The sequence below is a fragment of the Labrys sp. 22185 genome (assembly GCF_052045555.1).
Lineage (GTDB): Bacteria > Pseudomonadota > Alphaproteobacteria > Rhizobiales > Labraceae > Labrys > Labrys neptuniae.
Window position 1 is genome coordinate 1 of the sequence record NZ_JBQEPH010000022.1, and the last position, 57,014, is coordinate 57,014.

General features: G+C 62.3%; 55 protein-coding genes and 1 pseudogene. 16 read left to right on the forward strand and 40 right to left on the reverse strand.

All coding sequences use genetic code 11. From position 1 onward, the window contains the following. Positions 1-125: 125 nt before the first annotated feature. Together ACTJKX_RS28700 and ACTJKX_RS28705 are read left to right on the forward strand one after the other, a co-directional pair. Complete coding sequence (locus ACTJKX_RS28700) at positions 126-344, forward strand: hypothetical protein (RefSeq protein WP_311939580.1); 219 nt, start codon at positions 126-128, stop codon at positions 342-344. Positions 345-538: 194 nt separating this feature from the next. Beyond that, positions 539-799: a hypothetical protein gene (locus ACTJKX_RS28705; RefSeq protein WP_440727325.1), complete on the forward strand. Its 261-nt coding sequence runs from the start codon at positions 539-541 to the stop codon at positions 797-799. A 1,087-nt stretch (positions 800-1,886) separates the two neighbouring features. Here the strand turns inward: ACTJKX_RS28705 and ACTJKX_RS28710 are convergent. Then, entirely contained in the window at positions 1,887-2,318 is a 432-nt protein-coding gene (locus tag ACTJKX_RS28710; protein ID WP_394314532.1) for a nuclear transport factor 2 family protein, read from the reverse strand. Between the two features lie 264 nt (positions 2,319-2,582). Here ACTJKX_RS28710 and ACTJKX_RS28715 point away from each other — a divergent pair, with 264 nt between their 5' ends. Next, entirely contained in the window at positions 2,583-3,899 is a 1,317-nt protein-coding gene (locus ACTJKX_RS28715) for an NRAMP family divalent metal transporter (RefSeq protein WP_440727386.1), read from the forward strand. Between the two features lie 379 nt (positions 3,900-4,278). Here the strand turns inward: ACTJKX_RS28715 and ACTJKX_RS28720 are convergent, their stop codons facing one another. Further along, positions 4,279-4,551: a YidB family protein gene (locus ACTJKX_RS28720; protein ID WP_440727326.1), complete on the reverse strand. Its 273-nt coding sequence runs from the start codon at positions 4,549-4,551 to the stop codon at positions 4,279-4,281. Between ACTJKX_RS28720 and ACTJKX_RS28725 the strand changes: the two genes are divergently transcribed. Further along, entirely contained in the window at positions 4,528-4,902 is a 375-nt protein-coding gene (locus tag ACTJKX_RS28725; protein ID WP_440727327.1) for an SDR family oxidoreductase, read from the forward strand. The genes ACTJKX_RS28720 and ACTJKX_RS28725 overlap by 24 nt on opposite strands. Here ACTJKX_RS28725 and ACTJKX_RS28730 read toward each other — a convergent pair whose 3' ends face one another. From ACTJKX_RS28730 to ACTJKX_RS28805, 16 genes are all read right to left on the reverse strand, one after another. Beyond that, positions 4,903-5,493 carry a helix-turn-helix domain-containing protein gene (locus tag ACTJKX_RS28730; RefSeq protein ID WP_394314440.1) on the reverse strand — a complete coding sequence of 197 codons (591 nt, stop codon included), beginning with the start codon at positions 5,491-5,493 and terminating at the stop codon, positions 4,903-4,905. A 213-nt stretch (positions 5,494-5,706) separates the two neighbouring features. Continuing rightward, entirely contained in the window at positions 5,707-6,309 is a 603-nt protein-coding gene (locus ACTJKX_RS28735) for a HupE/UreJ family protein (protein WP_440727328.1), read from the reverse strand. Between the two features lie 42 nt (positions 6,310-6,351). Then, positions 6,352-7,173 carry an urease accessory protein UreD gene (locus ACTJKX_RS28740; RefSeq protein WP_440727387.1) on the reverse strand — a complete coding sequence of 274 codons (822 nt, stop codon included), beginning with the start codon at positions 7,171-7,173 and terminating at the stop codon, positions 6,352-6,354. Positions 7,174-7,223: 50 nt separating this feature from the next. Continuing rightward, entirely contained in the window at positions 7,224-7,871 is a 648-nt protein-coding gene (gene ureG, locus ACTJKX_RS28745) for an urease accessory protein UreG (RefSeq protein WP_394314443.1), read from the reverse strand. Between the two features lie 4 nt (positions 7,872-7,875). Then, on the reverse strand, positions 7,876-9,588 hold the full coding sequence (ureC, locus tag ACTJKX_RS28750; RefSeq protein ID WP_440727329.1) for an urease subunit alpha: 1,713 nt from the start codon (positions 9,586-9,588) through the stop codon (positions 7,876-7,878). 14 nt (positions 9,589-9,602) lie between these two features. Further along, on the reverse strand, positions 9,603-10,298 hold the full coding sequence (locus tag ACTJKX_RS28755; RefSeq protein ID WP_440727330.1) for an urease subunit gamma: 696 nt from the start codon (positions 10,296-10,298) through the stop codon (positions 9,603-9,605). Between the two features lie 25 nt (positions 10,299-10,323). Then, the gene (locus tag ACTJKX_RS28760; RefSeq protein WP_440727331.1) at positions 10,324-11,010 is read right to left on the reverse strand and encodes an urease accessory protein UreF; all 687 of its coding nucleotides are present in this window, start codon (positions 11,008-11,010) and stop codon (positions 10,324-10,326) included. Beyond that, entirely contained in the window at positions 11,007-11,459 is a 453-nt protein-coding gene (gene ureE, locus ACTJKX_RS28765) for an urease accessory protein UreE (RefSeq protein WP_440727332.1), read from the reverse strand. The genes ACTJKX_RS28760 and ureE overlap by 4 nt, the downstream gene beginning before the upstream one ends. A 48-nt stretch (positions 11,460-11,507) precedes the next feature. Then, positions 11,508-12,203, reverse strand: a complete 696-nt coding sequence (gene urtE, locus ACTJKX_RS28770; RefSeq protein ID WP_440727333.1) for an urea ABC transporter ATP-binding subunit UrtE — start codon at positions 12,201-12,203, stop codon at positions 11,508-11,510. Continuing rightward, positions 12,196-12,993, reverse strand: a complete 798-nt coding sequence (gene urtD, locus ACTJKX_RS28775; RefSeq protein ID WP_367625820.1) for an urea ABC transporter ATP-binding protein UrtD — start codon at positions 12,991-12,993, stop codon at positions 12,196-12,198. Before urtD ends, urtE begins: the two co-directional genes overlap by 8 nt. Next, positions 12,990-14,084, reverse strand: coding sequence for an urea ABC transporter permease subunit UrtC (gene urtC / locus ACTJKX_RS28780; RefSeq protein WP_394314448.1), 1,095 nt, complete (start codon positions 14,082-14,084; stop codon positions 12,990-12,992). The genes urtD and urtC overlap by 4 nt, the downstream gene beginning before the upstream one ends. 25 nt (positions 14,085-14,109) lie before the next feature. Further along, the gene (gene urtB, locus ACTJKX_RS28785) at positions 14,110-15,000 is read right to left on the reverse strand and encodes an urea ABC transporter permease subunit UrtB (protein WP_440727334.1); all 891 of its coding nucleotides are present in this window, start codon (positions 14,998-15,000) and stop codon (positions 14,110-14,112) included. Positions 15,001-15,071: 71 nt separating this feature from the next. Beyond that, positions 15,072-16,319, reverse strand: coding sequence for a transporter substrate-binding domain-containing protein (locus ACTJKX_RS28790; protein ID WP_311939611.1), 1,248 nt, complete (start codon positions 16,317-16,319; stop codon positions 15,072-15,074). Between the two features lie 463 nt (positions 16,320-16,782). Further along, on the reverse strand, positions 16,783-17,391 hold the full coding sequence (locus ACTJKX_RS28795; protein WP_068290287.1) for an ANTAR domain-containing response regulator: 609 nt from the start codon (positions 17,389-17,391) through the stop codon (positions 16,783-16,785). A 12-nt stretch (positions 17,392-17,403) separates the two neighbouring features. After that, a complete protein-coding gene (locus ACTJKX_RS28800) occupies positions 17,404-18,558 on the reverse strand; it encodes a transporter substrate-binding domain-containing protein (protein WP_311939615.1) in 1,155 nt (384 codons plus the stop codon). A gap of 266 nt (positions 18,559-18,824) precedes the next feature. After that, positions 18,825-19,946: a GMC family oxidoreductase gene (locus ACTJKX_RS28805; protein WP_440727335.1), complete on the reverse strand. Its 1,122-nt coding sequence runs from the start codon at positions 19,944-19,946 to the stop codon at positions 18,825-18,827. Here ACTJKX_RS28805 and ACTJKX_RS28810 point away from each other — a divergent pair. Beyond that, positions 19,845-20,213: an SDR family oxidoreductase gene (locus tag ACTJKX_RS28810; RefSeq protein ID WP_440727336.1), complete on the forward strand. Its 369-nt coding sequence runs from the start codon at positions 19,845-19,847 to the stop codon at positions 20,211-20,213. The genes ACTJKX_RS28805 and ACTJKX_RS28810 overlap by 102 nt on opposite strands. A gap of 4 nt (positions 20,214-20,217) precedes the next feature. Here ACTJKX_RS28810 and ACTJKX_RS28815 read toward each other — a convergent pair whose 3' ends face one another. The 3 genes from ACTJKX_RS28815 to ACTJKX_RS28825 are packed head-to-tail and all read right to left on the reverse strand — an operon-like array spanning position 20,218 to position 22,561. After that, complete coding sequence (locus ACTJKX_RS28815) at positions 20,218-20,733, reverse strand: AAA family ATPase (protein WP_440727337.1); 516 nt, start codon at positions 20,731-20,733, stop codon at positions 20,218-20,220. Between the two features lie 11 nt (positions 20,734-20,744). After that, on the reverse strand, positions 20,745-21,632 hold the full coding sequence (locus ACTJKX_RS28820) for an ROK family protein (RefSeq protein ID WP_394314486.1): 888 nt from the start codon (positions 21,630-21,632) through the stop codon (positions 20,745-20,747). Between the two features lie 14 nt (positions 21,633-21,646). Beyond that, entirely contained in the window at positions 21,647-22,561 is a 915-nt protein-coding gene (locus ACTJKX_RS28825; RefSeq protein ID WP_394314488.1) for a tagatose-bisphosphate aldolase, read from the reverse strand. Positions 22,562-22,792: 231 nt separating this feature from the next. Here ACTJKX_RS28825 and ACTJKX_RS28830 point away from each other — a divergent pair, with 231 nt between their 5' ends. Continuing rightward, entirely contained in the window at positions 22,793-23,719 is a 927-nt protein-coding gene (locus tag ACTJKX_RS28830) for a sugar-binding transcriptional regulator (protein WP_394314489.1), read from the forward strand. A 551-nt stretch (positions 23,720-24,270) separates the two neighbouring features. Here ACTJKX_RS28830 and ACTJKX_RS28835 read toward each other — a convergent pair. Continuing rightward, on the reverse strand, positions 24,271-24,759 hold the full coding sequence (locus ACTJKX_RS28835) for a DUF2721 domain-containing protein (RefSeq protein ID WP_367625796.1): 489 nt from the start codon (positions 24,757-24,759) through the stop codon (positions 24,271-24,273). 548 nt (positions 24,760-25,307) lie between these two features. On the opposite strand from ACTJKX_RS28835, the gene ACTJKX_RS28840 reads away from it, so the two are divergent. Further along, the gene (locus tag ACTJKX_RS28840) at positions 25,308-25,580 is read left to right on the forward strand and encodes a metal/formaldehyde-sensitive transcriptional repressor (RefSeq protein ID WP_311939677.1); all 273 of its coding nucleotides are present in this window, start codon (positions 25,308-25,310) and stop codon (positions 25,578-25,580) included. Between the two features lie 12 nt (positions 25,581-25,592). Next, positions 25,593-26,687 (forward strand): nickel/cobalt efflux transporter, encoded by a 1,095-nt coding sequence (locus ACTJKX_RS28845; RefSeq protein ID WP_394314491.1) that lies wholly within the window; start codon positions 25,593-25,595, stop codon positions 26,685-26,687. Between the two features lie 21 nt (positions 26,688-26,708). Here ACTJKX_RS28845 and ACTJKX_RS28850 read toward each other — a convergent pair. The 8 genes and pseudogenes from ACTJKX_RS28850 to ACTJKX_RS28885 form a co-directional block, all read right to left on the reverse strand. After that, positions 26,709-26,855: pseudogene (locus tag ACTJKX_RS28850) on the reverse strand (transposase); the annotation flags it as partial. Positions 26,856-26,943: 88 nt separating this feature from the next. Then, entirely contained in the window at positions 26,944-27,720 is a 777-nt protein-coding gene (locus ACTJKX_RS28855) for an SDR family oxidoreductase (protein WP_440727338.1), read from the reverse strand. Between the two features lie 13 nt (positions 27,721-27,733). Then, a complete protein-coding gene (gene dgoD, locus ACTJKX_RS28860; RefSeq protein WP_394314494.1) occupies positions 27,734-28,882 on the reverse strand; it encodes a galactonate dehydratase in 1,149 nt (382 codons plus the stop codon). A gap of 62 nt (positions 28,883-28,944) precedes the next feature. Next, positions 28,945-30,576: a GMC family oxidoreductase gene (locus ACTJKX_RS28865; protein ID WP_440727339.1), complete on the reverse strand. Its 1,632-nt coding sequence runs from the start codon at positions 30,574-30,576 to the stop codon at positions 28,945-28,947. A 15-nt stretch (positions 30,577-30,591) separates the two neighbouring features. Then, entirely contained in the window at positions 30,592-31,527 is a 936-nt protein-coding gene (locus tag ACTJKX_RS28870) for an aldose 1-epimerase (RefSeq protein WP_440727340.1), read from the reverse strand. Between the two features lie 3 nt (positions 31,528-31,530). Then, positions 31,531-32,538 carry an ABC transporter permease gene (locus ACTJKX_RS28875; RefSeq protein ID WP_311939688.1) on the reverse strand — a complete coding sequence of 336 codons (1,008 nt, stop codon included), beginning with the start codon at positions 32,536-32,538 and terminating at the stop codon, positions 31,531-31,533. Between the two features lie 12 nt (positions 32,539-32,550). Beyond that, the gene (locus ACTJKX_RS28880) at positions 32,551-34,080 is read right to left on the reverse strand and encodes a sugar ABC transporter ATP-binding protein (protein ID WP_440727341.1); all 1,530 of its coding nucleotides are present in this window, start codon (positions 34,078-34,080) and stop codon (positions 32,551-32,553) included. Between the two features lie 147 nt (positions 34,081-34,227). After that, positions 34,228-35,208: a substrate-binding domain-containing protein gene (locus ACTJKX_RS28885; RefSeq protein ID WP_394314501.1), complete on the reverse strand. Its 981-nt coding sequence runs from the start codon at positions 35,206-35,208 to the stop codon at positions 34,228-34,230. A gap of 271 nt (positions 35,209-35,479) precedes the next feature. Here ACTJKX_RS28885 and ACTJKX_RS28890 point away from each other — a divergent pair, with 271 nt between their 5' ends. Next, positions 35,480-36,250 carry a FadR/GntR family transcriptional regulator gene (locus tag ACTJKX_RS28890; protein ID WP_394314502.1) on the forward strand — a complete coding sequence of 257 codons (771 nt, stop codon included), beginning with the start codon at positions 35,480-35,482 and terminating at the stop codon, positions 36,248-36,250. A gap of 186 nt (positions 36,251-36,436) precedes the next feature. Here ACTJKX_RS28890 and ACTJKX_RS28895 read toward each other — a convergent pair whose 3' ends face one another. After that, entirely contained in the window at positions 36,437-37,753 is a 1,317-nt protein-coding gene (locus ACTJKX_RS28895) for an alpha-glucosidase/alpha-galactosidase (protein WP_440727342.1), read from the reverse strand. A gap of 159 nt (positions 37,754-37,912) precedes the next feature. Here ACTJKX_RS28895 and ACTJKX_RS28900 point away from each other — a divergent pair, with 159 nt between their 5' ends. The 7 genes from ACTJKX_RS28900 (at position 37,913) to ACTJKX_RS28930 (ending at position 44,896) form a co-directional block, all read left to right on the forward strand. After that, entirely contained in the window at positions 37,913-38,791 is an 879-nt protein-coding gene (locus ACTJKX_RS28900; protein WP_440727343.1) for a helix-turn-helix domain-containing protein, read from the forward strand. A gap of 287 nt (positions 38,792-39,078) precedes the next feature. Beyond that, positions 39,079-39,876, forward strand: a complete 798-nt coding sequence (locus ACTJKX_RS28905) for a DeoR/GlpR family DNA-binding transcription regulator (RefSeq protein WP_440727344.1) — start codon at positions 39,079-39,081, stop codon at positions 39,874-39,876. After that, positions 39,876-40,847, forward strand: a complete 972-nt coding sequence (locus ACTJKX_RS28910) for an N-acetylglucosamine kinase (protein WP_440727345.1) — start codon at positions 39,876-39,878, stop codon at positions 40,845-40,847. The genes ACTJKX_RS28905 and ACTJKX_RS28910 overlap by 1 nt, the downstream gene beginning before the upstream one ends. A gap of 23 nt (positions 40,848-40,870) precedes the next feature. Then, entirely contained in the window at positions 40,871-42,130 is a 1,260-nt protein-coding gene (locus tag ACTJKX_RS28915; protein ID WP_440727346.1) for an ABC transporter substrate-binding protein, read from the forward strand. Beyond that, entirely contained in the window at positions 42,127-43,044 is a 918-nt protein-coding gene (locus ACTJKX_RS28920; protein WP_440727347.1) for a carbohydrate ABC transporter permease, read from the forward strand. Before ACTJKX_RS28915 ends, ACTJKX_RS28920 begins: the two co-directional genes overlap by 4 nt. Positions 43,045-43,047: 3 nt before the next feature. After that, positions 43,048-43,905, forward strand: coding sequence for a carbohydrate ABC transporter permease (locus tag ACTJKX_RS28925; protein ID WP_440727348.1), 858 nt, complete (start codon positions 43,048-43,050; stop codon positions 43,903-43,905). 37 nt (positions 43,906-43,942) lie between these two features. Further along, positions 43,943-44,896 (forward strand): SIS domain-containing protein, encoded by a 954-nt coding sequence (locus ACTJKX_RS28930; protein WP_440727349.1) that lies wholly within the window; start codon positions 43,943-43,945, stop codon positions 44,894-44,896. Between the two features lie 138 nt (positions 44,897-45,034). Here the strand turns inward: ACTJKX_RS28930 and ACTJKX_RS28935 are convergent, their stop codons facing one another. The 9 genes from ACTJKX_RS28935 to ACTJKX_RS28975 form a co-directional block, all read right to left on the reverse strand. After that, complete coding sequence (locus tag ACTJKX_RS28935) at positions 45,035-46,654, reverse strand: rhodanese-related sulfurtransferase (RefSeq protein ID WP_440727350.1); 1,620 nt, start codon at positions 46,652-46,654, stop codon at positions 45,035-45,037. A gap of 38 nt (positions 46,655-46,692) precedes the next feature. After that, positions 46,693-47,934, reverse strand: a complete 1,242-nt coding sequence (locus ACTJKX_RS28940) for an acyl-CoA dehydrogenase family protein (protein WP_440727351.1) — start codon at positions 47,932-47,934, stop codon at positions 46,693-46,695. Positions 47,935-47,955: 21 nt separating this feature from the next. Beyond that, positions 47,956-49,308 (reverse strand): NtaA/DmoA family FMN-dependent monooxygenase, encoded by a 1,353-nt coding sequence (locus ACTJKX_RS28945; protein WP_440727352.1) that lies wholly within the window; start codon positions 49,306-49,308, stop codon positions 47,956-47,958. Between the two features lie 12 nt (positions 49,309-49,320). Continuing rightward, entirely contained in the window at positions 49,321-50,325 is a 1,005-nt protein-coding gene (locus ACTJKX_RS28950) for an NrtA/SsuA/CpmA family ABC transporter substrate-binding protein (RefSeq protein WP_440727353.1), read from the reverse strand. A gap of 34 nt (positions 50,326-50,359) precedes the next feature. Then, a complete protein-coding gene (locus ACTJKX_RS28955) occupies positions 50,360-51,106 on the reverse strand; it encodes an ABC transporter ATP-binding protein (protein ID WP_311939718.1) in 747 nt (248 codons plus the stop codon). Then, a complete protein-coding gene (locus ACTJKX_RS28960) occupies positions 51,106-51,900 on the reverse strand; it encodes an ABC transporter permease subunit (protein ID WP_376717712.1) in 795 nt (264 codons plus the stop codon). The genes ACTJKX_RS28955 and ACTJKX_RS28960 overlap by 1 nt, the downstream gene beginning before the upstream one ends. Before the next feature lie 635 nt (positions 51,901-52,535). Next, positions 52,536-52,850: a hypothetical protein gene (locus tag ACTJKX_RS28965; protein ID WP_440727354.1), complete on the reverse strand. Its 315-nt coding sequence runs from the start codon at positions 52,848-52,850 to the stop codon at positions 52,536-52,538. A gap of 6 nt (positions 52,851-52,856) precedes the next feature. Then, positions 52,857-54,845, reverse strand: coding sequence for a hydantoinase B/oxoprolinase family protein (locus tag ACTJKX_RS28970; protein WP_440727355.1), 1,989 nt, complete (start codon positions 54,843-54,845; stop codon positions 52,857-52,859). Between the two features lie 13 nt (positions 54,846-54,858). Next, entirely contained in the window at positions 54,859-56,961 is a 2,103-nt protein-coding gene (locus ACTJKX_RS28975) for a hydantoinase/oxoprolinase family protein (RefSeq protein ID WP_440727356.1), read from the reverse strand. Positions 56,962-57,014 lie beyond the last annotated feature (53 nt).

Sequence of the window (57,014 nt, forward strand, 5' to 3'; positions counted from 1 at the left end):
GCGGGCTGTTCTTTTCCAAGAGGAGAAGGCGTAGAGGGCGCTCGCGAACGCGAGAAGCGACACGCAGTGGGCATCATGCCCACGGTCCTAGTACAGGGCCTGCTAACCCCAAAGGAGCAGGACCGGTGAAACCGATTTTCTGTATTTTCGAACGCAGCTTCGACCGCCATCCGATCGAGGTGAACGTGAATCTCATCCTCTATCTGGAGGGCAATGACGACGGCACGACGACCATGTATTTCAGGAGAGACGAATTCGTGGTCGTCAGGGGCACCCTCGCGGACACCCGCAGGCATATCGAAACCTGCACGTCGATGACCCCGCCGGCGGACGTCGCAGCCTGAAAACAAGGAGCAATTGCCGCCGGCAGGAAACCCGCATTGCTCCCTTCCCCTGCTTGCCCGCTCGCTGCCCCCATGCGCGGCGGGCTTTTTTTTAACCATGGGATTTCAGGCGGTCTTGATCCCGAAAACGCCATTGCTAGATTTCCGCACTGGAAGAGCCATCATTGCGCTCGCGTTTGTGTGGGATGGTAGGAATGGACGAAGCGCAGGAGACGACGGGTCGTTCTGAAGGGACAGAGACCAAAATCCCGATATTCTGCACATTCGAACGAAGTTTCGACCGACATCCGATCGAAGTGAACGTGACTCGCATCTGCTATATCGAGGGCAATGAGCCCGACAGCTCGACCCTGTATTTCGACAGGGAGCACTTCGTGGTCGTTCATGGCAAGGCCGAGCAGATCCGGGCACGGATCGAAACCCGGGTTTGGCAGTCGCAGATCCTGCTCCGATAGCCCCGCTCCCACGCAACAAGCGGTCCGGCTGCGAAGCCCTGCGCTCGGCGGAAAGCAGCGTTGCCGGGCCATCACGGCTTGCGCCACGGGCTCGATCAGCCCCCCATATGGTTCATCATCGACCCCACACTAAGAGCACTGCAGGACTCGAGTGGGGGCGCGAATGCCGGTGACCGGGTCTAAGGTGCTACCTCAACGGCAACTGCAGTCCGGTCAGGAGGATTGAGAGATCCGGTGAAATTGGTCTGTAATGCGAGGCTATCGGTACCCGTAAAGCCCGGATTCGGCCGATACGTGACTGCAGTCATCGGTATCATCCTGGCATTGCATTTGTAGAGGTGGCTTGTCGTCGGGTAGGCGGGATGGTCTTTCACGTGAACAACCGTGGCAATGCCATTGCGCGGAGGCGTGATAATCTTGACGGAAGGTGGCAGGTCATACATGACGCAATCGTTGGCGACCTGATACGCGCTGTACACCGTGACGGACTGATCTTTTTTCGTATGGCGAGTAACGGACGGGCCAACCCTCAACCCCTTCTCGAGTGGTTTATTGTCGGCACAAGCTCCCAAGACACATGCTACCCCCAACGGCAATAAGATATAGACTGGCCTCATGACTTGCATACCTTCCCCTGACACTTCGACTAATCAACGACGAAGGGGATATGAATGCAAGTTTAAATTTATTCGAACTACACGCACGCGTATATTAAAATAATTCAAATAATTATCCTTATACAAATTCTTATTTAATTGAAGTTCATAATGTATTTTTAAATTTAATTTCGTATTATCATGATTTATAAGCCTAAAATTGATATATAAATTCAAAATATTTGTTATTATAATCTTAGTTTTTATATAAAATTACGTCGTCTCATGCTTTTTCATGCCCTCGACGCCTGAATTAGCTGATACGGCCACCAGGATAAGCATTGGCGACCTTTGTGACGGCGCCGACAAGGCGCCCGGCGATCTAATTGTCGATCTCGGTTCGCCCCCTGCCTCAGAGGCGGCATATTCTAAGTCGGACAGGAAGGAGCCACACGGATCGATGAAGCGTGCATTTGCAGGCACGGCTGGCGTCAGATGATGCCATGCTCTTTTAGAAGTGCCTGCTCGTCACCTGATACCCAACCAAATATCTTCGCCTCGGAATCCAGTATCTGAACGAAATAGTGGACATCAAAATCGATCACTTTGTGCCCTCGATCCTTCTGGCCATAGGTGGCGGTCCAAGCGACATGGGCTAGGCAATGACATTCGTCTATGGAGGAAAGGCGGACATTGCGTATGCGCATCTCTGTCGTCCCGATTGCCCGATAATGTGCATATCCCTGCACGATCGCCTGTTTGAACTGATCGTCGTTCTTTCCAGTCATGACGCCGGCGGGTGCGGCGCCGATAAATTCGGGCGCGTACAGTGAGGCGACCTCGTCCATGTCTGCATGGCCACCGAGAGACTGATTGCAGAAGTTCTCGTATCGCTCGAATAGCTTCCTTACAGCCGCCTCCATCATAGCGTTCTCCTGGAAACTCGGTACTGGACAGCCAGAACCGCGGTGCTTCCCATCCGTTCCAAGCACAATTCCGCCACCGTACGCCATCGCCATTCCGCCGGGCGGTCGAGCATTCCTCGGGAACCGAATGCCACCGAGCGAGTTCGTAAGCTCGCATAGCAGACGAGAGGGCGCCACATCGATCCTGCGCACAGATTGATTTGCAGCTTTCGATGTCGGCGCCAGAGCAACAACAAGAACATCTTGCAGCAAGGCGGAACAATGAGCGGGACTGAGGGGGACCTCGATCCAAGAACAGAGCGCAGCCCGGCTGTCGAGCCAAGCAAGCCACGTATACTCAAAGTTCTCGGCCCGGGCTTAATCACCGGCGCTTCGGACGACGATCCCAGCGGAATTGCGACTTATTCCCAGGTGGGTGCGCAATATGCCTATGGCGCGAGCTGGACCCTGTTGTTTTCCTACCCCCTCATGAGCGCCATCCAGATGATCAGCGCCCGTCTCGGACGAACCACGGGACGAGGCATAGCCGGCAACCTGCGCAGATATTATCCCAATTGGCTGGTCTATACGGGCGTCTGCCTGCTGGTGATCGCCAACATCATCAATATCGGGGCCGATATCGGCGCAATGGGCGACGCCGTCAAACTCATCATCGGCGGCCCGGCCCTGGTCTATGTCGTGCTTTTCGGAGCCGGATGCGCAATCGCGCAGGTATTCCTGCAATACAAGAAATACGTTCGCATTCTCAAATGGCTCAGCCTGGCCTTGCTGAGCTATGTCGCGACGCTTTTCATCGTAAAGATCGACTGGGCGGCTCTCGCGACGGGATTCTTTACGCCGCATATCGAGTTTTCCTCCGACTATCTCATGGCAATTGTCGCAATTTTTGGCACCACCATCAGCCCGTATCTCTTCTTTTGGCAGGCCTCGCAGGAAGTGGAGGACCTCAAGGAAAAGCCCAAGCGCCACCCTTTGAAGGATAGTCCGGACCAAGCCAAGGAGGCCGATCAAAGGATTGAACTGGATACGCTCGCCGGCATGGGCGTTTCCAACTTCATTGCGCTGTCCATCATGGTCACGGCGGCCGCGACGCTCAATGTGCACCACATCACCGACATTGGCAGTTCAGCGCAGGCGGCTGAAGCGCTGGAGCCCGTTGCAGGCAAATTTGCCGAGCTTTTGTTTGTCATCGGCATCGTGGGAACAGGGCTCCTGGCCGTGCCGGTGCTGGCCGGATCGGCCGCTTACGGGCTCGGAGAAGCGCTGCGCTGGCCCACCGGACTGGCCCGCAAGCCCAAGGACGCCAAGGCCTTCTATGCCACGATAGCGATCGCAACCATGCTCGGCGTTGCCTGGAACTTCGCCCCCGTCAATCCGATCCGGGCCCTTTTCTGGAGCGCCGTGGTGAATGGCGTCGTCGCTGTGCCGATCATGGTCATCATGATGCTGATGTCGACCGACAAAAAAATTATGGGCGAGCAGGTGATCGGCGGCTGGCTGCTTGGCCTGGGCTGGCTCTCCACGGGTGTCATGGCGCTATGCGCCGTAGGGATGGGCGCGTCTGCCTTCTTGAACTAGCCGTATCGACGAAAAGCCGCTGCCTCGGCCAGGGAGCCTATTGCACTTCCATCTCCCGCACCGACAACGGCCCCGTTCGTAGTATCGGCGACCATCGTTGCACCGACAAACGCCGCGGCAATCCAACAGGCAGCACCTGCCCCACACCGGGCGCTCAAGCAGGAAGAGGACACGTGGGGCGCCATGCCCCTATCCTACTTCGCCTCGATCGCCGGGTTGACGAAACAACATTTAACAAGATCAAGCTTCATCCCGTGACCCGGCCGACCTACCCTCTTCCTTGCTTCCATCGCGCCCGGCGGAAGCAATCGCCAGCAGTATTCACAGTCTGTTGGCGAGGCCCGGCCGCCTCTCCATTCGATCGAGCGGCCGGGCTCCTTCAGGCTGTTTGATTGCCGTGGAATGTCGAGATGATCTGCGGCAGATGGTCGGCGAGGAACTGGCTCGCCTGGGCCGGATCAACGCCGAACTTCTCAGCCAACGACGTGACCATAGGCGAACCCAGGGCCTGGGAAATCTGGTCGGCCGTGACCGCCTGATTTTCTCCGTTGCCGATCCACGACGAAACTGCTTCGCCCAGCCCGCTTTGCGACAACTGGGTCGTCAGACCCTGCAGGCCATCAATACCGTGCTGCCCGAGGAGATCGGGCAAGTCTCACCGGACTGGATCAATTCGGGGCCCAGCGAGATCTATCTGGAAAGCATAGCCGGCAGGTCGCGAATCCGACGCGAACTCCTGGTCATGCATCCGGCAGGCCGGCTGGGAGAGTCGCGCGATATCGGCAATCTCGCGGTATCGCTTGCCTCCAATGAGAGGCGATTTGCGACCGGGCATGTTTTTGTGATGGACGGAGGCCGCACCAAGAAGCTGCCGCATCAGACGGGCTCGCCTGGAGGGCACCCAACTTCCGTTTCACGGCGAAATTCAGCGTGGTGTAGCAATAGTGCAGTGGGCACGGGTGACAACGACAGTCGGATGAACCAACCCCTTATACAATACTAATTATTTGAAGCAGGTATTAAACTGTAGAAACTTGAGAGGTGTTTTGACAGCTTTGGCAAGCCCATGCCAATTCTCAGCATCAAAAAACAGGCTATCTCCTGTTTCCAATTTATGACTATTCAAGCCATGGCGATATATCATCTCACCTTCCAGCATGAAAATTAAAACATACCCCTTTCCTTGGGATGAAATGTTCGAATATTCATTATCATAAATCACCACCAAAGAGGGGTTGGTGTTAAGAAGATCGTTATAAGAATCGACAGAGCCAAGATCTAAGTTATAGACACCTTTCTGGACAGGGAATACACTCGATCCAATCACATCGGCTTGCCTGACAAAGATAACTTTACGACGCCTCTCTGTTCGTTTTATCAGCGTAGACAATGAAACGCCTAGAATTCTTGCCAAGGACTGTATGATCGTCAGGGAGGCCGTGATGGTGCCTCGCTCAATCTTCGACAGGGTACCACCTGAAATTTGAGCCGCGCGTGCAAGATCGACGGCAGAGATCCCTTCGCGCTCCCTGCAGACCCGTAGCTCTCGACCGATCGCGACCGGAAGGCGTTCCTTCTTTCTTCTTACCGACAATCGCGCCCTCCCACCGCCAAATTGCTCAATGGCATTGTGCCGCCTTAAGCCGATGCATGCGCTCCAGCAGGGAAGGAGACGCCGGCTCGAACGCCGACGTAGTCCGGCTGACCAGCTCTCCATCGATGATGCCCGCTTGTACCCTCGCGGCAAGATCGCCACGAGCGCATGCCGTTTGCCCTGCCGTTGGAGCAGGATGTCCGCGCCGGCCTTTCAGGCAAGCCCCCCGAGGAAAGCCGCACCGGTAATCGCAATAACGGCTCCGGCCGAACGGACGAGAAGTTCTCCGCGGCCGTTTCGCGATCTGCCGATTGCCAGGCCGGCTCCCACGCCGATGGCATGCAGCATGGCGGTTCCGAGCATGAAGCCCACGCCATAGGTGAAGCCGCCGATATTCTCTGGCATCTCGGCGCCATGCGCATAACCATGGAAGACTGCAAAAAACCCGACGAGAGCCATTGCCACAGGTACGGCCGCGCGCAACCGAAAGGCAACGGCGGCGCCCAGCACGAGCACGGAAAGGCCGATGCCCAGTTCGACAAACGGCAGCGTTACGCCGGCCAGTCCCAGTACGCCGCCGAAAGCCATGACGACCACAAAGCTCAACGGGACGAGCCAGATCGCCCGCCCGCCCAACTGGGCAGCAAACAATCCGACAGCGACCATGGCCAGGATATGGTCCGGTCCACCGACGGGGTGAAGGAAACCATGCGCGAGCCCGCTAGTATCGCCGATGCCGGTATGGGCATTGGCAGTGGCTGTCATGGCGCCGACAAGGATCGCAGCAAGCAGGGAAGCGGTGCAGCGGGATTTCATGGGCATATCTCCTTTCGAAATCAGTCAGCGGCCCCCGAGATCTCATTTTCTCCGGGGCATGGGCGAATGGCCGAACGCGGCTTGGCAACACAGCGAGAACAGCCGATCGGTGGCTTTGCGAGCCGCGATCGCATCTGCGGCAAGACAGCGGATGCCCCAACCGGCCGCGTTGGGGAGGACGCTCACACCAATGATGGAACGGCCCTCGACCTGCGAGCACTGCAGGTCAGCCTGGGAAGGAAGACGGGCTGGAGGAGCGAGGACGAGATAGCTCGCCATGACCTGCCAGCGCCCCATCGGTGAAGTTTGGCTGCACAGCGCATCGCCGCCGAGCCGGAAACTATCGCGGACGACCAGCCTCCCGCTCGAATTGCGGATCACGACATCCGAACTGAGCTGGTCGAAGCGGCGTCCTTCAGCCCGGGGATCATGCGTGGTGAATGCATCGCAAAGGAACATGACCGCGTCATCCGCCAGGCGGGCATCCAGGCTGGCAGCAGAGGACGCACCTGGAAAGAGCACGAGCGGGTCGGGCGCATAGGCCAGAAAAGCCCCGCCCTCGACCTCGATGACAGTCCTCTGTTGAGCGGGCCGGCCCTGGCAATCATGAACGATCGTGGCGGCCTGGGTCGTTATGTGGGCGGCAGCGCCCGCCCCCACTCGAAATCGGCATGAGAGCCGTTCCCCTCGATAGAGACCTCCGGATGACGATTGCTGATAGAGCGTAAGCAAGGAAGGAATGGCCGGATCCAGCCGGAAAGGCCGCGTCAGATGAAACGGGTAGGAGACGAACTGGCGCGCGAGCGTCGTTCGCGCACCATGCCGGATGAAGTCCAATTCGAAACGGCCCCGATGTTCGGCCATGATGTGCACGGCCGGATCACCAGGTGACGATGGTGGCTGCCAATGCTGCGTCATCGGAACAACACGTCGGCCAGGATGCGGTCCACGATTGCGCCGATGCCCTCGGCCTTGCGGCAATTGGTCAGCACCAGCGGACGACCGCGGCGGGCCGCGCCGGCCTCGCTTGTCATGCGGTCGAGATCGACGCCGACATGGGGCGCCAGATCGCTCTTGTTGATGACAAGCAGATCGCATTTGAGCACGCCCGGGCCATTCTTGCGGGGAATGTCGTCGCCTCCAGCCACATCGATGACGAACATCCACCAATCGACGAGGTCGAGCGAGAAGGTGGAGGCCAGGTTGTCGCCGCCGCTCTCGATCAGGATCAGTTCGGCATCGGGAAAACGCTGCTCCAACTCGTCGGCAGCGGCGATGTTGAGGGTGGGATCTTCCCGAATGACGGTATGGGGACAGGCGCCAGCCTCGACAGCCGCAACCCTCGCCGGATCGATCAGGCCGGAACGCCGCAGACGCTCGGCGTCCTCCGCCGTCACGAGATCGTTGGTGACGACCGCCAGCGAGACACCTCGTGCCGCAAAAGCCGGGATCAGTCGTTCGATGAGCGCCGTCTTGCCCGAACCGACCGGCCCGCCAATGCCAACCCTGGCAGCGCCCACGCGGGTCGATGGCCGATCCTTCAACAGATACGTCGCGCCCATGGCGTCACCTCAGCATATAGCGTTGTGCCAGCGGCAGCTCCCGCGCCGGCTCACATGTGGCAAGCTCGCCATCGACAAAGACGTCGAAGGTCTGGGGATCGACGCGTATCTGGGGGCAGACGTCGTTATGGAGCATGTCCTTCTTGGATAGCCCCCTCGATCCCCGGGAGGGCAGCAGCGCCTTCTTCAAATCGAGCGTGGAGGCCAGCCCTCGGTCGATAGCGGCCGGATTGACGAAGCAGGCCGACAGCGCCTGCCTGGCCCGCCCGAACGCTCCCCATTGCGGACGCAACAAGAGAGGCTCGCAGGTCATCAGCGAGGCTGCGCTGTCCCCCATCGCGCCCCAGGCGATGAAGCCGCCCTTGATGACCAGCTCCGGCTTGATGCCGAAGAAGGCCGGGCGCCAGATCACGATGTCGGCGATCTTGCTGTCCTCGAGCGAGCCGACATGGTCGGCGATCCCGAAAGTACGCGCAGCATTGATGGTGTATTTCGCGACATAGCGTTTGATCCGCTCATTGTCGCCAAGACGCGTCTTCTCCTCAGGCAGGCGCCCTCTTTGCTGCTTCATCTTGTCGGCAAGCTGCCAGGTCCTGCAGATGACCTCGTTGATGCGGCCCATGCCCTGGCTGTCAGATCCCAGCATCGAGATCGCACCGATATCGTGCAGGACGTCTTCGGCGGCGATCGTCTGCGCCCGGATGCGACTTTCCGCAAAGGCCACGTCCTCGGGTATGGACGGGTTGAGATGATGGCACACCATCGTCATGTCGAGATGTTCGTCGAAGGTATTGATGGTGTAGGGGTTGGTGGGATTGGTGGAAGACGGCAGGCACCATGGCACGCCGGCGACGCGGATGATGTCGGGCGCATGACCGCCTCCCGCACCTTCGGTGTGGTACATGTGGATGGTGCGTTCCTTGATGGCCGCCAGCGTATCTTCCAGGAAACCGGACTCGTTCAGCGTGTCGGTATGGATTTGGACTGGAAAGTCCATATCGTCAGCAACCGACAGGCAGGTGTCGATGGAAGCGGGCATCGTGCCCCAGTCCTCGTGCAATTTGAGGCCGAGGCAGCCCGTTTCGATCTGCTCGACCAGCGAGGCTGGCTTGTGCGAATTGCCTCGCCCGAGGAAACCGAAATTGATCGGCCATTGCTCGGCGGCCTGCAGCATCTTGCCGACATTGAAGGCGCCGCCGCAATCGATGCCGACGGTGATGGGTCCGAGCGAACCGCCCAGCATCGTGGTGATGCCGGAGGCGATCGCGTGCTCGCAAAGCTGGGCGCTGTCGAAGTGGACATGGACATCCAACGCACCGGCAGTGGCAATGAGGCCTTCGCAATCACGCACCGTCGTCGCCGCCGAGACGATCAGGCGAGGGTCGACATTGTCCATGATCGCTGGATTGCCGGCCTTGCCAATACCGACAATACGCCCGTCCTTGATGCCAAGATCGCCCTTGACGATCCCGAGCACGGCATCGATCACCGTGACGTTGCACAAGAGAAAGTCCAGTGCCCCTTCGGCGCTGGTCACGCCCGCGGCTAGGCCCGCGCCATCGCGCAGTGTCTTTCCGCCGCCGTGAAGACATTCGTCGCCATAGGTCGCGTAGTCCTTCTCGACCACCGCGATGAGCGAGGTGTCGCCGAGCCGGAAGCCGTCACCCGTGGTTGGTCCATACATCGCGGCATAGTCGCGACGGGAGAGGAAGGCCATCTGTCGTCTCCTTCTCAAGCGCCACGAAAGCCGGCGGCGCGAGCACGCTCGAGTGCCGCTGCCTTGGCGTTGGGATCGCGGGCCAAGCCGTCCGACAACGCGTTCAGCCCCGAAAGCATCTGCTGTCCACCGAAAGTGGTGAGCTCCACTTCTCTCTCCTGCCCCGGCTCGAACCGCACCGCCGTACCGGCGGCGATATCGAGGCGCATGCCGAAGGCGGCGGCGCGGTCGAACTCCAGAGCCCGGTTGACCTCGAAGAAATGGTAGTGGGAGCCGATCTGCACGGGACGGTCGCCGGTATTGACCACCCGAACAGCCCGTTTCTCCCTGCCGGCATTGAGTTCGATTTCGCCTTCCTCGCTGACGATCTCTCCCGGCTCGAAACTGTCGTGAGAGCCGTCGGGGGCAGGACGCAAGGGATCGTGAACCGTGACCAGCTTGGTGCCGTCCTTGAATGTCGCCTCCACCTGCAACATGGGAAGCATGGCGGCGACACCGGACATGACGTCGTCCTGCGTGAGAATCTGCGATCCCAACGCCATCATTTCCGCCACGGAGCGTCCCTCGCGTGCCCCTTCGAGGATCTCGTCGGAAATCAGTGCCACGGCTTCGGGGTAATTGAGCTTCAAGCCCTTGGCACGTCTTTTGCGGGCCAGCTCGGCTGCAGTGAAGATGGTCAGGCGTTCCAATTCAGTGGGCGTCAGCAGCATGAATGTGCTTCCCTCTTTGACCGGGCTAATTGGAAAACAGCCGCTGACCGCCGCCGCGATGAAAAGAGACGGCGATTTCAGTCAGCGGATTGAACGAGCGGATCGGTTCGTCGTCGGCCACCGGCTCGCGACAAATTCCGGCAATGACCGGCAGGGCCGCGGTGAGGATGGCCTGCGCTTCGATGGCACCGATCAGACCCAGTCTGATCGCGGCGGTAGCCAGCGATGCGGCGGCCTGATAGCCGCCGATCGAGGCAGCCGCGGTTTCATCGAGCCCGACCGACCGCCAAAGCAGGCCCTGCATGACGGCCAGATGTCCGCAGGCGGAGCCCTCACGCACCAATGCCCGGTAATCCGACGCTTTGGGCGTACCGATGCGAGCGTGGGTCGTCAGCAGCGCCATGCCGTTCCGGCGCGAGCCGGCCCTGAGACCATCCACGAAGGTCGACGCTTCGACCTCGCGGTCCAGCTCCGCCACCCCTGCCAGTTCGCTTCCGCAGCGATGAGCCCTGATCAAGGCGACGCGATCGGCCCCGGCCCAGCGCTGGCCGAGCTGCGTGAGGATGAAATCGGCAAGGTCCCAGCCACCCAGCGTGTCCTTCAGGAGCGCGGACGCTTCCAGCCCCTGGGAGAACGCGAAGCCTCCGGATGGAAACTGGCTGTCGGCATGCTGCAGGGCCACGAGCAGAGGGCTCGGATCGAGCGTGCTCATTGGTGCTCTTCGGCCGCGAGAACGGCTCCGCTCCTGACCAGCGGGTCTATGCGCGCAACATAATCGGCGGCCGGGCCATCCAGCGAGACCAGCAGGTCCTTGCCCTCGAAACGCACGCGCCAATGCAGATTGCCGGCATGGTAGCCCAGCTCCAGCGCTTCTTCGGTCCCGCGCGGCGAAAGCCTGAGCCAGCGCTGCTCGCCGGCTTTGACGACGATGGCTCTCCTGGCTTCCATGAGCAGCACCGCCCCGTCGAACAGCTTCTGGTCGCGCGGAAGTGCGATGGCGAGTTCCTCGCCACGTTCGGTCCGGGCGAGCAAGCGGCGACGATCAAGGTCCCCGACGGCGATCTTGACCACTTCCAGATCACCGTGATGTTCGAGATGATGAAGATGCTCGTGCAGTCCGGGATCCGTGCTGGCGCCGACAAGGCTTTCGATGCGAAGCATGCTGGGTTTCTCCCATTGTTCGGTTGCGGCGTCCGCCGTTGCGACGCGCTACAGGCTCATGTGCCGATGGACGAGTTCGTGAGTGAGTTCGCTGCTTGGGCCGGCCGCCGCGACACGCCCTTTCTCAAGGATGGCGAAGCGATGTGCCGCCGTTCGAGCGAAGCGGATCTTCTGTTCGACCAGGATGATCGTGAGGCCGTGATCGCGGTTGAGCGCGATGATCGCCCTTTCGATGTCTTCCACGATGTTGGGCTGGATGCCCTCGGTGGGCTCATCCAGGATGAGGAGGCTTGGATCGGTGGCGAGAGCGCGGGCGATGGCCAATTGCTGCTGCTGGCCGCCCGAGAGGTTTGTTCCACGCCGCCCAAGATGGTCCTTCAGGAATGGAAAGAGGCTCCAGACAAGCGGTGGCACGTCGATCTTGCGATCGGCGCGTGCATTGCAGCCAAGCAGGATGTTGTCGAGCACGCTCATGCCCGGAACGATCTCCCGCCCCTGGGGCACATAGCCGATGCCGCGCCGGGCGCGATCATGGGTCAGGGCCCTGCCGATCTCGTGCCCCTGGAATTCGATGCTCCCCGTGGTGCGCACCCCAATGCCGAGAAGGCTGCGCAGCAATGTGGTCTTGCCCACGCCATTGCGACCGAGGACGCAGAACGTCTCGCCCTTGCGTATCTCCAGATCGAGGTCGTGGATGATGTGGCTGGTGCCATAAAAGGCATTGACATGGCTGATCTTAAGCATGGCTGAGCGTCGCAGAACCGAGATAGGCTTCGATGACGGCGGGGTTCTTCTCGATGTCATCCGCCGTTCCCTCCGCCAGGACCGAACCTTGGTGGAGAACGGTTATGGTGCGGCAGATCCTGCGCACGAACGCCATGTCATGCTCGATGACGAGCACGGTGTGTTCACCGGCCAGCGCCAGCAGGAGCTCGGCGGTCTTGTCGGTTTCGGCAGCCGTCATTCCGGCGGCTGGTTCGTCGAGAAGAATGACCTTGGGATCCTGGCTGAGGACCATGGCCAGCTCCAGCCATTGCAATTGGCCGTGGGACAATTCCCCGGCCTTGCGCTTCATGAAGGATGACAGCCCCGTCCGTTCGGCGACCGCCAATTCCCGGTCGGTCGGCCCCCGCGAGAAGCGCCGGAACAGATTGTCGCGAACCTTGACGTAGCGGTTGCTTGCGATCTGCAAATTCTCGAGCACCGTCATCTCCTTGAAGACGGCAGGTGTCTGGAACTTCCGGCCGACGCCGCCACGCGCAATCGCCGCCTCGCCGATGCCGGTGATGTTGCGGTCGCGCAGCCAGATCTCGCCTTCCGACGGCAGCACCTTGCCGCACAGCAGATCGAGCAGCGTCGATTTGCCGGCACCGTTCGCACCGATGATGACCCTCAGTTCACCATCTTCGATCGACAGGTCGACATTGCTCACGGCCGGAAAGTCGTCGAAGCGGACGGTGAGATTGCGGGTCGTCAGAATGGGCGGAGTCGCGGCCTGCGGTCGTGCGGCCTCTATCCTGGTCACGGCGTTCATGGGTAGGCCTCCCGTCGTGAGGAATTGTCACGCGGGGTGCGTTCGAACCACGCTTTGATGAGGCCCACGATGCCGTTGGGCATCACCAGCACCACGAAAACGAACAGCCCGCCCAGGATGATCGGCCAAACCGGCTGGAGGACGGCATTCTCGCTGGCATAGGAGCCGACGAAATTCACCAGCAAAGCCCCGATACAGGCGCCCAGCAGGGACGCCCGACCGCCGGTCGCAGCCCAGATCACCATGGAGATGCTGAACGACGTCGCCATCAGGGAGGGTGAGGCGAACTCCGCCGTCAGGGTGAACAACATGCCTGCCAGCCCTGCTATGGTGGCCGAGAGGCAGAACACGAATAATTTGTAGCTCTCGACGTCATAGCCCAGATAGCGGGCTCGGGCCTCGTCCTCGCGGATCGCCTTGAGAACCTGTCCGATGCGAGCGGAAAGAAGCAGGCGAAGCCCGAGCACGACGAGAAACAGAATGCCGGCAACGGCGTAATAGACGCTGGGTCCGTAAGGGTCGAATTCAAAACCGGCAATCATCAGCGGGGCAAAGCTGGCAAGGCCGTTGAAGCCGCCGGTCAAGGGCTGATTGTTGATCACGAGCAACTGACCAATCAGCGCGAATGCCAGGGTGATGATGCTGACATAGACGCCCGTCGTGCGCCGCTTGAACATGACATAGCCAAGTCCCGCGGCCAGGGCACAGGGCACCAGCAATCCCGCGATCATGCCGACCGCGACCCATCTGAAGGGAATCCACAGGAAGGAGCCCGGGGTGACGCAGCAAAGATCGCGCACGGCGTCCGGCTGCATATTGAGCAGCATCAGATCCGGCACCGGGTTGTTTTCGGGCACCGCCAGCGTGAGCGACATGGCAAGCATATAGGCACCCATTCCAAAGAACAGGCCCTGGCCCAGGCTGAGTATTCCCGTATAGCCCCAGGCCAGACTTATCCCGACGGCACAGATTGCATAGACGAGATAGGTCGCAACCCGGTTGGTCCAGAAGCTGTTGAGGAAGAACGGGAGGGCGAACACCACCGCAAAGAACACTATGTAGGCGGCAATGGAAGTGCTTCGATATGTCATACGCTCATCCATGTCTTTGGGAGTGTCAGCGGCTCTTGGTCACGAACAGGCCTTGCGGCTTGAACAGCAGGATGAGGATGACCACGGCAAACAGAACGGTGCGGCCATACACATCATTGAGCCAGGTGGCGACGAAGCTCTGCACCTCGCCAAGTATTCCGGCAGCGGCGAAGGTGCCCAGCAGCTGGCCCACGCCTCCGGCGACCACCACGAGAAAGGCGTCGACGACATAGGAAGTTCCCATGTCCGGCGACACTGTCTTGAACCCGGAGACGAGAACACCTGCTACACCCGCAAGACCGCAGCCATAGGCGAAGGCAAGGGCATTGACCTTCTTGTCGTTCACGCCGCAGGCGGCAGCCGTGTTCCTGGCCACCGATACGGCTCTTAGCTGGCTACCAAAGCGCGTGCGGTAAAGGAACCACCAGGTCGCAGCCCCAAGCAGGACGGCGATCCCGAAGACAAATGCCCGATAGACCGGAATGTTCGCTCCCAGCAGATGCCAGGTCTGTTGCAGCTCGACCGGTACCGGGACGTTTTGCAGGTCCGCTCCGAGCCCATCGATCTTGATACCGAACAGGGCCAACCCGAAATGGATGCGGACGAGCTGCTGCAGAATGAGGGCAATGCCCCAGGTCGCCAGCAAGGTGTCGAGCAAACGTCCGTAGAGACGGCTGACGACCGAGCGTTCGATCGCCAGGCCGAACATCGCCGTGACCAGGAACGCCAAGGGCAGGCACAGATAGATATTCAAGCCCAGATGACGGGTCGCCAGCACGGTGACGTAGGCACCGATCATCACCATCTCGCCATGGGCGAGATTGATGACTTTCATGGTCCCGTAAATGATCGCAAGACCGAGTGCGACCATGAACAGGATCGATCCGATGCTCAGCCCGATGACGAAGGTTTCCATCTCAAACCCGATCGCAAGTGGCCGGTGGCCGTGCAGTGCCTGCAGCGGCCTGGAGTCCGACCGATGACGCGTTAGAGCGAAGCGCCGCTCGTGGTGCAGAGGCGTTTCTCCGCGCTTTCCCCGACGCTGGAATAGGGCAGCGGCAGCAGCGGCTCGGGATATTGGTCGACGATGTCGAGCAATCCATCGGCCCGTGTCTTGCCGATGCGGGGCGTCAGGTAGCTGTGGAGGTTCTGCGGGTCGATCGTGACCTTGCCTTGCGGGGCGTCGAAGGACATTCCGCCGACGGCCGAAACCACCCCCTTGGCCGTGAATTCACCCGCCTTCTCGGCCGCCATCGCCCACATGTGAACGCCGATATAGACCGCCTCCATTGCGGCATGGGTTACGGCATCGGCGCCGGCATAGGCCTTGAACGCCTTCACGAAAGCCTGGTTCTGCGGCGTTTCGACGGTCTGGAAATAGGGCAGGGACACGTAGCTGCCGAGGGCATATTCCGGCCCCATGGCCTTGATCTCGACCTCTGTCGTGGTCGACGAGCACAAGGGCAGCTTGTCGAAACTATAGCCCTGGTTGCGCAGCTCGCGATAGAAGGCGACGATCGAATCCCCGACGACATTGGAAAAGATCACATCCGCGCCGCTCGCCCCGATCTTGGACACCATCGATGCCCATTCGGTATGGCCGAGCGGGAGATATTCGTCGCCGACGACCTCCATGCCGATCTTCTGGCAGATTGTTTTCGAAGTCTTGGCCATGCCCCGCGGAAAGGCATAGTCGGAACCGACGATGAACAGCTTGCTACGTCCAAGCTTCTTCTTCAGCCAGGGCAGTGAATTCTCGAGTTGCTGATTTGGGACCGCCGATCCGGCATAGAGTACGTTCTTGGAGCACTCTTCTCCCTCGTACCAGGTCGGCCATACCAGCAGGCTTTTGCGGCGCTCGACCACGGGCAGCACCGCCTTGCGGCTGGCGGTGGTGTAGCAGCCGAAAATGACCGGTACCTGGTCTTCCATCACCAATTTGCGCGCTTTTTCACTATAGGTGCGCGGCTCGGAAGCAGGATCTTCGATCACGGGGCGCAATTGCTTGCCGAGCACGCCTCCTTTGGCATTGATCTCCGCAATTGCCATCTGGGCACATTGATTCATCGATTTCTCGACGATCGCCGTCGTGCCTGTGAGCGAATACATGATGCCGACCGGCACCTCTTCGGCTGCCCAGGCGCGATCGCCCAGACGCAGGATGGCTGGTGCTGCCAATCCCATGGCCGCGAATCCGCTTGCCTTGAGAAAGGCACGCCTTGTCTTATCGTTCATTACCCCTCCTCTGCGCCTCGATGGGCGCGTCCTTGTCTTCGAGCCGCCCCTCGCGGCCGTGCAGGATCATTCGGAAGTCTCGCGAGCGCGCCGAGCACGCCCTGACCGTTGCGGTCCAGCCTCACCAGCTCAGCAGGAGGGCTGTAGTCGAAAGATGATGAACCGGGCTCCTTCTTTTCGATGTGGGTCCTGCCGCATGGGCGCGCACGAGCCCCAGGCGACAAGGTCTGGACAAAGGTTTTCGGATAGAGAGTAAAAGCATTGCCTCGCACGCGCCGGCTCGCGCATGCTCAGTGTCGCCGATACTGCAAGACAGGGAGGCCAACAGCCTTGTCGGCCTAACCAAAACAAAAAACCCGCGAACTCCGAACGGGAGTTTGCGGGCTGCACAGCCAAATGGCGAAGACTACACTGTCTCTCGCCGAGAGTGACGCCGTTTCACCGGCGTCAACTAAGTTTCATACTAGGCACGACTTTCCTTGAACGTCAAGAGCTCATAAGCATTGATAATTGCGGTGGCGACATCGTCCATCGCCACGCGTTTGCCCATCGCCTGTTTGCGTATGCTTTCATAGGCTTCCGGCTCGCTGAGCCCCTGTGTTTCCATAAGAATGGTCTTGGCTCTTAGGATCCGGTTGTTGCCGGCGAGTTTGCGTTCGAGCTTGCGGATGCGCTTGGCCGCGCTTTGGCGCTCCATCCAAAGCGAACGGGCGATGATCAGGTTGGTGAGCAATCCAAAGGGACGAATGGGCCGCTCGATCACGGCCAGTGCACCGCATTCGAGCACCACCTGGAGCGTGCTCGGATCTTCGAACGACACGACGGCCAAGACAGCAGGGTCCGAGGGTTCGACGGGCCTGAAAAGGCGCAGAATCTTGTCCCGGTTTTCTTGTTCGATGGAGACCAGCACGACGACTGCGGTCGCGCTGACGGCCTGAGGCAGCGGCCATGTCGTTTCACAGCTGCAGCCGATGCGGCGCAGATGTTCGACCAGCGCCACGCCCTGGGCATCGGGTGGATGTATGACCTGCACGCGCAGGCCCTTGAGATCCTTGAGCAGATGGGCTGTCATCGCCTGCTCCCATCAGGCCTTGCGACGCGCGGGAGTCAGACCGCTGGCCCAGCCGTCATGCGCTGCGGTAACGAAATAAGGGTCCGGTCTTACCCGTGCCTCCGACTCCCAGATGACGTCGAATTTGCCTTGCGGATTGAGCCTGCCGATACGCGCCCACAGTTCTGTATGATGGTTGTCGGGGTCGATACGAATCCGCCCCTGCGGCGCGTCGAATTCCAAGCCCGCCAGGTGGCGCACAAGGGCGTCGGGATTGTCGGTCCCGGCCCGTTCAAGCGCCGCTGCATAGAGATATGTCTGAAAATACGCGGCTTCCGCGCTGGCAGTCACCGGCGCATCCTCGCCGAAACGCTGTTTGAAGGCCGTGACGAAGCGCCTGGCGGCCGGCGTGTCCAAAGTCTCGAAAAACGACGCTGCCGTCAGGTGCCCTGCGGCCAATCCCGACGGCATCAGGGCCACCTCCGCCTCTGTGGTCGCCAGGCTGGCAATGGGCATCGCACTGGGGTCGAAACCCGCTTCCCGATAGGCCTGATACAGAAGCACCGCCCCCGTGCCGACGACGTTGGACACCAGCACGTCCGGCTTGAGCTCCTTTATACGTTTGATGACCTTGTCGAAATCCTTTCGAACCGCTTCAACCGGAACATAGATCTCATCTAGAATCGTTCCGTCTGCCAAGGTAACCAGGTCGCTTACGACACGATTATATTCATATGGAAAAACATAGTTTGAACCAACCAGCAGAAATCTCTTGCCGTAATTCTCGATCAGATATTGCGCCAACTGGACAGCATTCTGATTTGACGATGAACCCGTGTAGAAGCAATTGTTGGAATATTCAAATCCTTCATAAAATGTAGGATAGAATAATAATCCGCGATAGGCCTCGATCTCCGGAAGAACGGCCTTTCGTGCCGTCGACATATAGCAACCGAAGATGACCCGGATCCGATCTTCGGTCAGGAGCCGAACAGCCAGTTCGCGATATCGACGCGCCGAACATTCAGGATCGTAGAATGTCGGCGCAATTCTTCGCCCAAGCACGCCTCCCGCAGCGTTGATTTCTTCGGTGGCCAGGAGCGTCGCATTTGCTTCGGCTATTTCCGCGGCAGCTGTTACGCCGCTCTTGGAAAATAGAACGCCGATTTTCCAATCGTCATTGGTCACAACTATCACCTGAGAACGGAGCACAGACAGGAATACGCCTGTCGGGCCGGTCGACACAGGCGAGAGCGGGAAACGCCACTGTTTCTCCGGCTATAGGAGTATACTTGCAAGGTTGCGAGTGCAATGCGTCAGCAGTGCGTGGCGGCATGGAGGAACGCCAAAGTGGCGATGCCGAGCGTCTCGTGCCGAGGCCTTGTCGCAGATCGATCGTCAACCTTGGCCGCAGCCTGAGGGTTCCTCCATTTCAGAGGAGCGTGTTCATGCTCTCAGGCAGCGCCTTTGTGAGCGTCGGCGATCTTTTCCGCCATCATGATCGTCGGGAGGTTCGTGTTCGCACAGGGAATCGTGGGCATCAGCGAAGCGTCGCAGACAAACAATCCTTGCAACCCACGCACCCGTCCCGTGGCATCCGTCACCGCCATCCTGTCCCCGTCGGGACCCATGCGGCAGGTGCCGGACGGATGCCAGACGCCGCCGACTGTTTCGGCGATATAGGCCTCGAGCTCGCCACGGTTGCCGACCAGTCTGAGGGGATCGTCATAGTTCGACAGCATATGGGGAAACACCTTCTCGCGCAGCCGGCCGATCAGATCGAGGCCCACCGCTCCGATCCCGGTGACGACGGCGCCGGGCGCGCTCGGCTTGGAAAAACGCTTGCCGATCTCCGACATGCCGCCGGCGTAAACGCCGGAGACCACCGAATTCACCGTCGGGTCGAGCGCCAGGCTCACGGCGCGCTCGAAGGCATCGGCCAGGCGTACGAGGTCGCGCCTGTCGGAAAGCATGCGGAAATCGATGCGCGGCGGACCGTCCGGGGATGCGGGATCGAGCAGGAGCTGGCCACGCGAATAGGACTTGTTCACCCAGAAGAAGACGGAACCGAGCTGGCGCCCCACGGCATGCCAGGCCGCGCGGGTGACGAAGTTCATATGCATGTCGCCCGGCGGACATCCCTCCAGGCCGGAGGAGAAGCGATAGCCGATGGGAATGTGGTAGTCGGGCACGCCCCGCTGGCGTGCGGCCGGCCTGAGAAAGGGCACGATACCGGCCGAGGGATGCTCCATCAGGTTCTGGCCGACGCCGGGCAGGTGATGCAGGGCCTCAATGCCGCAATCGCCCAGATGGGGGGCCGGACCGATGCCCGAGCGCATGAGGATGGCGGGCGAGGACAGCGCGCCGGCGCTCAGCACCACCCGGTTCGCCTGCACGATCTGGCTGGCGCCTCCCCGCATGGCGATCACACCAACGGCCTTGCCATCGGCCAGGACGATGCGGGAGGCGGTGGTGTGGGTACGGATTTCCAGATTGGGGCGCGCCCTGACCTGCGGCGTCAGATAGGCCCAGGCCGTGCTGACGCGACGGCGCTGCTCGTCCATGTTGACGGCCATTTCAAAAGTGCCCTCCTCCCAAGCGCCGCCAGGGCCGAGCGGGGCGTACGCGTGAATTCCGTTGCACCAACTTATGTCGACACGCCGATGTCCAATACCAGCTTCACTGACCCCGAGCGCTTTCCGACCTGGATGGAAATGACGCCGATGAAGCGCGTGGCAAGACCGGACGAAATCGCCTCGGCCATCCTGTTTCTTGCTTCGGACGCCTCCAGTGCCATCACGGGAACGACCCTCGTGGTGGACTGCGGCTACACGATCTGGTGATGCTTCACCCGACGACTTCGTCAATCCAGCCAAGCAGCCGTTCGTGATCGAGCGGCTGCGTGGTATCGACGTCGAAAATCGGGCCGCGCCGCAATGGCTCCGCCCGCCTGGCAAGCGCATCGAGCTCGGGCAGGAAGGCTTCGCCCGGATGTCCAGCATGGCGCATATCGAGCCGCTGGCGATAGCGTTCGACGAGGATTTCCGGCGGTGCATGGCACCATACTTCCGCCGTGCTGCCGACCCCTGCGCGAACAAGATGGGCCTCCAGCACATCGCGGGGCTGAAAACCGAACCAGGCATCGACGATGAAGATCATGCCATCGGGAGCATCTCTCACGATCGACCATATCGCCTGATAGCTCGCTCGTCCCAACTTGCGATTGAACTCGCGATCCCCGACGCCGAGATGGTCGAAAAAAGGCTCCTTCACGCTATCCAGCGCAAGGATTGGCCATCCGCGTGCATCCGCTACAAAGCGGGCAACGCTACTCTTGCCGGTCGCCGGCACGCCATTGACCAAGATAGCCTTCTTCATGGCGAAAACAGATCATCCTTCATTCCAGCCAATGCTGCACCAATGACACCGGCGTCATCGCCCAAGACAGCAGGCCTGACCGGGCATTGATACCATGGCGACAGGGCCGGGGCCCATTCCAATGCCGCGCATGCCGTTGCGCCCAACCCGCCGCCGAGCAGGAAGAGTTCGGGATCCACGCTGGCGACAATGCTGTCGATCGCAGCCCTGAGCGGCACCGCCCAGGCCTCGATCACCCCTGTTGCCCTCGCGTCTCCGCTGCGTGCGAGAGCAAGAATCTCGTCCGCGCTCGTTCCAACCGCAAGTCCGGCGGCGGCGATATGGCGGCCGAGAGCCGTGCCGGAACTGGTGGTCTCGACGCAACCGATCCGGCCACAATTGCAGACGGCGCCGCCAAGATCGACCGTCACATGGCCAAGTTGGCCGGCGCTACGCTGCCCCCGCATCACGGCCCCGTCCAGCACCACCGCACCGCCAATACCGGTGCCAATCGTCAGCATCGCCACATGGCGACAGTCGCGGGCGGCGCCCGCGGCAATCTCGCCGACAAGCGCCATGTTGCAATCATTGTCGATGAAGGCGCTTTTGCCGGTCTCGCGCTCGATCGCTTCGGCAAGCCGTATGGTGGACAGGTCGACATATCCGCCCGAGAGCACCTGATTGCGGCGCGCATCGACTCGCCCGGGAACACCGATGCCAACCGCTGTAATGCCAGGCCTGTCGAGGGCCCTAATCAGGGCAATGAGGCGGGAGGTCAGCGCCGTCGGATCTCGCAATGTCCTTTCAACGAGGCGCTCCAGGATCTGCCCGGATGCATCGATGCAAGCAGCCCGCACATTGGTTCCGCCAATATCGATGCCGATCGCCAAAGGGGGCTTATGCATGGCAGGCTGGCCCGTCAGGCCGCTTGCGCGGCTTTGCCGGCGTAGCGGGCGACCACAGCCTGAATTTCGCGCAGGCGCGGGACCGCAATTGTCGCGAGACGGTCGGCCGTCTCCTTGCGATCGAGCGAGATGCAGTCCTTCCACAGGGCACGACCGGCAATGACTCCCGAAGCCCCGTTTCTCATGGCCGTCTCGACTTGACCAAGGAAGGTCGAGTGATCGACACCTGCCGACAAAACCGCCCATGGTACCGCACCGGCGAGACGAGTAACGCCGGCACAAGCTTCCGCCGTGCCCGGATAGGGCAGCTTCAAGACCTTCGAGCCGCAGTCCAGACAGATCCTGGTTCCCTCCAGAACCAGTTCGGGCACCTTGGCGACATAGTCCTCGCGGCTTTCACCCGGCAGTTCATAGGTCAGGAATTCGACCACCAGCAGGAGATCTTCACGGGCGAAGTCCTCGATGCAACGGCGCAGAATGTCGATGTTATGGATATTGGCCTCCGGCCGGTCCGCACGAAGATACACCATGATCTTGCCGCCCGTGCCCCCCATCGCGCGCACATGGCGGGCATCGATTCCAGGAACCAGGCGCGACAAGCGATAGCCTTCCGGCGTCTTGTCGAACCCAGACGCATCGAGGCCGATCAGGAGGGCCACATCGCGGGCAAGTACGCCGTCATCCACCACCTTGGGGACGGCACAGATCGGATCGAGCAGCACGCAGGAAGCCGCACTCGCCAGATATTGGACGATGTCGGATTTGGTTTCGCCCAGCGTCGCGTCACTGATCTTGGCCTGTTCGGCCGGGTCGTTCGCCAACAAGGAGCGCATGCCGCCACGCTGGTCGCAGGCAATAACCATCATCATTCCATTGGGGGCGCAGATCTGCTGGTAACCGCGAAGCTCCGACGTCGTCATCCTGGTCATGAGACCCTCTCCTAATATCTGTGCTCACGGCCGAGCGCCGGACGCGTTTGACCATGCCCTTACGCTTGCAAAGACGTAAGAGGCCTGCGGCTCTGATCGATTTGCGTTGAACAAGACGCAAATATGCTGCACGGCTCGTGTCCTGCCTGAAAGAACGCGATGCCTCTTGTTTCACAAAGTGACGTGTAACATATTTCTGAAAGGAATTGCAACCTGTCTGAGAATGTTTCCATGGATGGGTCGGCCACGCGTAAGACGCTGCATCTGGTGGCGCGCCTGCACTATGAATCGGATCTCTCACAAGTCGAGATCGCAAGGCGCCTGCAACTCTCGACCGCCACCATCTCCCGCTTGCTTCGAAGAGCGCGGGAGGAAGGGATCGTGCGCATCGAGATTCGCGACTTTGTTGCGCCAGAGGAGATCAGGCGCGACTTGATTAACGCTCTCGGCCTCAAGCAAGCCGCCGTGGTGGACACCGTTGAAATTGGCTTGCTGGATTCGCTTGCCCAGCCGGTCGGCACGCTTCTCAAGGAAGCGGGGCTGAAGGATGGCTCTGTTCTCGCCATTGGTTGGGGCCGAGCGGTGCGCGGCGTGATCCGAGCCGGTCTGCCGCGTATTCCCGGCGTGATCACGGTGCCTGCAACGGGCGGTATCCAGCAAGCAGCGCCACATTTCCAGATCAACGAGTTCGTGCGCCAGGCGGCCGAACAGCTTGGTGGCGAACCAAAATTCATCTTTGCGCCCTATTTGCCGGCCCCTCAGTATCGCGATGCCTTTGTGAGCGATCCTGCCGTCCGCGAGCTCATTACCCTTTGGGACCATATCGACGTTGCCCTGGTGGGGGTTGGACTGCCGCATACCGTCGACCCCATCCATGCCGGCACCGTTACGTCCAGCGAACGGGCCCTCACCCATGTCGCGGGGGATGTCATCCGGCATTATTTCGACGAGGACGGCACCATATTGCCATGGGATGGCAACAACAGCCTGATCGCCGTTTCGCCGGCCCAAATGCGGGCCGTGCCACTCGTCATCGGCGTTGCCGTATCACCGGCAAAGGCGAAGGCAATCATCGGCGCGGTCAGAGCAAAACTGATCAATGCAGTCGTCACGGATGTGGCCACCGCCGAGGCCATCCTCGGCGAACTGCAAGCATGAAGGAGAGGAAATCCCACGAGCCTCGAAGCACGCTATTGCAGCGGAAGCTTGGCTTCTTTTTTCTTAACGATGGGCCGGAGCTATCGGCTCCGCTTCTCCCATTGCCAGGTCCAGGGAACACCGGGGTCGATTTCCGGTCCTAAATAGAGGCGGGTGGCGCGGAACCTATAGGTGCGGCCAAGAAGCGTATCCACGAAAATCCGGAACTTCTGGAGCAATGGCTGGCCGGCGAGAAAACCGAGAGCGGCGCGGACGGCCGCGAAGCTGCCAAGAGGCAGCATTGCTACCGACGTCGCTTTCGGTCCGAACCATGGCCTGTGATGCAGATGCCTCTGCGAGGCGACCCGGCTCGAGCTCCCTTCCCCGAAGCAGGGAGCTTCTTTTTCGCGAAGAGGCGGCCGTGAGTCGCAAATACTTCGATCAAGTTGCATTTATTACAAGAATTTACGGAATAATTTGAGCCAAATCTCATGTAATATGAGCTCGATGCAATTCATGATCGTAAATAATGAAATTCCGATCATCGGAGCTTGGTCTCGGGGGAGACAATTCTAAGATTCGAAAAACGCCGAATGTCGGTAACGTCTGTCGAAATCCTTGATGGCGACGTTGATTTCGCGGAACAGGCATATCAGTGCGTGCGCAAACAGCACGATCGATATGACGAACAGGAGGGAAGCCCCCCATTCGCGCTGCATACCAACCAGGGCGTTGAAGAATACGATCAGAATCACTGTTGCCACACAGATGCCAGCAGCGACGATCGAGCGGATGCCGCGATAAAGCAGGCGCCCCCGCCGGGCCAGCCACTTGGCCAGGAGAGCACGATCCTGCCCGTCGAGATGCGCCAGCTTCTTTTCCTCGAGCTCACGGATGCGATCGCTGACACGCCAAAGGCGGTTCATCAAAAGAGTCAGAAAGGCGGCAACTGCAAGCAGTAGAAAAGCCGGTGCCAACGCCTGTGGCGCGATCAGGGAAAAGCGTACGCTAGTGATTCTCAATGCAGCGTCGCTAAGCCATATATAGAAATCCGACGACATAGCTCTGCATCCTGTTCTGAAGTAAAATGTCCCAAGGTCGCGAAAGGCGGACTTTGGCAAACTACGCAGCAATCGATAATAGGTCCATTGCTGCCTCAACCACTTCCTTCGAATCCGCCTGACCGAGGCTTTTTGCTCCTTTCTGGCATGTCTTCACTGCAGGCGCCTCCCGGATCGGATCGCCCGGCTGGACAAGGATCTCATCTAGGGCGTGCATCCATGCGATTCCCCTGCCCTATGCCGCCAACATCCTGAATGAAACCGCCTTGGGCGATGTTCGCACGGGAAGCAGCATTCTCGATCTAGAAAGCTGAGTCGATGCGGATAAGGCCGCCGGGTATACGGGCTGGTGGAGCTGCGAGCTCTTCCGCAGGCGCCAGCATCAGGACAACAGCCATGCCATCGCTGCCGCAGCGAGGTTCGATAAGTGACTGCCCTACTCGGTCGTGGGCGCCTTTGGACGGTGCCAGCCAGTCTTGCTCAACACCGGGCTTGCGTTGGGCTCTCTTATAGGGTACCCCCCTATCATATTCTTGCTGGGGTTCGCCATGCATACGATCAAGGAAAAAACCCGGCTCATCGCCAGGGTTCGCCGTATCAAGGGCCAGGCTGAGGCGCTCGAACGAGCGCTCGAACAGGAACTGGGCTGCGCGGATGTACTGATGCTGGTCGCGTCCATGCGTGGCGCGGTGAATGGTCTGACCGCCGAGGTCATGGAAGACCATATCCGCCATCACATCGTGGATCCGGACAAGGAAAACTCCAGCCAGGCGCAGGGAGCGGCCGAATTGATCGAGGTCTTGCGGACCTATATCAAATAGAAAGACCCGAACGTGGTTTCGATCTCCGACATGCTTCAGCAAGGTTCCACGAACCTTTGGCTGTTCATCCCCAGTGCCATCCTTCTGGGAGCGTTGCACGGCCTAGAGCCGGGACATTCCAAGACGATGATGGCGGCTTTCATCATAGCGGTCGGAGGTACCGTGACTCAGGCTGTCTTGCTCGGCCTGTCGGCGACGATCTCCCATACCGCCGTCGTCTGGGCGGTCGCGCTGCTCGGACAATATTTCGGGCGCAATTGGAGCAGTGAGGCAACGGAGCCCTATTTCCAGGTGGCTTCAGCGATCCTGATCGTCCTCATCGCCGCCTGGATGTTCTGGCGCACCTGGCGCGAGCAGCACCATAGCCACGATCACGATCATCACCACCATGGCGAGGAGGTGCGGCACATCAACACCGGCCATGGCACGGTCACCCTCGAGGTGTTCGAGGACGGCGTGCCGCCGCGCTGGCGCCTGAGCTTCGAAAAGGGCGAGCGATTTCCCGCCCATGAGGTCTCCGTCGAAACGATCCGTCCGGATGGTGCGCGCCAGGTCTTTCACATGGCCGATCGCGGCGCCTATCTCGAAAGCACCGAGGAAATCCCGGAGCCGCACGCCTTTTCCGCCGCCCTCAATCTGGGGCATGGCGATCACCTGCACAGCTTTCCCCTGGAATTCACCGAGCATGAGCATGGCCATGGGCATGAGCACACGGATCTTGGCGCAGAGGAGGACGCCCATGCGCGCGCCCATGCCGAGGATATTCGTCGTCGCTTCGCCGGTCGTACTGTAACCACGGGGCAAATCGTGATGTTTGGCCTGACAGGCGGGCTCATCCCCTGCCCGGCTGCCATCACCGTGTTGCTGCTGTGTATTCAGCTCAAGCAGCTCTCCCTGGGCTTCCTGCTGGTCCTTTGCTTCAGCATCGGCCTCGCCGTCACCATGGTTTCCGCCGGTGTGCTGGCAGCGCTGAGCATCCGGCATGTCGAAAAGCGCTGGTCCGGGTTCTCGGCCTTTGCTACGCGCGCACCTTATGCCTCGGCCGCCGTGATATTCTGTGTGGGTCTCTACATGGCCTGGTCGGGCTTGCACGCTTTGCCGGCGTGAATCCAAGCGGATCTGTCTTCTGATCCCAGCCCGACGGCAGATCTCCGCCACCGTCACACCATCGGTACCCTGCTTGAGAATGAACGCCTTCTGGGCCTCCGAAAACCTGCTTGCCTTCGTTGTCCTCCGCTCCTCCCAGCCTAGGGATTCGGCCGCGGGAAACTCCAGCTCAAAACGGTCCTGTTTCCTGGGAGTAGATCAGCCGCAGGGATGCGCCCTCACCGGAATCCAAACGATGCCGTTGGAAGCTCTTTGCTCAGGGATGCTGCTGGACGCTGAGGCCGCCATCGATGGTCAGGCAGGCTGCGTTCATGAACGGGCATTCGTCCGAGATCATGAACACCGCGGCAAGCGCGATTTCCTCAGGCGTGGCGATACGCCCGCCCGGATGCAGCTTCAGCGTCTGCGCCTTGGCGGCCTCGGGATCGGGGAAGCTGTTCCAGTAGTCGATCACCTTCTGGGTGGAGACATAGCCGGGCGCGAGCGCGTTCACCCGCACGTTGCGCCCGGCATATTCCAGCGCCAGCGACTTGGTCATGCCAAGCAAGGCGTGCTTGGCCAGGGGATAGGGGAAGGTATGGGGAATGATGGTGAAGGCATGTGTCGAGGCAATGTTGAGAATGACGCCACGGCCGCCGGCGATCATCCCCGGCAGGACCGCCTTGCAGCAATGCCAGGCCCCCTTGAGATTGACGTCGAAGCATCGGTGCCACTCTTCGTTGGTCGTCTGCAATGGTTCGGCGAAGACGTTGATGCCGGCATTGTTGACGAGTGCGTTGATCTCGCCAATCGCCGACGTCGCCTGCGAAACGGCCTGCGCAATACCCTGCTCGTCGGTGATGTCGACGGCCCGATAGGCGATGGGCGCACCCTGCCCCGCCAGTTCGTCGCCGACACCGGCAAGCAGTTCCTCGTCCCGATCGAGGAGGAAAACGCTAGCCCCTTCGCGCACGAAGGCGCGAACCATCGCCAGCCCAATGCCTTGGGCGGCGCCCGTTACCAGAATGCGCTTGCCTGCGAGCCGACCCGTCATCCTGCCCATGCCCCTACCATTCGGCCAGGCTGCCATCCTCATGGCGCCAGACCGGGTTGCGCCAGCGATGCCCCTCCCGGGCCCGCTCGATCACATAGTCCTCGTTGACGTCGACCCCCAGGCCCGGCCCCTGCGGGATGGAGACGAAGCCGTCCTCATAATGGAACACCTCCTTGTTGGAGATGTAGTCGAGAATGTCGTTGCCCTGGTTGTAATGGATGCCGAGGCTCTGTTCCTGGATGAAGGCATTGTAGCTGACGGCATCGACCTGCAGGCAGGCCGCGAGTGCGATCGGACCCAGCGGGCAGTGCGGCGCAAGCGCCACGTCATAGGCCTCCGCCATGGTGGCGATCTTGCGGCACTCGCTGATGCCTCCCGCATGCGACAGATCGGGCTGGAGAATGTCGACATAGCCGTCCGCCAGCACGCCCTTGAAGTCCCAACGCGAATAGAGCCGTTCACCGAGTGCGATCGGGGTGGAACAATGATTGGCGATCTCCTTGAGAGCCTCCTTGTGTTCGGACAGCACGGGCTCCTCGATGAACAGGAGCTTGTAGGGGTCAAGCTCCTTGGCCAGCACCTTTGCCATCGGGCGATGGACGCGGCCATGGAAATCGACGCCGATGCCGATATGGGGCCCGATCGCCTCGCGCACGGTGGCGATGGTCGCCACCGCCCGGTCGATCTTGTCATGCGTGTCGACGATCTGCATCTCTTCCGAACCGTTGAGCTTGATCGCCTTGAAACCGCGTGCCACCGCTTCCCTGGCATTGCTGGCGATGTCAGCCGGGCGGTCGCCGCCGATCCAGGAATAGACCTTGATCTTGTCGCGGCATTGGCCGCCCAGCAGCGCATGGATCGGCTGTCCCAGCGCTCTGCCCTTGATATCCCACAAGGCCTGGTCGATGCCGGCGAGCGCGCTCATATGGACCGCGCCGCCGCGATAGAAGCCGCCGCGATAAAGCACGTTCCAATGGTCTTCGATCAGCATGGGATCCTTGCCGACGATGTAGTCGGCCAGTTCGTGCACGGCCGCCTCGACGGTCAGCGCACGCCCCTCCACGACGGCCTCGCCCCAGCCGGACAGGCCCTCGTCGGTCTCGACCTTCACGAACATCCAGCGCGGCGGAACGATGAAGGTGGTCAGCTTGGTGATCTTCATGGCACTATCCAATGATCTCTATGGGATCGACCCTGGGCCCTGCCCCGGCCGCCCGCCGCAATTCATGAATGAAGGATGAGGTCCGCAGCCTTCCCCGCCGCGGCGAGCACGGCGGCATTGGTGTTACCGCTGACGATGGTCGGCATGAACGAGGCATCGACGACCCTGAGGCCCGCGACCCCGCGCACCCGCAGATCCGGCGTGAGAACCGCTTCGGGATCGGCATCGTGGCCCATCCTGCAGGTGCCGACGGGGTGATATCCGGTCTTGACCGTGCGCCGGCAATGCGCCGCTATCGCCTCGTCGCTCGTCACGGCGGGACCGGGGAAGATCTCCTTGTCGATCAGGTCACGCAGCGGAGCGGCAGCCAGCACCTGCCGCGCAAAGCGGAACCCCGCCATCGTCGTGGCCAAGTCCTCGGGATGGCCGAAGATCTGGGTGTCGACGATGGGATCTGCGAAAGGATCGGCGCTGGCGAGCGCTACGCGACCGCGCGCCCTGGGACGCAGCAGCAGTGAATTGATGGTGACGCCATCGCCGGGGTCGGTGCCCATCACGTCCCTGTCGAGATAGACCGTGGGCACGCAGAACATCTGGATGGTCGGTTCGGCGCTGCTTCCGGTGGGATCGAGGAAGGCGCAGGTCTCGACGCCGGTGGTCGAGGCCGGCCCCGTGCCGAACAGCAGATATTGCAGGCCGGCCTTGATCATCGGCCAACCGCGGTCCTGGCGATAATAGCCGAATGTTCCCCGCGTCGTGGCGACGACGGGACACTCGTAATGGTCCTGAAGGTTGCGCCCGACGCCGGGCAGTACAACCTTGGCGGCGATACCGTGACGGGAGAGCTCGTCCTCGGGGCCGACGCCCGACAGCATCAGCAGCTTCGGCGTCTGGTAGGCCCCCGCCGCCAGGATCACTTCGGTACCGACGTCGGCCTTGTGGTGGCTCCCGTCCTGCAGATAGTCGACGCCGACCGCACGGCCCTGCTCGATGCGGATCCCTGTCACCGTCGCATCGGTCACGATGGTCAGGCGCGGATCGCGCATCACCGGGGCAAGAAAGGCCGTGACGGCGCTGCAGCGACGGCGGCTCGCCCAGTCGATGGTGTGCTGCATGAAGCCGACACCGAACTGGGAAGCGCCGTTGAAATCGGGATTGTAGGGAATGCCCATGCCCTGCAGCGTCTTCACATAGGTCCGCGTCATCGGGCTGGTATGGCCGAGATGCGAGACCTTGAGCGGGCCGCCGACGCCATGGAAGGCGTCGGCCAGATGGTCATTGTCCTCCTGCGCCTTGAAATAGGCCAGCATGTCCTCATAGGACCAGGCTCCGTCATTGGCGGCACCCGGCGCGGTCACGGCCGCGTTCCAGCGCACATAGTCACCGGGCTGGCCGCGCATATAGACCATGGCGTTGACGGTGCTGCCGCCCCCGAGCACACGCCCCTGCGGCACGATCGGCCCACGCCCGTCGAGCTGGGGCTGCGGCGCGGTCTTGTGCATGGCCAGATAGGTATCCTTCGCCAGGAACTTCATGTAGCCGGCCGGAAAGTCGATGATCGGGCTGGCCTTCGCCGGTCCGCGCTCGATCAGCAGCACGCGTGCCTTGGCGCGCCCGACGAGGTGGGAGGCGACGACGCAGGCCGCGCTGCCCCCCCCGACGATGATGAAATCGAACTGCCCCTTGTCGGACATTGCAGGCTCCAGGACTCAGGCCCGTTGACGGGGATGATCGCCGCCCTGAAGCGGCCGGCCGGAAAGACGGTGTGGTCGAAGCCGGACGCTGCCGGCCAATGTCTCCCCGGGCCTGAGAACCCTGAGATCTCCCAGATCGGGCAGGTTGTGGCCATTGGCCAGGTGCGACATCGGCTCGAAGCAGAAATAGTCCCGCCGGAAGGAGGGATCGAACTGCGTGTCGGAAACAAAGAGGAAGGCATGCCTGAACACCGGATCGGCCTGGAGGCGAAGCTGCATGTTCCGTTCCGGCCAGGTGATCATGGCTAGGCCATCCCAACCTTGCAGGCCATTATTGACCCATCGATCCGGAATGGAGCGCGGGGCGGAAAAGTCGAGCGCCTCGGGAATGGCGATGGGCTCGCCGGGAAGCCACTCCTCCACCTCCGTCCACAGCGCAGTCGCCTTCGCCATCAGCGTCGTCGCCGGCGTCAGGGGGAAATAGGGGTGCCATCCCAGCCCGAACGGCAGGGACGCATGGCCTCGGTTGGCCACCGCCAATCGCATCTCGAAGGCCCCGTCGACAAGGGCGAAACGCTGCTCGGCCTCGTAGACATAGGGCGTGCCCTTTCCTGCATGCGAGAACACCATGGCAAGGCTCGTCGGCCCCTGCGCGGTGATGTGCCAATCGGCCTGCCAGCCCTCCCCATGCAGATAATGCCTGTCCCAATCCGTGTTCGGTTCCAGGACATGGTCCTGTCCCTCGAAGCGAAAGCGGTTGTCCTTGACGCGGTTGCCGAAGGGCACCAGTGGGTAACAGGCCGAGGACAGGGCGTCGGCGTCCGACGAGGGCGCCGGGCGCAGGAGAGGAATGCGCACGCCTGCCTCTTCCCACCACAGGCCGAGGACGAGGCCGCCCGCCGTCGACAATTGCGCGCGCAGGGAGCCGTGCTGGAGATCGACAACCGGCATGTCCTAGCCCTTGTTTCGCGCCATCGAGCGCTTGATGGCCTGGATGTTGGCCAGCACGGCGACGACGATGATCAAGCCGCGCACCACCTGCTGGAAGAAGGGGTTGATCCCCAGCAGCACCAGGCCGTTGCCGATCAGGGTGATGACGAGCACGCCCAGCAGCGTGCCGAGCATCGAGCCGCGCCCGCCGGAGAGCGAGGTGCCGCCCACGACGACGGCGGCAATGACGTCGAACTCCAGGCCGCTCGCGGCGGTGGCATTGCCTGAGCCCAGCCGCGAAACCAGGAGGATGCCGGTCACCGCGGCCATGGCACCGCCGATGGCAAACAGCATGACGCGGATGCGTGTGACATTGATGCCGCTGAGGAAGGCAGCCTGCGCATTGCCGCCAATGGCGAAGACGCTGCGGCCGAAGGCGGTCTTGCGGCTGACGAAAGCGAAGACGCCGAAGAGCACGAGCATGATGATCGCGGCGGGCGGAATCCCCAAGACCGGCCGGTCGAGCGCGTCGACGATGTCGTTGCGTCCGATCGACACCGGCAGGGCATCGGTGATGAACAGGGCGATGCCGCGCAGTGCACTCCACAGGCCGAGCGTGGCCACGAAGGAGGGCACGTCGAAGAATGCCCTCAGCACACCGGCGATCGAGCCCAGGAGCCCGCCGACCACGATGGCCAGGGCGAAAGCCGGCACTGTCGGCACGCCCCACTGCAGGAAATAGGCCAGGACCACCGAGACGAAGGCCACCATCGGGCCGACGCTCACATCGATCTCACCCGCGATGATGATCAGCGTCGCAGCCCAGGCGGCGATGCCGATCGTGGCGGCATCACGCAGGATGTTGATCTGGTTGTTGAACGACAGGAAGCCGGTGGCGCTGGCCGTGAACACCACGTAGAGCACGATGATGGCGACGAACAGGCTCAGTTCGTTCATATGGCGAGAGAAATCGAAGCCTGCACGGGCACTTCGGTTCGAAGCGGCAGCCCCTGCGGTTCTGTCCTGTGACATCGGGTATCCTCGTCAGTGTCCGGTGAGGCAGGCGGCCATGACGGCATCCTGATCGATCTCGGGCGCAGTGAATTCTTCGGCGAGCCGACCCTCGCGCAGCACGAGGACGCGATCGCAGACCAGCGGCAGTTCCTCGATCTCGCTGGAGACGAAAACGATGCCGCAGCCCTCAGCCGCAAGCTGCCGGATGATGGCGTAGATCTGCGACTTGGCTTCCACGTCCACGCCGCGGGTAGGCTCGTCGAGCAGCAGCACGCGGCTGCGCGCATGCACCCAGCGGCCGATCACCACCTTCTGCTGGTTTCCGCCCGACAAAGTGCCGATTGGGGTGTCGGTGCGGGCGGTCTTCACATGGAGATGCTCGATGATCCGGCGGGTCGCCCGCGCCATCAGGCTGGAGGACAGCACGCCGCGCCGGCTGACGGCGGCAAGGTCCGTCACCAGCGTATTTTCATCGACGCCGAGCAAGGGAACGATACCTTCCTCCTTGCGGCTTTCAGGCGTGTAACCGAAGCCGCGCTCGACCATCTGGCGATAGCGCGCGCCCGTCACCGGCTTGCCGTCCACGCGGATCTCGCCGCGGTCGGCCCTGCGCACGCCCATGATGGCCTGCAGCAGTTCGGTGCGCCCCGATCCCAGGAGCCCGGCAATGCCGAGGACCTCGCCCTGCCGCAGGCGAAAGGACACGGAGGCCAGTTTCGGCGCCAAAGCGAGATCCCTCACCTCGAGCAGGGTGTTGTCCGCGACCCGGTTCTCCAGCTGTGCGGCCGGCCCACTTTCCGAGCCGAGCATCAGGCGAACGATCTGGCGCGTGTCCGCCCCCTTCACGTCGACGGTGTCGATCACCCGCCCGTCGCGCATCACCGTGGCGCTGTGCGCGACCCGGCGGATTTCGTTCATGCGATGGCTGACATAGATCACGGCGATGCCCTCCGCCGCGATGCGTGTCACCGCCGCCATTACCCGCTCGGCCTCGGCGGCTGCAAGCGAGCTGGTCGGTTCGTCCAGGATCACCAGCCGGGGTTTGCCGATCAGCACGCGTGCGATTTCCAGCAATTGCCTCTCGGCCGGCGAAAGGCTGGCAACGAGCCGCCTGGGCAACAGGTCCAGCCCGAGCCTTGCCATGGCCTCGGCGGCCTCGGCCTCCATCCGCGCCGACTGGATGACACCGCCCTGGCGTGGCCAGTGGCCGAGGAACAAATTCTCGGCCAGCGACATCCCGGGCACCAGGCTGAGCTCCTGATAGACCACGCGCACACCGCTGGCAAAGGCGGCCTGCGCGCGGGCGGAGCCGGTCTGGCCGAGTGCCTGGCCAGCGATCTCGACCGCGCCGCTATCGGGCAGCTCGGCACCGGTGAGCAAGCGGATCAGGGTCGACTTGCCCGCACCATTCTTGCCCAGCAGGGCCCTCACCTCACCGGCCGCCACCTCGAAGGTGACGTCGTCGAGCGCCAGCACGCCGGGATAGCGCTTGGTGCAATTGCGGATGGAGGCAACCCGTTCGGCGTCGGCCAACGGGCCTGGGGAAATGGCTGGCGTCATGTCGCTATCCTTGCCTGGCCGCAACTGGGAAGACCTCAGGCGATCCCTAGAGCAAAGCGCGTTCAAGCGTGAACGCTTAATTGCTCTAACTCCTTGTTCTGACGCGTCTTTGCGTTTCTTGGTGATTCCACCAAATCGCAAAACGCTTTAGGGGATGCCGTCGGCATGCGCCTTGAGCCAGGCCTGGCCGTCCGCTGCACTCTTGTAGACGTCGATGTCGTAGGCGACCTTGATGCCCGCCGGCGGCTGGCCGTCGATCGACTTGATCGCCTGGGCGAGGGCGAGCTTGCCCAATCCCTGGCCCGAGATGTCGACGACACCCTTGATGACGGAGTTGTCGGCCAGTTCCTGGGCGATCTCGGTGGTCATGTCGCCCCCGAACACCACGGTCTTGCCGACACGCCCCTGGCTCTTGACCGCGCGCGCAGCGCCGAGCGTAGCCCCACCCGCCTCGCCGAAGAAGGCATCGAGATCCGGATGGGAGGACAGCATGGTGCTCGCGACCGAGACGGCCTTGTCGAGGATCGCGCCTTCCTGGTTGGCCACGATCTGGGCGCCGGGCACCTTGGCCTTGAGGGCTTCTTCGAAGCCCTTGCGACGCGTGACGCAGACCTCGACGAATTCGCAGTTGAGCACCGCGATCTTGGGAGCGTCCTTCTTCTGCGCGATGAAATAGTCGCCCGCGACCTCGCCCAGCTTGTGCCCGAAATCATAGGGATCGCCGACGGCATAGGCCGAGACATATTCCTTCATGTCGGCCTCGTTCAGGCAGGTGTTGTAGCAGACCACCGGAACGCCGGCATCGTGGGCCCGGCGGATGGCACGATAGGAGCCGTCGGCGGAGACCGGAGAGACGATGATGGCCTGGACGCCGGCCGAGATCAGCGAGTCGATGAAGGAGGCTTCCTTGGTCACGTCGCCCTGGGCGTTGGTCTCCACGATGTCGAGCTTGCGCCCTGCCTCGGCACCGCCGGTCTGGATACCCTTGCGAACGCCCGCGTAAAAACCCTGCGCATCCATATAGATGGCGCCGACCTTAAGGTCCTTGCCATCGGCCAGCGCGCTTCCGGCCGCGGCGCAGATGGAAGCGGCAATAGCCGTCATCACTGCGAATTTCGAAAGCTTCATCGGTTCCTCCCCGTCTTTTGATCGTTGGCCAGCCCCGCAACGCCGGATCGAGCCTGCAAGCCGCGGCATGCCTGGTTGCGGCACCATAAAAATAATCGTATTATTGTCAAGATAAATACTATTTATTTTCGACTCGCATCGGGACGCGCAGAAATGTGTGGCCGGGTGCCCTTGGCAAGGCGAGCGGCGTTGCGTCTGGCGTGATTTTGTTTTCCAGCTCGCCTCGCATAGCCTTGCCGGTGCCGAAGCCGCGGCGTGGGGGGAACTGGAAGTGACTGACATCAGGATCGGCTCGGCACTGACCGAGAATGGCAATCCGATCGCCGCCCACGGCAAGCGCAGCGTCCGGGAAGCCCTGCTGCGGCAATTCGTCGAGAAGATCGTTTCAGGCGAGTTTGCCGAGAACGCGACCCTGCCCAACGAAGCCGAATTGACACAGCAGTTGGGCGTGAGCCGCACGAGCCTGCGCGAGACCATGCAGTATCTGTCCGCCCTGGGCATGATCCGCTCGCGGACCCGGGCCGGCACCACGGTGTTGCCGCGCGAGAACTGGAACTATCTCGATCCGCTCGTGCTCGACGCCGTGCTGAAATTCGGCACGGACGAGCGGTTCTATGTGTCCCTGATCGAGGCGCGCCAATTGCTGGAGCCGGCGGCCGCGGCGCTCGCCGCCGCTCATGCGGGCGCCCGGGAATTGCTGCATATTTCCAATGCGTTGGAAGAAATGGTCGAGGCCAATTCGCGCGACAACGAAGCCTGGAGCCGGGCCGACCTCGACTTCCATACCGCCATCATCAATGCGAGCGGCAACTGGGTCTATCGCCAGTTCGCCACCGCCATTCGCGCCGCCCTGCTGGCGAGCTTTCGCCTCACCAACCGGGCGAGCCAGTCCCATGAAAATGCCATCATGAAGCATCGGGCCGTGTTCGACGCCATCCGATTGCGCGAGCCCGAGACGGCCCGGCAGGCGATGATGCGCCTGATCGACGTGGCCCGCGACGAGATCACCGAAGCGCTGCGCCAGGCCAAGGCGCCCACATAAAAGTTCAGATCCCGACGCTCTTCGCGCAGGCCGCAACAGAACCGAATAGATGGGCTCGGCGGTGAAGCCCATCCAGGCCGGGATGCAAGCAGCGATAATCAAAAATGGCGAGCGCAATCTCCAGGCCCTGGCCCCGCATTTTTACGGTTTGACCTGCACCGCACCGGCCCATTCGGGCCCCAAACATCAGCGATAGGCCGGCAGCAGATTGCCATGCGCGGCGATGAGATCGTCGACCAGATGCCAGATCTGGTCCGGCGATAATTCCGCCGCGGTGTGCGGATCCAACAATGCGGCCTGGTAGACGGCTTCCCGCCGGCGTTCCAGGGCGGCATGCACCGTCAATTCCTGCACATTGGTGCTCAGCCTGATCACGGCCGCGAGCTGACGCGGGAGAGAACCGACCTTGATCGGCTGGATGCCGTTGCGGTCGACATGGCAGGGCACCTCGACCACGCAGTCGGCGGGCAGATTGTCGATGAGCCCCCGGTTGCGGACATTGCCGTAGATCAGCCCGGGCTGGCCCGTCACCAATGCATGGATGATGCCGGCAGCATATTCGTTGCTGCGGCAGATCTCCACGGGCGCTCCACCCTCGAGCTCGGCGCGCAGCTTGTTCCAGCCGGCGATCTGATCCTCGCAGCGGGTGATATATTCGTCGAGGGGGATGCCATAACGCTCGATCAGATCGTCGCGCCGGCGCTTGATGTACCACGACGTATATTCAGAGAAATGCTCGGAGGACTCGGTGACGAAATAGCCGAGGCGCCGTAGCGCGTCGAAGCGGATGCGATCGTCCGGCGGCACCTTGCCATCCGCCGCCAGCGCCTTGAGGCGGGGATAGAGATCTTCGGTGCTGCCGTCCCGGTGGCGCTTGTTGAATTTCAGGAAGAAGGCGACATGGTTGATGCCGGCTGAGACATAGTCGATATCGCCGATATCCTCGCCGAGGCAGCGGGCGAGATGCGCCGAGGTGTGATGCACGCTGTGGCATAGCCCGACCGTGCGCAGCTCCGGCGCGATCTCGCCGATCGCCCAGCAATTGATCGCCATCGGGTTGACGTAGTTCATCAGGAGCGCATCGGGGCACAGATCCTCGATGTCCCGGCAGATCTCCTCCAGGACCGGAATGGTACGAAGGCCGCGGAAGATCCCACCGATGCCTAGCGTGTCGGCAATGGTCTGGCGCAGGCCATAGCGCTTGGGAATGTCGAAATCGACCACCGTCGCAGGTCGATAGCCCCCGACCTGCATCATCAGGATGACGAAATTCGCGCCGGCGAGCGCGACGCGCCTCTCGGTCGTGGCCTCGATGCGCACGCGCGGCAGGTCCAGCCCCTCGCAGATGCGCCGGGCGACGATCTCGGAGGTCTTCAGGCGCTCGCCGTCGATGTCGTGCAGGCTGATCACGCAATCGGCAAACACACCGTTGCTGAGCACGTCGCTCAGGATCGATTGGGCGAAAACCGTGCTTCCGGCACCGACGAGGCAGATCTTGGTCAAGGGAGGGCATCCTTGCTGGTTGGGACATCACCGGGACGCACAGGGCAGATCCTGCTTGCCGGTTGACTGGAAGGCGGCCTTTATTCCATTCATGAAAACAGGATGTCTTCCGGCTTTCGGACGACTTATTCCGGAATCAAAGCATCGAGTTCGCGAGCCATGGCGAGGCAATCACCAGCCTTTCAAGACGAGCACGCCGGTTGGGCCGACCTGTTCGACGGCAGCTCCTTCCATGTCGAGAGCCATGTCGCCGGCGCGATGGCGGCGGCGCATTGGCACGATCATGTGGAGCTCAACCTGCTGCTGGAAGGACGAATGACCTATCTCTTCCAGGGACGGCAGGAAACCGTGGAAGCGCGGCGGCTTGCGCTCTTTTGGGCCGCGATCCCGCACCGGGCCATCGAGGTCGCGCCGGGCTCCAGGCTGATCTGCCTTTACATCCCCTTCCAGGACTTCATGGCGCTGCCCATCGCAGGCTCGATCCGGAAAGCCGTCATGCACGGCGCCTTCCTGAAAGCGGCACAGATCCAGACGACGGATGCGGGCACATTCCAGCGCTGGGTCGACGAATGGCCAGGCGCCGATCCCGCCCGGCGGCGCCTGCTCCTGGACGAGGCCTGCCTGCGCGTGCGCCGCCTGGCACTCGATCCGCTCGAGGCGAGCGATTCCGCCCGACGCAAGGGTGGTGAGCGCCGTGACGGCCGATCCCCGTCGCTCGACCATGCCGAGCGGATGATCGAGATCATCAATCTGCGCTTTGGCGAAGAGCTTTCCATCGCCACGATCGCTGCCGCGCTCGGGATCCATCAGACCACCGCCACATCGGCGTTCCGACGGGTTCTTGGCATGTCGATCAACGAATACATCGTTCGCTTTCGCCTGAGCCGGGCCTTGCATCTGCTGGCCGACACGGACCAGCCGATCCTGGACGTGGCCTATGCCTGCGGATTCGGCTCGGCCAGCCGGTTCTACGACGTCTTCAAGCTCCGTACAGGCGTGACGCCGCGCCAGTTCCGCAGCCAGCTCTCCGCACGTTGATGGCAAGGCTGAAGAACCGATCCGAGCCTTGACGCGAGCCGGCCGACCCCTGGCGCCCGCTGCGTTCCAACCGCTATCCCACACCGATCACATGTCCGACGGCCGATCCGGAGAGCTTGCTGCGGCTCCCCCGCAGCGAAGAGGGCGCTGCCGGAACGCTTCCGACCCATCCCTTCGGGATCCGATAAAATCATAAAAAATCATAATCTTGATTGACTCTGTCGTTTTATTGGCATTCATTGATTTTATTGGAGCGGGTTGTGACCTGCCGTTGCAGCGGGGAAGGCATGTCTCAAGGGTCGAGCAAACTGGAACGCCTCGACGCGATCCGCGGCCATCTCTACACGCATGGTCCCTCCACGATTCAGGCTTTGGCCGATGCCGCAGGCGCCTCGCTCGCCACCATCCGCCGCGACCTGCAGATCCTCGAGGAGCAGGGCATCATCGACCGGGCTCATGGCGGAGCACGCATTGCGGAAGGGTCGAGCGTCGAGGTTGCCTTCAGCGCACGCGAGGGCCAGAACCTGGCAGCCAAGCGGGCGCTTGCTGCGGCCGCTTATGAAAAACTCGCCCCGCACGCGACCATCTTCCTGGATGCCGGCACCACGGTGCGCCAGCTCGCAAGGCTCCTGCGCATCAATCCGATACCGATGACCGTGTTCACCAATGGCCTCCTGGTGGCCCAGGAACTGCTGGATGTGCCCAAGCTGCGCGTGGTCGTGATCGGCGGTCAGCTGCGCAACGAGAATGCGTCCCTGGTCGGACCGGAAGCAGAGGCGATGCTGGAGCGGCTGTGGTTCGACCAGCTCTTCCTCGGCGTCAGTGCCATCGGCCCGGATGCCACGATCTACAGTGTCGACAGCGCCGAGGCGAGCCTGAACGCCCGCATGCTCAAGCGCGCCGAGAAGCGCTTCGTCGTCACCGATTCGAGCAAGTTCGGGGTGATGTCCACTTACGCGGTGGCCCCGCTCGCCCCCTCGATCAGCATCATGACCGATGCCAGCCTGTCTTCGGACTGGCAAACGCAGCTGCATGAGGTCGGCGTGCCGCTCACCCTGGTGGACGTACCGGCAGGTGCTTCCTGATGGCCGGGGTCCTCGCAATCGACGGCGGCGGCACCAAGACGATCCTGGCGACAGCAAGCCGGGACGGCGTGATCGGCACCTGGCTGGAAGGCGCCGGCATCAACCCGGTCGACAATCCCGATTGGCTCGCCGGCTTCGAGGCACAGATCCGGGCGGCCGGTGCGGCTGCCCAGGCCTGCGACCATGCCGTGCTGGCGCTCCCGGCCTATGGCGAGATTGCAGCGGTGACGCAGTCCCAGAACCAGGCAGCCGCGTCGGCGCTTGGGCAATCCCACGCCATCCTCAATGATGTCGAAGCGGCGCATGTTGCAGCCTTTGCCGGCGGGCCCGGCGTCCTGATCCTGGCGGGGACGGGGTCGATGGCCTGGGCCCGCGACGAGCATGGCAACGACCTGCGCGTCGGGGGCTGGGGCGATGCGTTCGGCGACGAGGGCAGCGCCTTCTGGATCGGTCGGGAGACGATCGCCCGCGTCAGCCAGGCCCTCGACGGACGCCTGACAGCACCGGCTTTGGCCGACGCCTTCTTCGCTTTCCTGGCGCTCGATCGGGCCGATCGCCCGCACGCCTTGCTGCAATGGCACGTCGAGCTGTCCCATCCTCGTTCCCAGATCGCAGCCTTGTCGGTCCTCGTCGATCGCCTGGCCGAGACAGGCGACGCCACCGCCGTCGCCATCCTCGACGAGGCCGCCGAACATCTCGCCCGCCATGTCGAGGCGGCCTGGCGCCGCATGGATGCCAAGACGTGCCGATCCTGGAGCTATGCCGGCGGCGTGTTCGCCAGCGGGCATGTACTGGCGAAGGTTACGGCTCGTGTGGGGGTCTCTCCCATGCCGCCGCGGCTTCCTCCGATTGGCGGCGCGCTGCTGCGCGCCGCGCAAGACCTCGACTGGCCCGTGGATCAAGCATGGATCGAGCGCCTGCGCGCCTCGATCACAGAACATGCAAGCCGCGCGAGGAATGGCCGCAGCTGACCATACAAAGAGGGATCATTGACATGTTACGGCACGGATTGCGTGCGTTCGTCGCACTTTCTGCGTTGATGCTGGCCCAGCCGGTCTGGGCGGACGACGCCAAGCCCCTGGCAGGGCAAAGCATCTCGGTCCTGCTGCCTTCCGGTCAGCGGCCTGGATTGGCGGAGGATTTCGAGAAGGAGACCGGCATTCACGTCGATCTCCAGTCGCTGTCCTGGAACGACATCCGAGCCAAGCTCGTCACGTCCCTGCTCGCAGGCAGCGCGCCGGCCGACGTCACCGAGGTGGACTGGTCGTGGACCGGCCAGTTCGGCGCGGCCGGCTGGTATACCCCCCTCGATGGCCTGCTCGACGAGGCCACGGTCAAGGACATCGCGACCAGCCCGATCTTCCGTTACGACGGCAAGCTGATCGCCCTGCCCTACAACAATGATTTCCGCGTTCTCATCGTCAACAAGGAGCACTTCGACAAGGCCGGCATCACGGCCATGCCCAAGACGCTCGACGAATTGCTGGCTGCCGCGCGGACCCTCAAGGAAAAGGGTGTTTCCAAATACCCGATCGGCATTCCCCTGTCCCCCGCGGAGGGCACCTCGACCGCCTGGTATCTCCTCACCAAGGCCTTTGGCGGCGAGCTCTTCGACAAGGACTTCAAGCCCTTGTTCACCGACCCGTCATCGGCGGGCCACAAGGCCCTCGCCTTCGAGATCGATGCCCTCAAGCAGGGCCTGGTCGATCCCGCCGCACCCGGCCTCATCGACATGGACGTCCATCAGCTCTTCATGGATGGTCAGGTCAGCATGGAGATCTGCGGCGAGGTCGGCCGGCTCGCGCTCTTCAACGACGCCAGCAAATCCAAGGTCGCCGGCAAGGCTGTGGCTGCCCTCTTCCCGACCGCAAGCGGCGTGACACGCAGCCTGGGCCTGCCCGAGGCCATGGGCATTCCCGTCACGTCCCAGAAAAAAGAGGCGGCGCTGGCCTTTGTCAAATGGATGAGCGCCAAGGAGCAACAGCTCAAGAATTATACGGAAGCCGGCACGCTGGCGACACGCACTTCGGCGCTCGAAGATCTGAACAAGGTCGGCAAGCTCGAAAGCGGCAAGGTCCTGATCGAGCAGGCCTCTACGGCCGGCGGCCTGTTCCCGCAGGGAACGCCGATCTGGTATCCCCAGTTCAGCTCCGCCGTGTATACGGCCATCAACCAGGCTGCCAAGGGCCAGCTGAGCGTCGACGATGCGCTCAAGCAGATCGCGGATGAAACCGAGCGAGCCATGCAGCAATGAGCGCGACGGCTCTGAGCCGGGCAGAGGCGGAACGGGGCAGCGGTGCCAGGAACGACGCCTGGCTCGGGCTGGTGCTCGCCGCTCCGATCGTCGCGACGATGATCGGGCTGGTGATCTGGCCAGTCATCGCCACCATGTGGCAGAGCCTGCATCGGGTCGATCCGATGCAGGCGGGCACCCCCTTCGTCGGCCTGTCCAACTACACGGCCCTGTTCACCGACAAGAACGCCCTGACGGCCTGGGCCAATACGCTCTTCTACGTCGTCCTTGCGGTCACTCTGGAGACCGTCGGCGGCGTAGCTGCGGCCGTGCTGCTCAACAGGCTGACGATCGGCCGGCGCTGGCTCCTGGCAATCGTGATCCTACCCTGGGCCTTGCCGGGCGTGGTCAACGCCATCGTCTGGCAGTGGATCTACAATCCCAGCCATGGCCTGCTCAATGGGCTCCTCACCGCCATCGGCTTTGATTTCGACCGGCATGTCTGGTTCAACGATCGCAGCTCGGCCCTGATCCTCGTCACGGTCGTGCATGTCTGGCGGACCATGCCGCTGACGGTCGTGATCGTATTGGCGGCCCTGCAATCGATCCCCAAGGATATCTACGAGGCCGCCCGGATCGACGGCGCCAATCGCTTCCAGCTCTTTCGCATGATGACGCTGCCTCTCATTCGCAGCGGCCTGGCGATCGCCCTGGCGCAATCGACGGTCACGGCTTTCAACCTGTTCGACGAAGTGTGGATCCTGGCCGGCTCCAGCCTCGATACCCGCTCCATCCTGGTCCAGGTCTATCTGGAGGCTTTCCAGAACCTGCGCTTTTCGCGGGGCATGGCGCTGTCGGTGCTGGTCATGTTCATTTCACTGGCGGTTTCGCTCGTCTTCGTCTCACGCGTCTATCGCGAAACCAGGCTCGATTGACCCATGCGCGCCCTCCTCTCCCGTTTCGGTCTCATGCTGGCCTGTGCCGTGCTGGTGCTGTGGTCACTGGTACCGGTCTACTGGGCTTTCGCGACAAGCCTGACGCCGACACCCGACCTCACCGCCAGCCAGGTGCACTTCTTTCCGCAGACGCTTACCTTCGATCACTATGCCAAGCTGTTCGGGATAGGCACCACCATGGCCAATGACACCATGGTCTGGCAGCAATTCCGGGCCGCGCTGGTCAACAGTATCGTCACGTCCCTCGGTGCGACCATCCTGTGCGTCGCCCTGGCGGCGGCGGGAGGCTATGCCTTCGTGCGCCTGAACTTCCCGGGGCGCACGGTGATCTTCATCCTCGTGGTCGCCACCTTTGCGATACCGGGATACACGGTGCTGATCCCGCTTTATCGGATCATGACGACACTGCGCCTGGTCGATACCTATCTCGGCGTCACGCTGATCTATGTCTCGGCCTTCCTGCCGCTGTCGCTATGGCTGATGCGTAGCGTCTATCAGTCCCTGCCCCTTTCCATCGAGGAGGCAGCCCAGATCGATGGGGCGAGCCGGCTCTACATCCTCGCCAGGATCGTGCTGCCGATGGCGGCTCCCGGGCTGGTCGCCGCCGCCATCATCACCTTCCTGGGCGCCTGGGGCCAGTTCATGGTGCCCCTGATCTTCTCGCCCACCATGGCAACCAAGCCGCTCACCATCCTCGTCCCCGAATTCGCGACGAAGAACTTCGTCGATTACGGCCTGATCAACGCGGCCGGCTCGGTCGCGATCATCGTGCCGACGCTGATCGTCATCTTCCTCAACCGGTACCTGGTCAGCGGCCTCGTCGCCGGCGCGGTCAAGTGACCGACCACCGAACCTATCCAACCCAGTGAGTATAGTCATGAACGTCACCGAGCGTGTCATCTTCGAACAATTCCCGTTCTGGCAGCAGGGCCTTGGGGCAGCGCTCCCCGCGATCGATGCGCCGATCACCGTCATCATCGGTTGCGGCACCTCCTATAACCTTGCCGTCTCGCTTACCGCCGTCTTCAACGCCCATGGCCGCAGGGCCATCGCCGTGCCGGGCGGCGAATGGCTGAGACGTCCCGAGGCCTATCTGCCCGATCCCGCCGGTGCGCATGTCATCGCACTCTCGCGTAGCGGCGAGACCACCGAAACCGTCGCGGCTGCAGCCGCCAGCCGCGACGCCGGACTGACGGTCACGGCATTGACCTGCGAAAGCGAGAGCGCCCTCGCGCGCGCGGCCGATCATCTCGCCTTCACGCCGACCCATGACGAAGAGGGCATCGTCATGACCAGCTCGGCCTCGCTGATGCTGCTGCTCGGCCTGAGGATGGCAGGCGTGGCGATCCCCTCTGCCGTGACCGAACAGGCCGAAAGCCTGGCGAAAGCCCTGGACGAGCGATTGGCAGGACACCTCGCCGGCCGCAGCCATTTCGTCTATCTCGGCGGCGGCGCGCAGTACGGGGTCTGCCTGGAAGCCTCGCTCAAGCTTCAGGAAATGAGCCAGAGCTATACCCAGGCCTTCCATCCGCTCGAATACCGGCATGGTCCGGTCAGCCTGCTCGACGAACAGACGCTCGTGGTCATGCTCTACGATCCGCTCACCGCCCAGGAGGAGGCCCAACTCGTGGCGGAGCTGCGCGAGAAGGGCGCCCTCGTGGTCGGTCTGGGCGGGCCGGGCGACATCTCCCTCGATCTCGACGTCGCCGACGAATTGCGCGGCCTGGTCTGCCTGCCCGCGCTTCAGCTCCTGGGCGAGCGTGTCGCCCAACGCCGCAATGTCGATACGGTGGCACCCCGGCATCTGACCAAGGTGGTCAAGCTGGCGTGAAGACCGCGCTTTCGCCAAGTTTCCTGGCCGGTGCGCAGCCCCTCTGCAGGGGCTGACTTCACTATGCCCGGCCCGTTCGATTCTTGCTGACGGGAACACGGGCTACAGGTATGGCCCAATTTCCATTCGCGGCGATACTCAGATCACCTCAAAGAAGTGCGTTCCGTCGCGGTCGAGCTGCGCGACAAGGCCATATTCCCATTCGAGATAATCCTCCATCGCCTGACGCGATGCGTCGGTTCCTTCATAGGGGCGGCGGTAGCGGTCAATGCGGAAGGATGCGAGACATTCTTCGCCTTTCGCTACGGCGAGCCCATCTGCGATCCAGGCGCTCGTGCCGCCTTGCAGGACAAACACCTTTGAGGCCGTCAAGGTCGCGACTTCCTTGGCCGCAAAGGCGGCGAGAGCGCCCGAACCGCATGTGACGACAATGCGCTCGGCAGGCCCGACGGCCTGCAGCGCCGGTGCGATCTGCGAGCGCAAGGCCCACCAGGCCCCTGGAACGTGGCCCTTGACGTAATTTGCCGAACTGGTCACGTCGATGACAACTGTGTCTCCATCCTCGAGCCAGTCTCGCAGGTCTTGCGGGGAAACAAGCGGTACTTGGGGAACCGGAACGGCATCGAAGCGGATATCTTCAAGCTGACGGCGCTCCTTGTCTTCCACCGGATCGACGACAAGGACTTCCCACCCCATCTGCGACAGCCAGGATGCGGTCATGTCGGCGCGGGTGCCGTCGTCGTCGGCCAGCAGGATAAGCGCACCTCGGACCGGCACCGCGTGGTCGGTCTCCTGGACGAGCTGTCCTCCCGGAACATTGACAAATCCGGGCAAGTGGCCGCTGCGATATTCCTCGGGATCGCGAACATCGATGCAATAGATCGAACGCCCGGGCTGGACTATCGCGTCGGCCGCGGCCAGTGAAATACGCCGGACACCAGCACGCTCGGCCACCTGGCGAGCATCGATTTGGGCGGCTTGCCGGGCCTGGCGCGTTGTCTGGGACGATCGCTGTGTTGCGCCATGGTCGAGCGCAAACCCGGCCAGGGTCCAGCCAATCGTGCCGTTCCGCAATCCAGCGACCGTGTTGGGAATGCCCGCATTGATCAAGGACTGCGTGCCGATAATCGAGCGTGTCCGGCCGGCGCAGTTGACGATGACCGTGGTTTTCGGATCGGGAGCCAAGTCGCGCACCCGGAGCACCAGCTCGGCACCCGGGACCGATATGCCGGTGGGAATACTCATGGTGTTGAACTCATCGAACCGGCGCGCATCGAGGATGACAGGCGGCGTTTCGGAGCCGATCAGGCGTCGCACCTCCTCGGCAGGCAACAAGGGGGTGTGACGACGTGCTTCAACGAACTCGCCGAAGGATTTGGAAGGCACGTTGACGTCGATGAACAGTTCGTAGCCCGCTTGCGTCCAGGCGGCCAGCCCCCCGTCGAGCAGGTGAACGTTTCCATACCCCCAGGAAGCAAGCTTTTGCGCCGCCAGGGGTGCCAGATCGCGATAATCGTCTCTGCCATAGAGCACGATCAGGACGTCACGCCTCGGTATGCGCCTGGGAACGTCGAGTTCCAGCCTGCCGTACGGGAAGTTCGCTGCCCAAAGAGGATGCCCCTTGGCAAAGGCATCCTCCTCCCTCAGGTCGGCAAGCAGGATTTCCCGCCTTGCCAGCAGTTCGGCACGCACCTGCGTCGGCGAAAATGCAGGAAAGATCGGGGTGGTGACGTCGGGCGAAGCAATCTGCTGGTTCATGGCAAACATGTTGGAGCGCGAGGAGACTGATGGCGCGTTCAAAAGAACGCCCCGGTTGGTGGCAGGCGTCCGCTCAGCAGGTTCTGGCCGAGGAGCCGTTCCTTGTAGAGCCTGGGATTGTGCGAGGCGATGACCTTGATATTGCGCCAATGCCGATCCAATCCGCTGTTTTGGGACACGACCGAGCCGGAGCCGAGATCGATGAGCCAGTTTGCGATCTGTGGCGCGAGATCGTCGATCACCACCTTGGCCTCGGCAGCCGAAAGCGATGCGGCAAGGACACGTTCATACTCCGCTTCGGTTCCATAGGCATCCCAAGCCGTCTGCAGCGCGTCGATGGCCCGTTCGATCGTTGCTTCCACCGCAGCGGCGTAGGCGCGGATCCGCCCGAGCTGGGCCTGCAGCACCGGTTCGTCGGCAGGGCGTTCGGCTTCGCCATGATAGAAGTTGCGTCCGCGCGCCCGCAGCACGTCGACCGCATCCAGGGCGATCCTGCGCACCACGCCGGCGATACAGTTGGTGAGATAGACCTGATGGAAGGTGAAGCGCCATGGCGCTGCTCCCTCGCGTGCCGGCGGATCCAGCGGATAGACCTGATGGCTCGGGATGGTGACGCCGTTGAACTCGGCCGTGCCGGACCCCGTCAGTCTTTGACCGAATCCAGCCCAGTCGTCCTCATTTTCGACGCCATCACCGCGATCAAGCACATATTGGACCGTTGCATTTTCGCGGTTTTCGACGGCAAGCCCGACAAAGGCGTCGTTATAAAGATTGCCGGTCGCATAGACCTTTCGCCCGGACCCGCGATAGGCCTGCCTGGCCTCGTCCCATTCTATCCGTGACAAAACCCTCGTCGGCGTTGCGCCGGCGGCAATTGCGTCACTGTCGGCAAAGCTCAAGCCGATTGTCTTTCCGGCTGCGGTCAAAGCCAGGACATGCGCGTGAAACGGGTGCTGGGGTCGACGCAGGGCTGCCTCGACCTGCCAAAGATGGTTGCGAAACGCATGGGCAATGTTGGAATCGGCAGCAGCCAGGTCGCGTGCAACGGAAAACAGCTGCGACAGCGAAGCGCCTGCGCCGCCGGCTTGCTTCGACAGGCGCAGGGACCCGAAACCGAGTGCTTTCAGCTCGGCAATCTCCTCCCGAGGAAGACGACGGCCGATTTCGCGCTCGACAGCCGTGCGAGCGATATGCTCGAGCGCTGCAGACAGGCCGAACGACGCTGCGATGGGCGAGACCAGCCGGGGGCTCCCGCCTGCCGATGTGCTGAGGTCAGACATCTGGAAGCATTCCTTCAACGCTCAGACCGCGGCGGCCAGCCTGCCCTGTGCCCCGGCATCGAAGCGCGGCAGGCCAAGATTGTCGCGCAGGGTGAGCCCCTCATAGGCCGTGCGGAAGCGCCCGAGCTTCTGCAGGATCGGAATGACCTCATCGGCAATCAGGTCGAGGCCATCAGGTTGCACGTCGATGTTCAAATTGAAGCCGTCGGCGCCTTTGGTATCGACCCAGTGCAACATGTCCTGGACGAAGCCCTCGGGCGTACCCACAAAGACGCGGTGCCCGCCAGTGATGTTCGAGAAGAGAAGCTCGCGAATGTTCCAGCCGTGCAGCCGGGCCTCCTTGAGCATTTCCGCGCGGTGCCAACGCGAGGCGATCGGCACGAGAGACACATTTGCCTCGCTTTGTTCGAACGGTATCGGTGCGTCGAGATCTTCGAGAAGCGCTTCATCGACCGCGAGGTGGCGTGCCAGTTCCGCACGTAAGGCGACAGAATCGAGGAGATCATCGAGGTCGCGCTTGTGACGCCCGGCCTCTTCCTCCGTCGAAGCCAGGATCGGAAACAGGCCGGGCATGACGAGCAGATGTTCCGGATTGCGGCCAAAGCGTTTTGCCAATGTCTTGACCTCGGAATAGAAGGCGCGTGCGCCTTCGACGATGCGCTGCCCGGTGAAGAGCGCATCCGCGTAGCGCGCACCGAAGGCTCGGCTGTCGGAGGATTGGCCGGCCTGGAAGATCACGGGCCGGCCCTGCGGCGTCTCCGGCACGGAGGATGCGCCACACGCGGAAAAATGCTCTCCCTTGAAATCGAGGGAGCGCAGCCGCGAGGGATCGAGATAGACCGTCGACTTCGGATCGGCGACGAGGGCTTCCTCGGGCAGGCTATCCCAAAAGGCCGTGACGATTTGCACGAACTCTTCGGCCCGCTTGTATCGTTCCGCCTGATCCCAGCCCTTTTCAACGCCATAGGCGTTGAGGGCAGGCGGATTTTGCGACGTGATGATGTTCCAGGCCGCGCGGCCCCGGCTCACATGGTCAATGGAGGCGATCTGCCGGGCGATCGTGTAGGGATGGCCGAACAGGGACGTCGTGGTACAGACGAGGCCGACATGTTCGGTATGTGCTGCCAGATTGGCGACCAGGACGGCCGGATCGAGCGCGCGCCAGGGGCGTGTATGGGATTCACTCACCAGTCCTCCCGGGTTGTCGGCCAGGAAAATGGCGTCGATCAGGCCACGTTCGGCTGATTTGGCGATCGCCACGAAATGATCGATGTCGGTCGACAGGTGGCGCTTGTCGTCGAACGTCTTCCAGGCCGCGTCGTGGCGGCCCGAGGCGAGCACGTTCACGCCGAGGCGAACATGGTGTCGTGACATGGTCGAGGCCCCCTATACCTGAACGCTGTAATCGGCGACCTTGAGATGCGATTTGATGATCTTGCGATCCGCCAGCCAATCGGCAGCCCGTTGGAATCGCGCCGTGAACTCGGCATCCTTTGGTTCGTAGAAGGTGTTGACGCGCTTCAGGCTGGCGAGATAATCGCGCACCTGGTCGGCATATTTGCCTTCCGCCTGGGCGATCCGCTCGGATTCGACCGTATTATGTGTCTGCCACTCGCCTTCCTTGTAGTAGGCGTCCAGTACCGCCCGCACGAGTTCGGAATTCTCCTGCGAAAACTTGCGCGTCGATACCAGCGAACTGTAGTCGATCAGGAAATCGAGATCCTTGCCCTCGTTGAAGATGTCTTTGGCATCGTTCTCGAAACGGGAAATATCGACGCCGGGTGACCACATGGACCAGCCATCGACCTTTCCTTGCGCAAAGGCGGGAGCTGCATCGGGCGGATTGAGATAGACGAATTCGACCTTGCTCGGGTCGATGCCGTTCTTCTCCAGGGCAGCGACGACCAGAAACTCACCGAGACCGGCCTTGTTGACGGCGACCTTTTTGCCGACGAGATCAGAAACCGCGTTGATTCCACTGCTCTTTTTCACGATCAACGCGGTCGAGCGCGGCGCGTAGACGTTAAAACCATTGAAGACGAGCGGCGAGCCCGCCAGCATGGCGGCCAGTGCCGGTGTCGTCGAGCCCCAGAAGCCGAAGTCCGCGCTGCCGCCGACCACCGCCTGCAGCGAGGGCGCGTGGTTGGGAAAAGGGCCGACCCATTCGACCTTGATGCCCTTCTCGGCGAGGTCCTTCTCAAGGACGCCGCGCTGTTTTGCGATCAGGGGAATGCCGCCCCGCCCCCAGCCCAGACGCACGATGTCGGTGTTGCGCGTCGGTTTTTTCGGCTCGTCCGCGAATGCCGGGCTCAGCCGCGATACGGCTGCACCGGCCAGCAACAGGCCACCTGCCTGCAGGAGAGAGCGGCGGCTCGGATTGGAGTTCGTCACAGTCTTGTCCCAGGTCTAGAGGTTGAAAGAACGGTCAGTGCGCCGTCACGCCCAATTCCTCGAGCAATTGCCGCCTCAACTCGCCTTGCCCGTGGTCGGCCGGTCGGTAGGAAGCAGCGATCTGCCCGGCACGCATGACGAGAATGCGGTCGGCAAGCACGATGGCCTCGTCCACGTCATGGGTTACGATCAGCACGCCGGGGCGATGCCGGGCCACGAGTTCGCGGACGAGCGCATGCATTTTGATGCGTGTCAGTGCGTCGAGCGCCGCAAAAGGCTCATCGAGCAAGAGCAGCTTCGGCTCACGGACCAGAGCCCGGGCAAGCGCAACTCGCTGCGCCTGGCCACCGGATAGATTGCGCGGCCAATCATCTTCGCGGCCAGCCAAGCCCACTTCCGCCAGCGCCCGCGTCGCTCCCGCGCGGCCTACGCTGTTCTCATGACCCAGGGCGACGTTGGCCCAGACCGGTGCCCACGGCAGCAGCCTATGTTCCTGAAAGACCACAGCTGGCCGGCCCGGGGCGTCGATCTGCCCATCGTCCGGCGCGTCCAGTCCGGCGAGTGCGCGCAACAATGTCGTCTTGCCGCATCCACTCTCTCCCAGCAACGCAACGAATTCTCCTTCGTGGATGTCGAGATCCAGTGCTTCGATGACGACACGCGAGCCATATCGCCGTTCCAGGCCGGAGACGGAAACGGCAAGCGGGGCTTGCTCGAATGGGGCACGACTTGCCCACTTCTCCTGAGTGATCGGCCTGGCGAGGTCCACCAGCTGGTTCATCACCTTGCTCCCTTTGCAAAATTCGGGTGCCACCCGAGCAGCTTGGTCTCGAGCAAGCGCGCAAGGGCATCGGCCGCCACGCCGATGATGGCGTAGATGATGATGGTCAGGAGAATGACGTCGGTTTGGAGAAATTCGCGCGCATCCATTGCCAGGAAGCCAATGCCCTTGGTGGTTGCCAACGTCTCGGCCACGACCAGGGCCAGCCAGGCATGGGCCAGCGCATAGCGCACGCCGGTCAGGATGGAGGGCATGGCACCGGGAAGCACGATGCGTCGAACGATCGCCGGCCACTCCATTCCCGTGACCTTGGCCAGTTCCATGAGCTTGGGATCGATCTGTCGGATGCCCAGCACCGTGTTGATGTAGATGGGAAACAGAACGGCCAGGGAAACCAGGAAGATCTTGCCGCTTTCATCGACACCGAACCAGACGATGACGAGAGGCAGAATTGCCAGGAAGGGCACGGCGCGGACCATCTGGATCGAGCGGTCGAGCAGAGCATGCGCCAGCGGCGAAAATCCCACCGCGACGCCGAGCGCAAACCCGACGCTTCCCCCAATCACAAAGCCCGCGGCAGCACGCAGCAAGGAGGCTCCGAGATGAAGAAACAATTCCCCCGTCCTCGCGAGCTCCCAGGCTGTCTCGGCAACGCGGCTAGGGGCGGGCATGACCTGCTGAGCGATCAGGCCGAGCCGGGAGGCACTTTCCCAGGCACACAGCACCAGGAGCGGCGCCAGCCATGACAAGGCGGTGTAGAGGGTCCTTCTGCTCAATACGGCGTTGGCCCGCATCGAAAACGGCTGTGAAAACGAACCGACTTGCGCCATCATTTCTCTCGATCAACCCAAAAGACTCTATAATCTATATATTGAGTAGATTTTAGGATGGCAATCTTTTCTCGCCTGATCTCGCCGCACCGCTTTGGGCAGTCCCTGACATCAGCATCATTTGTCGCGAAGCGGGTGACCTTCCTGGCGAAGCCCCCAATCGCGTCGCCTGAGCAAAGGTCGGCCGCTGATATCGACCAACGGCCTATCTGTTCAGCCAGGTTCCAAACTAAAAGGCAAAACGCCACCAAGCGGCAGGACTTCGATGGCGAGTGATTTATGACAGATTTGGTTGTGAGGCCCTGCAACCACCGATACCAGCACTCGATAGAAGTATTTGTTGGACAGGGGCAATATACGATCTTGCGTTGATTATCGGTCCTGGCGGGTCATGACCAGCCGATATATCGATGCCGTTCGCATGCCTTTCGAATGCCGGTTTCGACCAGACGAAGCCGATCGCGCAGCAACAGCAACCAAAGTCGCAGCAGTTGTCCGGCCGGGTGATGCCAGGGCAACACGCGGCCTGCGCTGTTTCGCTGAATGCCTGCAACAACCCTGAACGGCTGTTCGGCTATATCAGGGCATCGTGCTTCGTTTCATATGTCCTGTCTTGCATCTCCCAAGCATTGGTCCTGCAGTTCCCAACGTCGGTATGAGGGTTCGTCCGTCGGCGCGATCTCGGTGGCCAGCAGGACATAACAGCCGGGGCAGAAGACCTGGCGCAGGCCGATAGGCCGGTCGGTGAAATGGGAGGCGGGTGCGCGCACGCCGGGGCCAGCAGCCTGGGAAGGTCGCTCGCGGCGGATGGCGTTGGCGAAGGGATCGCCGGCACTCGTTCCCAAGGGATGGTCGCAATGGCTGCAGACGATGCTGCCGTCGGTGCGCAGGCGGGCGTTGTCGTCGATCTTCATGGCTCCTCACTCCGCTGCCTGGTTGGGGACGGGCTCGCCGACGCGTTCGCAGCGCAGCTGCGTGCGGCGCCGGCGCGTTGCCAGGTCATCCGCGCTGCCGTCGGTGTTCAGCAGCACGCCATAGATGTCATTGGCCGCCTGGGCGGAAACCTTGCGGGCCTCGACGTCGCGGGCGACCAGGACCGGATCGCGCAGCAGCGGATCGCCATAGCCCCCGCCGCCCTGCCAATGGGTATAGTAGACGTCCCGCGCGCCCAGATGCGTCTCCAGGTGGGCCTCCAGAACATCGGCGCTGCCGCCGGCCTCCTCCAGGGTCGCCGGAATGCGGCCGGCCGCGAAGAGCTCGGCAACGCGCGCATTGCGCTTGAGCACGTCATACTGGGTGCCGGCGGGATAGCCCCCGCTGCTGCCGGTTGCCTGCGGGAGCGCCTTGCCGGTGGCCGAGACCACCAGATGCACGCCGCCGATCGGGGAATCGTGCGGTATGAAGCAGCTTGATCCGCCCATGCCGCCGCGGAAACGTCCCGGCCCGCCGGAATCCGTCTCCTCCCGCCGCCATAGATAGAGCATGGGGAAGCTGAACTCGTTAATCTCGACGTCGGCGACGCGCCCCATCGGGATGCAGTTGAGGCCACCGGTGTCGACCCCGTCCTGATCGACACGCGCGCCGAGGCCGCCGGCCATGGAATCGCAGATCATGGTCACGAAGGGATTGCCGCGCTGGTCGAGCCCGGCCAGGACGGCAAGGTCCCAGGTGCCGCAGCACACGCACATCAGCGATTTGCGGTGCTCGGGATGCACGTCGAGCATGCCGGCGACGCATTCGGAGACCACGTTCTGCGTGGCCCAGGCCGAAGCCACCGAAGCCTTGCCGATACCGGCCGGGAAGTTGCAATTGTTGATGGTGCCGGGCTCGCTGACGATTTGGAGGCAGCGATAGAGGCCACCCGGCGACCAGGGAATGTCGCCGCACAGCATGGTCAGCACGATCGGCATGATGCCGCCGCGCAGGCCGGCAAAGGTACAGTTGGCGAAGCCTTCGGTTTCCTTGTCCGTGCCGGTGAAGTCGAAGGTCAGCCTGTCGCCTTGCTTGGTCATGGTGAGCAGGATCTTGTAGAGATTGCGGTCGCTGTGGCGGAAGGAATCCTGGTGGGCGACGCCACTCCAGGTGCCGTCCGGCAGCGCCCGCAGCTTGGCACGCAGCCGCGCCTCGGCATCGTTCATCATGCGCTTCATCACCGCCTTGACGGTCAGCGCGCCATATTTGGCGATCAGGGCGACGAGGCGCTCCTGGGCGATGTTGTTGGCACCGATCTTGGCCCGCAAATCGAGGGCAATCAGGCGCGGCACCCGGGAACGGCGCAGATACATGTCCTCGATGTCGGCGCGGATGCTGCCGCCCTCGACGATCTTCACCGGCGGGATCGGCGTCGATTCCCAGAAGACGTCGCGCCCTTCCACCGACCAGCTTCCCGGCGAGACACCGCCGAGATCGACCTGATGGCAGACGACGGCGGTCCAGGCGAAGACCTCGCCGTCATGGACGAGCGGGGCAAAGACGGTGACATCGTTCTGGTGCAGGCCGCCGCCAACCCAGGGATCGTTGCACAGGAACATGTCGCCGGCCTGGAAGCCGGGCTGCCTGGAGCGGTTCTCCAGCGTCCATTTGACCGCCATGTCGACGGAAGCGGCAAGCTGGGTGTTGTAGAGCCCGACGACGACGGAATCGCCGCATTCGTCGAGAATGGTCGCGCCGAAATCGTTGCAGTCCGTCACCACCACGGAGCCCGACATGCGCTTGAGGCCATCGCCCATCTCTCCGGCCACGGCGGCGAGGCGGTGGCGGATGACCTCATAGGTCAGGGGATCGACGGCCTCGATGTCCTTGTCCGTCACCTGGTGCAGCTTCGCGCCCGATGCGAGCTTTCGGGTCTCGTCGGGTGCCTTCGGCTGATAGGCGAAGCGCTCCGACCCTGCGATTTGAATGAGCGGCATGGTTTTCTCCCCCTCAGCCCGGTTCCGCGACGCGAATGGCGAGATTGCCATAGGCGTCCACCACGCCGGCAAAGCCTTCCGGCAGCGCGACGGTGGTGGTCGGTGTCTCCACTACGGCCGGTCCCGTCAGGTTCGACCCGGCGCCCAGGTTGCGATAATCGTAGATCTTGGTGTCCTGCCAGCCCTTGCGCGTATCGAGGAACACCTTGCGCATCGAGGAAGGAATCGGATCGGCGGTCGCGCTTTCATGCGCGGCGAGATCGGCCCGGATCGGCAGGATGCCGATAGCGCGCACCCGGTAGGTGATGATCTGCAGGCCGGCGTCGCTGAACCCGGCACCCTTGCCGTAGATGCGTTCATAGAGCTGCTCGAAGCTGGCACCGATGCCGGCGATCTCCGCCTCCCCGAGCGGCCCTCCCGGCACCGGAGTGGTTACCTCGGCCATCTGCATGGTGTAGCGCAGCTCGGCTTCCCGCTCATAGATCACATTGGCAAAACGCAGATTCTGCTGGACCAGGCGTTCGGCGAGCTCGGCTTCGAGCTTGCCGAAATTGCCGTTGAGCGTGGCCGGCTCGATGGGGAAGTTGCCCGGATCCGACATTTCCGCGGTCAGCACGATGTCGGAGGAGGCGAGCCCATAGGCCGAAAACACCGCGGCGGTGGAGCCGAGCGGCACCACCACTTCCGACACGCCGAGATCGGCCGAATAGTTGACCGCATGGACCGGACCAGCGCCGCCGAAGGAATAGAGCACGAAATCGCGCGGATCATGCCCGCCATTGACCACGACGCTGCGCACGAGATCGGCGGTCTGGGCATTCTGGATGGCGTAGATCGCGGCGGCGCCCTGCTCCACCGTCAGGCCGAGCGGCTCGGCGATCCTGGTACGGATCGCTTCGGCTGCGAGCTCCTTGGACAGTTTCTTGCGGCCACCCAGGAAATTGTCGCCATTGATGATGCCGAGCACGAGATCGGCATCGGTGACGGTCGGCTCCTGCCCGCCCTCGCCGTAGCAGACCGGACCGGGGCGGGCACCGGCGCTGCGGGGGCCGACACGCAGATTGCCACCGCCGTCGATCCAGGCGATCGCACCGCCGCCGGCACCGATGGTGCGGACATCGACCATCGCGGTGTTGATCTGATGCTGGTGCAGCACCGTGGTCGTCGTCGTGCTCGGTTTGCCGTCGCGCACCAGCCCCACCAGGAAGGTGGTTCCGCCCATGTCGGTGGAAATGATGTTCTTGTGCCCGAGGCGCTCGGCCAGGCGCAGGCAGCCGATCACGCCGCCGGTGAGCACTGAACCCAGCGTACTAACGGCGTGTTTGGGCGCATCGGCCGCCTGCACGCAACCACCTGAGCCCTGCATGACCAAGAGGGATCCCTCGAATTTCTTGGCGCGCAGTTCTTCCTCGAGCGGGGTGAGATATCCCTTCAGCACTGGGCCGATCTGCGTGTTGATGATGGTGGTGGCGCTGCGGGTGTATTCGCGGATGCGCGGGCTGGTCTCATGCGACAGGGCGACATAGAGCTCCGGCGCTTCTTCCTGGATGAGCTCGCGAATGCGCCGCTCGTGCACCGGGTTGCGGAAAGCCCAGAGCAGCGAGACGGCAATCGCCCGCACGCCGTCATCGCGCAGCTTCCTCACCGCAGCACGAACGCCCTGCTCGTCGAGGGGAACGATGACTGCGCCCTTGTGGTCGATGCGCTCGTCGATCTCGATCACGTCGCGATGCGGCACCAGCGGCGCGGGCTTGTTGGTGCGCGAGATGTTCTGGACGGCGCTCGGATCGAGGCCGGCATAGCGCCCTTCCAGATTCATGATGCGGATGGAATCGGCATGGCCTCGAGTGGTCAGGAAGCCGACACGCGCTACGTCGCCGGTGACGACGGCGTTGAGCGTAGAGGTGGTGCCGTGAACGATGTAATCCGTCTTCGATAGAAGGTCCTCCACACTGCTTCCGACCGTGTGTGCCAGTTCTCCAAGGACGTTGATGAAGCCGCGCGAAAAGTCGGGCGGCGTCGAGTGGGCCTTGGCGGAGACCAGCACGCCATCCGTGCTGGCCAGGAAGCCGTCGGTAAAGGTACCGCCGGTATCGACGCCGATTACATATGTCATGGATCCTCCCTTTGTTTTGTTTTTGGTTAGGCAGCACCGTCACGCGGAAGCGA

Excerpts from the sequence above, each read along its gene's own strand:
- ACTJKX_RS28705 (WP_440727325.1), top strand. The coding sequence starts at position 539 with ATGGACGAAGCGCAGGAGACGACGGGTCGTTCTGAAGGGACAGAGACC.
- ACTJKX_RS28710 (WP_394314532.1), bottom strand. The coding sequence starts at position 2,318 with ATGGAGGCGGCTGTAAGGAAGCTATTCGAGCGATACGAGAACTTCTGC.
- ACTJKX_RS28715 (WP_440727386.1), top strand. The coding sequence starts at position 2,583 with ATGAGCGGGACTGAGGGGGACCTCGATCCAAGAACAGAGCGCAGCCCG.
- ACTJKX_RS28735 (WP_440727328.1), bottom strand. The coding sequence starts at position 6,309 with ATGAAATCCCGCTGCACCGCTTCCCTGCTTGCTGCGATCCTTGTCGGC.
- ACTJKX_RS28740 (WP_440727387.1), bottom strand. The coding sequence starts at position 7,173 with ATGGCCGAACATCGGGGCCGTTTCGAATTGGACTTCATCCGGCATGGT.
- ureG (WP_394314443.1), bottom strand. The coding sequence starts at position 7,871 with ATGGGCGCGACGTATCTGTTGAAGGATCGGCCATCGACCCGCGTGGGC.
- ureC (WP_440727329.1), bottom strand. The coding sequence starts at position 9,588 with ATGGCCTTCCTCTCCCGTCGCGACTATGCCGCGATGTATGGACCAACC.
- ACTJKX_RS28755 (WP_440727330.1), bottom strand. The coding sequence starts at position 10,298 with ATGCTGCTGACGCCCACTGAATTGGAACGCCTGACCATCTTCACTGCA.
- ACTJKX_RS28760 (WP_440727331.1), bottom strand. The coding sequence starts at position 11,010 with ATGAGCACGCTCGATCCGAGCCCTCTGCTCGTGGCCCTGCAGCATGCC.
- ureE (WP_440727332.1), bottom strand. The coding sequence starts at position 11,459 with ATGCTTCGCATCGAAAGCCTTGTCGGCGCCAGCACGGATCCCGGACTG.
- urtE (WP_440727333.1), bottom strand. The coding sequence starts at position 12,203 with ATGCTTAAGATCAGCCATGTCAATGCCTTTTATGGCACCAGCCACATC.
- urtD (WP_367625820.1), bottom strand. The coding sequence starts at position 12,993 with ATGAACGCCGTGACCAGGATAGAGGCCGCACGACCGCAGGCCGCGACT.
- urtC (WP_394314448.1), bottom strand. The coding sequence starts at position 14,084 with ATGACATATCGAAGCACTTCCATTGCCGCCTACATAGTGTTCTTTGCG.
- urtB (WP_440727334.1), bottom strand. The coding sequence starts at position 15,000 with ATGGAAACCTTCGTCATCGGGCTGAGCATCGGATCGATCCTGTTCATG.
- ACTJKX_RS28790 (WP_311939611.1), bottom strand. The coding sequence starts at position 16,319 with ATGAACGATAAGACAAGGCGTGCCTTTCTCAAGGCAAGCGGATTCGCG.
- ACTJKX_RS28795 (WP_068290287.1), bottom strand. The coding sequence starts at position 17,391 with ATGACAGCCCATCTGCTCAAGGATCTCAAGGGCCTGCGCGTGCAGGTC.
- ACTJKX_RS28805 (WP_440727335.1), bottom strand. The coding sequence starts at position 19,946 with ATGGCCGTCAACATGGACGAGCAGCGCCGTCGCGTCAGCACGGCCTGG.
- ACTJKX_RS28820 (WP_394314486.1), bottom strand. The coding sequence starts at position 21,632 with ATGCATAAGCCCCCTTTGGCGATCGGCATCGATATTGGCGGAACCAAT.
- ACTJKX_RS28825 (WP_394314488.1), bottom strand. The coding sequence starts at position 22,561 with ATGACCAGGATGACGACGTCGGAGCTTCGCGGTTACCAGCAGATCTGC.
- ACTJKX_RS28830 (WP_394314489.1), top strand. The coding sequence starts at position 22,793 with ATGGATGGGTCGGCCACGCGTAAGACGCTGCATCTGGTGGCGCGCCTG.
- ACTJKX_RS28835 (WP_367625796.1), bottom strand. The coding sequence starts at position 24,759 with ATGTCGTCGGATTTCTATATATGGCTTAGCGACGCTGCATTGAGAATC.
- ACTJKX_RS28840 (WP_311939677.1), top strand. The coding sequence starts at position 25,308 with ATGCATACGATCAAGGAAAAAACCCGGCTCATCGCCAGGGTTCGCCGT.
- ACTJKX_RS28855 (WP_440727338.1), bottom strand. The coding sequence starts at position 27,720 with ATGACGGGTCGGCTCGCAGGCAAGCGCATTCTGGTAACGGGCGCCGCC.
- dgoD (WP_394314494.1), bottom strand. The coding sequence starts at position 28,882 with ATGAAGATCACCAAGCTGACCACCTTCATCGTTCCGCCGCGCTGGATG.
- ACTJKX_RS28865 (WP_440727339.1), bottom strand. The coding sequence starts at position 30,576 with ATGTCCGACAAGGGGCAGTTCGATTTCATCATCGTCGGGGGGGGCAGC.
- ACTJKX_RS28870 (WP_440727340.1), bottom strand. The coding sequence starts at position 31,527 with ATGCCGGTTGTCGATCTCCAGCACGGCTCCCTGCGCGCGCAATTGTCG.
- ACTJKX_RS28875 (WP_311939688.1), bottom strand. The coding sequence starts at position 32,538 with ATGTCACAGGACAGAACCGCAGGGGCTGCCGCTTCGAACCGAAGTGCC.
- ACTJKX_RS28880 (WP_440727341.1), bottom strand. The coding sequence starts at position 34,080 with ATGACGCCAGCCATTTCCCCAGGCCCGTTGGCCGACGCCGAACGGGTT.
- ACTJKX_RS28885 (WP_394314501.1), bottom strand. The coding sequence starts at position 35,208 with ATGAAGCTTTCGAAATTCGCAGTGATGACGGCTATTGCCGCTTCCATC.
- ACTJKX_RS28900 (WP_440727343.1), top strand. The coding sequence starts at position 37,913 with ATGGCGAGGCAATCACCAGCCTTTCAAGACGAGCACGCCGGTTGGGCC.
- ACTJKX_RS28905 (WP_440727344.1), top strand. The coding sequence starts at position 39,079 with ATGTCTCAAGGGTCGAGCAAACTGGAACGCCTCGACGCGATCCGCGGC.
- ACTJKX_RS28910 (WP_440727345.1), top strand. The coding sequence starts at position 39,876 with ATGGCCGGGGTCCTCGCAATCGACGGCGGCGGCACCAAGACGATCCTG.
- ACTJKX_RS28915 (WP_440727346.1), top strand. The coding sequence starts at position 40,871 with ATGTTACGGCACGGATTGCGTGCGTTCGTCGCACTTTCTGCGTTGATG.
- ACTJKX_RS28920 (WP_440727347.1), top strand. The coding sequence starts at position 42,127 with ATGAGCGCGACGGCTCTGAGCCGGGCAGAGGCGGAACGGGGCAGCGGT.
- ACTJKX_RS28925 (WP_440727348.1), top strand. The coding sequence starts at position 43,048 with ATGCGCGCCCTCCTCTCCCGTTTCGGTCTCATGCTGGCCTGTGCCGTG.
- ACTJKX_RS28930 (WP_440727349.1), top strand. The coding sequence starts at position 43,943 with ATGAACGTCACCGAGCGTGTCATCTTCGAACAATTCCCGTTCTGGCAG.
- ACTJKX_RS28935 (WP_440727350.1), bottom strand. The coding sequence starts at position 46,654 with ATGAACCAGCAGATTGCTTCGCCCGACGTCACCACCCCGATCTTTCCT.
- ACTJKX_RS28940 (WP_440727351.1), bottom strand. The coding sequence starts at position 47,934 with ATGTCTGACCTCAGCACATCGGCAGGCGGGAGCCCCCGGCTGGTCTCG.
- ACTJKX_RS28945 (WP_440727352.1), bottom strand. The coding sequence starts at position 49,308 with ATGTCACGACACCATGTTCGCCTCGGCGTGAACGTGCTCGCCTCGGGC.
- ACTJKX_RS28955 (WP_311939718.1), bottom strand. The coding sequence starts at position 51,106 with ATGAACCAGCTGGTGGACCTCGCCAGGCCGATCACTCAGGAGAAGTGG.
- ACTJKX_RS28960 (WP_376717712.1), bottom strand. The coding sequence starts at position 51,900 with ATGCGGGCCAACGCCGTATTGAGCAGAAGGACCCTCTACACCGCCTTG.
- ACTJKX_RS28965 (WP_440727354.1), bottom strand. The coding sequence starts at position 52,850 with ATGAAGATCGACGACAACGCCCGCCTGCGCACCGACGGCAGCATCGTC.
- ACTJKX_RS28970 (WP_440727355.1), bottom strand. The coding sequence starts at position 54,845 with ATGCCGCTCATTCAAATCGCAGGGTCGGAGCGCTTCGCCTATCAGCCG.
- ACTJKX_RS28975 (WP_440727356.1), bottom strand. The coding sequence starts at position 56,961 with ATGACATATGTAATCGGCGTCGATACCGGCGGTACCTTTACCGACGGC.